Source organism: Paraburkholderia nodosa (assembly GCF_001718195.1).
Classification (GTDB): domain Bacteria; phylum Pseudomonadota; class Gammaproteobacteria; order Burkholderiales; family Burkholderiaceae; genus Paraburkholderia; species Paraburkholderia nodosa_A.
Window position 1 is genome coordinate 1 of record NZ_MCNV01000023.1, and the last position, 57,671, is coordinate 57,671.

The following is a 57,671-nucleotide window of genomic DNA, read 5'->3' on the forward strand; positions in this document are numbered from 1 at the left end:
TCCAGGTATTGCCGCCATCGGCCGTGTGGAGCACTTCCCCATCGTGTCCGACCGCCCAGCCCAGCGTCGAGGACTTGAAGGTCACCGCAACAAGATCGGCGCTCACTGGCACGTTCACCTGGCGCCAGTGCGCCGCGTCGTCGTCCGAGACGAGAATGACGCCGCGTGGCCCCACCGCGACCAGTCGCTGGCCGGCCTGGGCAACGGCCATCACGGGTTCGTGTGCAGCGCGTGGGTTGGTGATTGCCGGCGAGTGCATCGGGTCGGCAAACCCCGCATAAACCGCACTGCTCGCGAGACAGGCCGCCGCTAACAGCGTGAGCCAGTGAAACATGGTATTGCGCATTGCGTCTCCTTCACAATTCTTGAAGCTCGTCGAACTTCGACCAACCCCGATTTCCGCCTAACGCCCGTTTATCCGCGGAACATCGCGCCGCTGCCCATCTCCGTCAAGGTAGTTACATGCAACTCAAAGCGTTCCTTGGCGAGCACCACGCTCACCGGGAAATGGTCGGAACGCTCGCGGGGCGTACATCGAATCCCGCGAGCGCTGCTACGGCGAGCCGAAAGCAGGTTGGTTGAAAAGCCTTCAGCCGCGTTCACGGTATGTCCAACGGCGCCGAGCTGGTCATCAAAACGTTGTCTGGTACGTGATGCCGAGCCACGACTTGTCGCTGTACGGTACACCGAGGGCCGTTGCCGCGCCCGCCGTTGAATACCCCTTCTTGTTCATGTAGTAGGTGTAGGTGATGTCCACCTCGTGCTTGTTGTAGATCGTGAAGTCAAGTCCGACTACGAAGGTGTTTTGGCCCTGCGCTTCTGCGGCTGGCCCAATCACGGACGAATAGCCCTTCAGATTGAGGTTGACGAACAGGGGCATCGTAAGATCAACTCCCGGGAACACTTGGTACCACTGCGGACTTGCGCCAATGCCGAGCCCTGCCCAGAACCGCGTAGCGCAATTGTTAAATGCAGAGTTGCCCGAAGACGAGCATTGACCGGTGGTGTCGTAGCTGGAGTTGGCGAAGTTGCCCGCATTCGACTGCACACTCAACAGTTGATTGAACGCGAATTCCGCTTGCAGGAACATGTTGTCCCACAGCAGAGACTTGCCGAACGACTGCGTGACGTTCAGCAGTCCGTGAAGCGTGCGCCCCGTCGGCGCGTCGTTGACGGTGGTGGTGTTGACTGCGTTGAGCGGCATGTTCCAGCGATACGACAGCTCGCCAGCTACCGCTGCATTGCCGATCGCGCTGTTAAAGCCCAGGCCGACCAGGTTGACATCGTTGCCGTACTTTGCAGTGACAGCGGGGAGATTGGTACCAGGAAAGAGTTCTGGTCCGGCGCCAGGTACAAGCACAGCCGCCCATGGCATCTTCATTGCGAAATGACGGTACGTAAGTTCGTATGTCGTCGCAAGCGAATCGACGCGCCACTTTCCGTCCAGGCCAATGTCGCCGATCTGACCCTTGGTCGGTGCAACCCGCGGAATCGCAAAAGTGCCTAGCCCTGGGATTGTTTCCCAACTGGCGACAGGAGGCCCGTAGAGAATCGGATCCGCTCCGCCGAAATACGTGCCGCCTTCAGGCAGCCGGTCGTGATTCCATTCGAAGGTGTACTGTGCCCCGAGGGTGATCGTATCGGTGATGTTCGCCGTTACGTCCGCTTGAGCCGTCGGCAATACAATTTCCTTCAGCGAGGCGCTCGGGCTCTGTGTCAGCTTCATCAGATCAAGTGGCTGCTGGCCGATCGCCACCGAATTCGCACCACCGAGCGTGGCAAAGGCCGACTGCCCCCAGGTCGCTGCGGTCCGGCCGAGCTTGACGTTTACTGGGTGCCCACCGAGGTCAAATGTGTTGAATACGAACGCATCGCGCAGTTCCGCACTTGGCCCCTGGTAATACTTTTTGATGTAACTCGTATATTCGTTATTGGGATAGTTAGGAAGAAATGCAGGATTGCTCGTATTGTGGTTCTTGAATGTCGGGTCATACCACGCGTCCATACTAATGCGGAACCCGGATGTATCCTTGTACTTGAAATCGAACTCGCTGTAGAGGTTCAGCATTGACTGAATCGTGCTGAATTTCGGAGTCGACAGATCACCTTCGTCGTAAGTCGGGCTGTTCGTGTAGAAATGATCCGGATTCTGTAGCCGGATGTCGTAGTCGGCACGCACCGTGTTATCCCATTCCATGTCAATGTCTGGGTTCGGAACATCGAAATGGAAAGCATTGGCGTTCGCGCTCAACAAGCCGAAAACGGCTGCAACACAAGTTGCGTTCAGCCCAACTCTTGTCACAGCTTGATAAGGAATACTACGTTTCATTCGTCTCCTCTCACCTTTGTTTAACCAACTCATGCCAGTCTTCAGATGTATGCTTCGGGCTCTTTCGATGATGAAAGCGCGTCTCTACTTGTTTTGCGGCGGAGCCAATTCTGGTGCGCCACAAGCCAATGCCAATCGTGGCCGATGGCCTGTCCTTCGTCCGCTGTAGCGTTGACGGTGTCGCGATACGCTCCGAGCTAACCGACGACTCCCCCGCCAATGGGAAAGTGAGGCTGAACACGGCACAACCTCAACCACTGGCTTGTAGCGGTTAAAGAGCTCATCTCTACGCTGAAGATGCTTAACGGATGCCGCTCGTTTGCATGTGCTCCGGCGTAAAGTAGCTTTCGTTGAATTTGACGTTAAAGAACACCCCCGGCGATTCACTCGCATGGTTGCCAAAAATATAGACCCCACTCTGAAAATCGTAGAACCAGTTCGGCAATGAATAGGGGATCTTGTAGTCGTACGCAGGAACCGTGGTTTCAAAGCCTGTCCGATACAACTTCCCGGACTGATCGTAGGCGTCCATCATCCCACCGCCGCCATCCTCGTCCATATAGAGGACCTTCTTGCTGTAAACGTGACGTGCCCCAGGCTTTAGCGTCAGTTCAACGACCCAGACGCGATGAAGCTCCCAGCGTCCGTAGTCGGGATTTACGAAATGTGGCGTAAGAATCTTGCTTGATGGAATTTCATACGTTTGCTTATAGTCGTTGTAAGGGATATACATCTCCTTCTTGCCAACGAGTTTCGCATTCCATCGATCCATCTTCCCAAAGAACAGAAAGATATCGTCCATCGTGATCGCGCCGGAATAGCTGGGCTCTGGCGTATCATAGGCAAGGTCTGGGGCTACCCGAACTCGACGCTGCCCCGGGTTATATTCCCACGTCTCTTCATCATGATCGGCCATGTCCATTGGCATCCAGAACAGCGAAGTGGCACCGATCATGCGAGCTGGCGCTGCATAGTCGTTATAGATCTGATACCAAATCGCTGCCCCTCCTTTTTTCTTGAATTCATCTTCATGACTCGTGTCATAGTACGGGTAATATTGATCTGCCTTGATTTGCGAAACGAGGATCGGCGTTCCGCTCGAATCAACAAGCCAGATTTTTGTTCGATTAGACTGAGCGGTACCGCCATATCGCATTTCCCAATCCCAAAGGGCCTCTAGCCCCGATTTGGGAACAGGGAAAGGTTTCCCTCCGAATGCCCCAACTACTGACAAGCCATTTTTCTCCAGCTTCGCTGTCTCGGAGTTTTGCTCGGAATTCTTAAGATACCAGTCGGGAAATGAAGCACTGCGGTGCGTGGGGTAAACATTCATTCGGTAGTTCGGGTAACGCTTGAACAATTCAATTGCCCCGGCGTTCATCTTGTCAGAGTACTGCTGGTAGTTTTGCGCCGTAATCTCTAGAATTGGCTGTTCGCTCGCGAAGGGATTCACCCACTTGCCTGAATCCGCTTTGAAACCCGACGGGATGTCCTTAATTCCACCAGTGTATGCGGGAATCAGACCATCCTTGCTCGCCGCAATCTCGGCACCGAATTGGGTGAGCTCGGTCGGCGCGGCATGTGCATAAGATATCGCTACCGTCAGAGTCGCGATCGACAGTCCACGAGTCAACCTGGAAAATGTTTGCACTTCTGTCTCCGTCAATTAAAGTTATTACGACGCTTGCCACGTCGACATTCCACATATAAATATGATTAGTTATACATATAGATTGATGCTGACGAACACTACCAAGTCGCCTGCTAATGGAGAAAACGCCAGCTTGAGCGGAACGTGAAGTTTTATTTATTTAATTCAAATGTCAATCTTGTTGCGACGACAGATCAAAGAATCCGAAAAACCATTGTCTTTATTGAGTCCAGGTTGATCGCTTCCGACATCACCATATCTGCCGTGTCAACTCGAGCCTTCATTTCAGAAAAAACCGATTCTATGGAGTCAGACTGCATGGAGAACAAAGTCAGGGGACCAGCCCTGGGCGTAACCGCCTCGGGAGGGGTCTGAGCGCAGACGCGCTGCCTCGTCAAACACACCCCACACCACATTTCCCTGCTTTTTGATTAGACCGGGCATGACAGCATACGGAGCGGTTTCATCGGCAAAACGCCGTCCCTCTCGATTCACGTAGATCAAGGAAGTAGGTTGAAATCCGGGAAAACCTTTTTGTGGCGTACGACGGAAATAAGCCATCGTTCCCAGCAAACCACAATTCACGCCGTCGATCAGTGCCCCCACCTGTTCGCCAAGCCTGATACCATCGCCACGGCTGCCCGCCGCAGAGATCGTATCGGGGCGGAATCTGCATCAAACCCGCTATATGCGTCGGGAAAGTAGCGTCGCAGGAGTTCGGGGTCGTGCGCTATCCCTCCGCAGGTCAGCGCGACAGCGTGGGAGCGCACAGATTCTCCACCGACATCGACACCGACAACTGCACCGTCCTCAGTCAGGAGTCGCTGAACTCTCGTACGCAATACAATCTGAACGCCGAGTGCGCCGCATCGTTGCGACAAAGCATCAATATATGCTTGCCCACCGCCCACCGGAACATGCCCGCGCGGCGGCCATTCCACGCCTGAGGCATAGAGCCCAGGCCGACCCGCAGCACATGGATAGACGGCGCCTGGAACCTTATGAACATGCTCGGCCGGGCACTCAACGCCGAGGGAGTATAGCCACTCGAGTGTCGGCGTTGCGTTCTTGCAGAACGAACGAATAAGCGCGGCTGGCTGTCGCCACGCATTCAGCGTCATGTAGTAGTCGAAGTAAGCCTCGACAGAATCCTCTAAACCCAAAGCGCGTTGGACGCTGGTGGCAGCAGCGTTAAATACGCCGTCAGACAATGCAGTGGAGCCACCAATTCGGTCCTCCGCCTCAAGAACGAGAACCGAGCAGCCTGCCTCCGCTGCCGTCGCGGCAGCAGCAAGTCCGGCTCCCCCTGCCCCGATCACGATCAGATCGTAGTCAGTCGTCACCTCTATCTCCTTTAAGTATTTTTTGTGTTTCGCGCAGCGATTGACTGGCGCTGCCGCGGACAAGATCCAAGCCAGAGCTAACTGGGGTGGCCGAGATACGCGGCGAGGTGCCTGTGGCTGTTCGAGATCTGACGTTCCTGCACTGGGTTCATGCGGGCGCCCGCAAAGGCAGATGAATGCATACCCCGCTGTACTGTCTCCATATTGTTTAGGTCTTGTACAAGCAGATAGGGGATGTCTTCGCGATGCTCCGACCACTTTTCGTAGAATTCCCGCTTCCACGGGAGTTCCATGCCAGGACCTTGCCGGAGCAGTCCCCACATATCCAATAGGCAGCTATTCGGATCAGTCCCATTTGGGCGACTGCGAAACACTAATGTGCAGTCGAGCCCAAATACGAGAACCATGTTAGGAAAAACGCTCCAGTCGACGCCGAGATGCTCAGCCTCCTCGGGCGAAGGACACGCGATGTCCGTGCCTTCGGCGACTGCGGCGTCCCGAAACAAACCAAACGCTGCCGCCTGTATTTCGCCTATTGAGGCGTTGGTTGGAACGAGTTCAAGAAGTCGTCGCAATGTGGACCTCGAACGCTCACTCACAACTGCGCCACCAATTTGATCTGCAAAAGCTTCAAGGATTCGCACATAGCCTTCGCGGAGATCGTCCGGGACTGGCTTGCCGGTAAGAGGAGACGGAGCGCCCAAGGGCCTCGCATCAGGGTATCCGTGGCGGCCATGCTTGCCGTAGGCATAGCTCACTGAAACCGAGTCCATGAAAGGAACCGTTTGTGCGTGTGTGATTGCGACGTGGTAGCTCTCCATGAAAGCCTCGATCGCCGTCTTCCAATTCGCAGAGACGTTCATGGTCTTGTACCAAATGAACGACATCTTTTCGAACTCGAGGCAATCTAGATGCTCAGGTACAGGTGTGATAAATTCCTGGAACGGCTCACATTCAGGGTCCAGATTGACAAAGACGAAGCCCCCCCAAAGACCTACGCGCACCGGCTTGAGACCGAGGTCCGCGTCGGTCATCCCCGGGCAACCGGCCCAATCCTCGCGCTCCTTTACGCGTTGGATGTCGCCATCCAGTCCCCATTGCCAACCGTGAAAGCGGCAGGTTAGGCGGGAGACCTGGCCGTACCCGTTGGCAATGCGGTTTCCTCGATGGGGACAGACGTTGTGAAACGCGTTCACGCGCTCTTCACCGGCTCGGACAATGACAATTGATTCATTGAGGATATCGTATGTGGAAAACGATCCGACGGCCGGTATTTCCTCAAGTCGGCACGCCATCTGCCATACGCGCGGCCATAGCTTCTCATTTTCCTGTTCGGCGCATTCTGGCGAAATGTAGTACGCAGCGGGAATGAGCTCGTCGCGTTCCAAATATTCAACCGCCTTCGGAACATGGTTCATAACGTATTCCTCATTACGATGATCAATGGTTTAAATTGTCGGTGCCCGTGACAGGGTTTGTGGAACGTGTCAGGCCGACCTACAGGTAGTATTGGTAACAGACCTTGCAGCCAACGTTCTTCGCACCGCGGCCTCGATCTCTTCGACGCTCCACATATACAGTTTTTCAAGCGGCCGGGAGAACGGGACCGGCGTGGTTCTTCCACCAATCCGCTCCACAGGAGCCTTCAGACAACCCATTAGCTGTTCATTGATCCGCGCGGACACCTCCGCACCGACACCGAAGTTCCTTACAGCCTCGTGGATAATTACAGCCCGACCAGTTTTCGCCACGGATGTCAACACGGTATCCATGTCAAGCGGAACAACCGTCCGAAGGTCCACGATCTCGACGGTGATGCCTTCGGTCTCCAGCTTCTCTGCTACTTTACGAACGTCAACAAGCGGATGTCCGTAGCCGATAACGCTTACATCCTTCCCTTCCCGCTCCACGTTGGCTTTACCAAGTGGTATGCGAATTCCTGGCTCTGGCGTAGGGCTGGTGTGCGCAAACATCGAGACGAAGTTCTCCACGAAAATGCACGGGTCGTTGTCGAAGATGCATGACATCAACAGTCCATAGGCCTCGGCCGGCGTCGAAGGTATCGCGATCTTGATTCCCGGTACGTGCGCGAACATGGCTTCGTACATATCCGCGTGCTGCCCACCTGTGCCGCCGCCGACGCCCGCGGTCATGCGCAGCGTAATCGGAACATAAGTCTGTCCACCCGACATGTAGCGCAACTTAGCCGCATGATTGACGATTTGGTCCATCGCTACAAGGGCGAAGTCCATCATCATTATTTCGGCAACGGGCCGCATGCCGACCAAGCTTGCGCCGATAGCCGCTCCAACAATTGCCTGCTCGGAAATTGGGGTGGAGCGAACGCGCTCAGTCCCATATCGGCTCGACAGTCCCCGCGTGACTGTCATTACCCCACCGCCTTCCTCGTCAGCGATGTCCTCTCCCAGCAGGAAAACGGAGGGGTCATTTGCAAGGGCCCAGTCCAGTGCAAGGTTAGACGCTTGGCAGAAGTTAATCTTTGTCGGTATCCTTTTCTGCGTCATCTTAGAATTCCTCGGAGAATACGTCGCGATTCAATTCATCCTCAGTCGGATACGGGCTCGTTCGCATGAAAGTGACAGCCTCGTCAATGTCGTGGCGAATGGTCTCGTCAATTTCGTTAAGTGAGGTATCGCCCGAGAGGTGTTCAACCAGCCACTGGCGATATCGTGTTACAGGATCCGATTCAATAGCCGCAGCGTACTGTTCTGCGGGGATATACTCTCCTCGGTCACCATAGTTGTGTCCGCGAAACCTGAACGTCATCGCTTCAATAAGCGTAGGGCCGCCCCCATTGCGGGCGCGATCTATGGCGATTCGCGATGTCTCGTACATCTCCAGCGCGTCATTACCGTTTACACGAACACCGGGCATATCGTATGAAGCCGCACGCTTCGCGATGCTGTCGACTGCCGTTCCCTTTTGGAACGGGGTATGTTCGGCGTAGAGATTGTTATGACAAAGGAAGATAACGGGGAGCTTCCATACCGAGGCTAAGTTCAATGCTTCGTGAAAAGCTCCGATGTTCGAGGCTCCGTCACCGAAGTTGCATACTGTTACGCGCTTTTCGCCTCGGAGTTTCGATGCAAGTGCTAGCCCGTTCGCAATAGGCAACCCTGCTCCAACGATACCGGTCGTCACAAGGACGCCGGACTCCGGGTGCGTTATATGCATCGGCCCGCCTTTCCCTTTGCAAGTTCCCGTAGCCTTGCCGGCAAACTCGGCCCAGAGTTGCTTGAGGGGAACCCCTTTGGCGAGATGGTCGTGAAGTCCGCGGTAGATTGTTACAACGTAGTCCTCAGTATTCAGATTGGCGGACGTCGCGGCTGACACGATTTCCTGTCCACGAGGGGAATAGTAAGCAATCTGAAGTTCACCGCCGCTCAATTGTGAAATGAATCGATCGTCAGCGAGCTTGATCAACATTGCTCGGCGATAAATGTCAAGAAGGACCCCCTCTCGGGGAATACCCGTAGGCATGAAATGTCTCCGACTCTTAACTCGTTTATTGAACTAACATTGCGTTAGTGCCATTAACGTCAATATAGGCGCGTCTATACGAGGAGTCAAGTGAGATTGCTTACGGTCGGAAGCGCGGCTGGGGGCTATGCGGCGCCAGATAGTAGTGGGCGCCGGTTTCATGCTGTCGTCGGGCGAACCGTCGATATGTTCTGACGCGCGGACGCGTGGAGCCGGTCAGTCCAGGCTGGGCGACTCCACGCTGCTCAACGAGAGGGATTCAAGTGAAGAGCACGAGACCTACAAAGTCTGACAGTGATGCAAATGAAATGACGATTGATTCAGACCTGTCGAGCCTAAGCTCGCTGCGTGATGAACACCGCCGGGTAACGCATGCGCGTATTGCGGCGGCTGCGGAGAATTTGTTCAAGATGAACGGATTTCGCGCAACCTCAGTAAATGACATTGTGCAGGCTGCTGGCACTACCGCGACTACGTTTTATCGCTACTTCAAGAGCAAGGGGGAGCTAGCCTGGGTCATACAAGACGAACTCCGCGCTGCGGTCGAATCTGAAACGACAAAGCTCGACAATGTCGAGACGCTCTCGGACATACGAGACTGGCTGGAAGGGTACGTTGTGATGTGGCGACGAGCCCACATGCTCTGTAGTGCGTTTTGGGAAGCGACACTTGCTGATGAACAGCTGCGCCGCACGATCATGCCTGGCACTATGGCACTTATACGTCAGTTGCGAGGGCTGTTGTCCCGTATCCCTGAGAGCAACCACGACGGAATTGCGATCCGATTGTCCACACTCGTACTGGCGCTCGATCGGGTGGCATATGTGGCGGACACGGCAGACTCTGAATCCAGCCGGTCAGCGATTCTGGACGAGTTCGCCACCATTATGTTTCGAAGCTTGATGGAACATTGACGGGGACAGAAGTGTCCTCGCTCGTTCGGACAGGGTTTCTATATTTTTGAGTGGGATGTCCGAGGCAATCATGCTGCCGATTTGATCGCAGGCAGCGTCGGGAAGTATGCCTCATCCGGCGTCTGATCCGCCAGGCTCGAATGAGGCCGCTTCCGGTGGTACAGCTCGATATATTCGCCAATGGAGCGCCGGGCGCAGCTGACCGACGCGTAAGGCCTTCAGATACACCTCCGCTGCGCCACACGCGCTCGACGAACACGTTGTCGCGCCAGGCGCCCTGGCCGTCCATCGACAGACGGATATTGCTGCTGAGCACCGCCTCTGTGAACGCTCCCGCCGTGAACTGGCTACCCTGATCGGTGTTCACGATGTCCGGCAGCCCGTAACGGGCGAACGCTTCTTCCAGCGCTTCGACGGCGGTGCACGGCTCCCAGCGTGATGGCGACGCGGTGCGAGAGCACCTTGCGGCTTGACCAGTCCACCACCGCCGTCAGATACACGAATCCGCGTGCCATCGGAATGTACGTCGTGTCCAGTGCCCACGCCTGGTTGGCCCGTTCGACCTTCAGGCCACGCAGCAGATACGGCCAGGTTTTGTGCTGCGCGTTGCGGCGGCTCGTGTTCGGCCTGCAGTACAGCGCCTCAACGCCCATGCGCTTCATCAGCGTGCGCACGCGACGGCGACCCGCCTCATGGCCTTCCCGGCGCAACAGGCGCGCCAGCATCCGTGCTCCGGCAAACGGAAACTCCATGTGCAGTTCGTCGATTCGTCGCATCAGCAACTGATCGACCTCGCTGACCGGCTGCGCCCGGTAATGCGCGCTCGATCTCGCGATGCCAACCAGCCGCGTCTGTCGCGAAACCGGTAGCGCATGCGTACGGTCGATCATCGCTTTGCGCTCAGCAGTCCGGCCTTGCCGAGTGCTCCTGACAAAAAATCGTTCTCCAGCGTCAACTGTCCGATCTTCGCGTGCAGCGTCTTTACATCCACCGGCGGCTCGCTCGACGGCGCGCCTGTCGCACCAAACACATCTGCGGCGCGCTCCTGCAACTGCCGCTTCCATTCCGTGTCTGGTTCGGATGCACATCGAACTGCTGCGCCAGTTCTGCCAGCGTGCGCTCGCCCTTGACCGCTGCCAGCGCCACCTTCGCCTTGAACGCCGCTGAGTGCGTGCGTCGGGTTCTCTTCGTCATGTCTTCGGTTCCTTTGCCAGCATTATCGCTGGCTCAGGCCCCGGCCAAACCATTTGTCCGATTGTCCGAATTTGCGCGGCCACCTCTATGGCCTGCTTACAGGCAACCCGCCCCAGCTGGTGTACTGACCGCCCAGTTCACGGCCGCATCGAAAATCGCATCGCCGTCGGCGCTGAGCTTTTCGAATGATCGGTTGCCAAGAAACAGTGCAACGCGGCGTGCCGGGGCAATGAAATCGTAGTCCATCGTCGCGCCCTTCTCGTAGGCGAACACCACCGCATGCGACGGTTCGCCAGTGATCGTCGCTATGATCGTCGCGCCCGGCCCCGGCTTGCCCCAACCCATTTCATCGTCGCGTGGATAGACCCAACGCTTTCCAGCAGACACGCCACCCGCGATCGGACTCGGCGCGTTTACGACATTCACGTAATGCTCCTTCGCGACTTCGCCAAAGTCCTCGCCTCTTTTCTGACCGGTGAAGCGCAACGGGTCGAACAGATCCGACTCCCACGTCAAAAGCGGCACAGGGACATCACGAAACGGCGTTCCCACCATATCCCGCGCACTCACCACAGACGAGATGATGACGAGGTCTTCGCCCTTCGCGGCCGAAACCGGCGCGTCTTCGTCGACCAGTTTGACGATCATCCCGCGTTGTTCCAGATGCGCGATCACCTTGTCGTCCTCTTCACGATCGCGATGATTAAGCCGAGTGACGTACAGCACATGCTTGTTGGCCGTGACCGCGTCGCCGCTCGCATCCGTTGCATTTACCTCAGCCGCGCCAGCCGTACCCGCTCCTCCCAAGGCGATCAATGCAGTCAACAACGAAGCCACGCGCAGTAGCACCTGTCGCGACGTGCGCGCAGCCGCGCCGTCCGAACTCAATGGAAGATTCACATTCATAGTCGTTCTCCTATCAGAAATCGAATGTCGAGGTCAGAGAAATTGTCCGCTCGAGCCCAATGCCCAATTGGCTCGATCCCGCTGACGCCCAGTAGTGTTTGTTGAACGCATTCTCGACGTTCAACTGAAATGCAGCGTTTCGTCCAAACAGATTCGTCTCGTAGCGGGCGCCGGCGGAGAACAGCGTATAACCTGGGATATACGCCTGATTCGCGTCGTTGATCGGCCGCTGACCCACGAAATAGGCCCCGCCGTTGATCGAGAATCCATAAAGATGCGGCACGCGATAATTCAGAAATACGCTGCCGGTATAACGCGGCGTATTTTCCGGGCGCTTGCCGAGCGTCGTGGAATCGGTGCTGTCGACGAGCGTCGCATCGAGCCACATGCCGGTCGTGACAATCGAGAGATCGCGCGTGATGTCACCCTGATACGAGAACTCGATGCCGCGATAGCGGCCCACGCCATTCAGTGCGTAGACGCCGTCGGCATCCGTGCTCGCGGACGGCTGACGAATCTGGAACGCGGCGATCGACGCCAGCGCGCCGTTGTTGAATCGATGTCTCAAGCCGACTTCCACTTGCTTACTCACCGCCGCCGGCAGAACCTGATACGCATTCGTCGCAGTCGCCGGTGCGCTGCCAGCGGACTCCAGCCCTTCGATATAGCTCGCATAGACGCTCGTTTTCGCCGTGATCTTGTACACGATGCTCGCTGACGGCGACGTGTGATTCACATCCTGCGTGACGGTTTTTGCTTGCGTAGCGTGATACGACGAATAGCGCACGCCCGCCGTGAAATCGAGGTTCTTCGTCAATCCGATGCGGTCGAAAAGGTAAACACCCTGATTACTAATATGCTGCGCGTAAAAGGCTTTCGACGAGCCGGGCGTCAGACTGGTGATACTAATCGGCTCATACAGGTTCTGCGTGGCCGTGTAATAGTAAGTCGTGAAATCCGGCTGGAATAGCCAGTTCTCGTTAACGCCGAACGTGATGTCGTGCGTGAAAGGCCCGGTGTTGAAGAGGCCGTTTACTTCCGCGCGCACGTTCTTGTTCTCGTAGAACTGACCGTTCTGCTTGCTGCCCTGCAACTGCCCCGTGCCCGTATCGACGTTGTACTTCTGGAAAATCCAGAGCCAGCGATTGCGTTGCGTGATCGACTGACCAATCGAAACGTTCGCGCTCCAGTTGTCGTTGATCAGGTAGTCAGCGCGCAGGATTTGCGCGATCGCGGTCGAGGTGGTCGGCTTATCGTTCGGCACCAGCAATTTAGACGCGTCCGGCAGCGAGGGCAGCGTGATGACGCCGTTGACGGCTGTGAGCGGCGTAATACCGGCCTGCTCGACCACGCGCTGATCGATGTGCTCGAGGTCGTACTTAAGCGTCAACCGATTAGTCGGCTTCCAGTCAAGCGCGACGCTCTCGAACATGCGATAACCGCGGTCGCCGCTGATCGGCGTCTCGACGTGCTCGGCCATTGCGTTGACGCGAATGCCAAACTGCTTGTCCGCGCCAAAGCGCCGCGCGATGTCGACATGCGCGCCCACCGAACCATGCGAATCGACCAGCATCGACGCCGACGTCACCGGCGTATCGCCCGCGCGTTTCATTACCATGTTGACGATTCCGGCTGGCACTGCGAAGCCGTAGTACAACGCCGAAGCCCCCTTCAGCACTTCGACGCGCTCCTTGTCCTCCATCGGCATCCAGATGTTGTTGTCGATGGGCAGCACGCCGTCGAGGTAATAGCTCTGACGATTGTCGAGCGCGATACCACGAATGGAGAGCTGGTCATACGCAATGCCGCTCAACTGCTGGCGTGTGACGCCCGCGACATTACGCAGCGCGTCGTATAGACCCGTCGCGGCTTGTGCTTTCAGCACATCGCTCGTGACGACGCTCACGGTGGCAGGAACGTCGAGCGCATCGAGTCCGCGATATTGGCCCGTCTGAACGGTTTTCGGCGCGAAGGGGCTCGCCGCCGGATCTTTCGCCGTCCTGACCAGAATAGGTGCCAGCGTCGCGCCCTTTTCCGGCTCGCTCGCAGCGGCGGATGCCGACGCGGACACGCTGGACGCCGCGACCGGTTCGTCCGCGAAAGCGCGGGAATCGGCGAACCCGCCATAAGCGACCACGGTCAGCGCAACGGCAATGGACCGGCGTCGTTTCAAGGCGGAGCGTTGCCGAACCGAGGCGGCGCGACGAATTGGGCGGGAAGATCGATTCATGACAGAGAGAAGAGAAAGTAACGCGCAAAGCTGCGCCATCGAATGCCGGGGCATTCGAACTGGGCGACACATCGAAAAAAATTGACTTGGCCAGAACCGGGGAAATGTCCGCCCAGGCACGCGCGAAGGCGACTATCGATCCAGCGTGTAGCTGTTAGCCGGATGCACGCATGACGTAAAGCACCGCACGGGGAGCGGCCTGCTTACCGCCCGACGCTCGAAGATTCCGGTCGATCCTCGCCGCGGAGGCGCAGCCTAATACCATAGGAATACTAATCATTGTGTCTGGAGACATAGGTACACATGCGCGACGACAGAACCGGGCACTGCGCTCGGCGCGTTGGTCGCGAGCCTCTGCACGGAGTGTCATGGAGGCGTGCTCGCTGCTAAAATGCGAATGGTTCGTATTTATACTTTAAAAATTCAGACTTGGCAATTCCTTCCGCGGGCCCTGTCAGGTTGCCGGAGATGTGGCGGTAGAGTGAAGCGATGAAGAAGACGAAATCGCTTTATCACGGCCACCGTTTCCCTGCTATCGTCATCAGCTGCGCCGTTCGCTGGTACTTCCGATTCAACCTGAGCCTGCGCGACATCGAGGAGTTGTTGCTCGAGCGTGGCGTCGTGGTCACGTACGAAACGATCCGTTGCTGGTGTGACAAGTTCGGCGCTGGATTCGCTCAGTGCGCCAAGGCAGTGCGGCGCAAGCCGGGCAGCACCTGGCATTTAGACGAGGTGTTCGTGACGCTGCGCGGTGAGCCGTATCTCCTGTTGGCGTGCGGTCGACGAGCATGGCGCCGAACTCGACGTGCTGGTGCAAAAGCGTCGCGACAAGGCCGCGGCAAAGCGCTTCTTCCGGCGGGTGCTACTTTCAAACCCGGTGCCGCGCGAAATCGTTACCGACCAACTGCGCAGTTATCCGGCGGCGAAGGCTGATGCCCCTGAGCTTGCGCAGGTAAAGTACGTTTTTGTCAAAGCGGCCGCACGCGTGAACAACCGCGCCGAGAACAGCCGCCAGCCGACCCGTCGGCGGGAACGCCAGATGTGCGGGTTTCGCGATGCGCGAAGCACGCAGGCTTTGCTTTCGTGCTTCGGCACGAACCGTCAGCACTTCGCGCTACCAAGACATCAGATGAACGCTGCTCGTCATCGCGCTATCCTGCAAGAGCGTCTCGCAACATGGCATGGCTGGACCGTCTCAGACCCGGTTGAGACAGTTATCTGATGAGGATAACTACGAGTGTGTCGATACATTGACCTACAGCAGCCAACTTGACAACGCCCTCGCGGTGAGTATTTGCGGTGCAAACCGTCCGAAGTACGCGGCAAGGTTGTCGACGTCTCGCTTGAGCATCGAGGCGGCTTCGTTGTTGCCGGCTGCGTCAACGGCCTGTGGCAGATCAATGATCACCGGCCCATCCGCTGCCACGAGGATATTGTATTCCGACAGGTCGCTGTGAATCACCCCTGCGCAGAGCATGCGGACAACCTGGTTCAGCAGCAGCGCGTGCAGGTCGAGGGCGCGGGCTTCGGTCAGATCGACATCGTTGAGCCCGTGGTGCGACGTCACCCACCACGTCGATCACCAGCTCCATCAGCAGTACGCCGTCGGTGGAAATATAGGGTTGCGGCACGCGCACACCCGCGTCGGCGAGCCGGAACAGCGTCGACTTGAGCGTTCTGCCATGACGCTTCCTGTATCTGACGGCCGTAGCGCGTACCTTTTTCCATCGCCCGCGCCTGCCGGCTATTCTTGACCTTGCGACCGTTCCGATACGACGCGGCTTGCCGAAAACTGCGCTGCTTCGCGTCCTTGTAGACCTTGGCGCAACGCATCGATTCGCCGCTGCGCACGACGTAGACTGTCGCCTCCTTGCCGCTCATCAACTGGCCGATGACTTCATCGATAAGTCCTTCTTCGAGAAGCCGTGCAAGTCGTTTGGGTATTTTCATGCGTCGGCCGTGAATGGCCCTCTGAGGTATGCGCGATCAACAAACCGATGTATCGAGCAGCCGGTGCTGGCGGCCGTAAGCTTGCTGCGTGGGAGATGAATGGAGTGATGCCGGACTATAAGGGTGGCCGAGGACGAGCCGACGCAAATCTCCCGGCGACTGCGTAGATGCATCGCGCCGCAGTTCCAGACTGCTCGCTGCTTGGCACGACGGGCGGCACTCGACGGCGGTGGTCGGTGCGACACGACCGCCACAAACAGCCCCTGCTGCATCACCAAATGCTTTGTCATACGCTCGCTCATCGCGTAGCCGACCAGCTCTCCGCTGAACAGATCCTTGAGCCCAGCCAGGCGCGGCCAGCCCTCGTCGATTACGAGTGGAGCATGAGACCGGACGTAGTCGAACTATCTCCCGGCCTCTCCTCCCCGAACCGGACTTGCACCGCTCGGCGCATCCGGCTCTCCGTTCAAGCGTTGCACATAGCAAAAGCGACAGGGTTCGCCGCGTTGCTTCTGGAAGTGTCTACGTCAACCTCTAAATCATGCGGATGGCGTCAAACACTATGGAAGCCCATTCACTGTCGCCAGCATCGCCGAAAGACGAGTGCTGGAGTAGCCCCTTGATTCTCGGGACACATGGCATCCCTTAAAATACGTATTCCTATCAAAACCGTGTGGATACCTATTTAAACTTGCACGAATAGAACATACCCGTCATGCGTCTCGACGCTGATAATCGTGCCTTCCACTCACGCAGTGTCATTCAAAGTCAGGTCACTACTACAATCACCAACGCATCAAGCTCAAGTTAAACGGGCTGAGTCCTGTGATGTACAGAACCCAGCCCGTTCGGCCCTAGCGAAATACTGTCCAACTTTCCGGGGTCGGTTCAAATCTGCGGGCTTTTTTTGTTTTGCGGACAGCATTCCCCTGCCTCGCTCCGTTATGTTTCATGGTATACATTGCCACACGGCACGGCGCGTGCGTGCAAACCCATGACAAGCCGATTGAGGAAGACCGTATGGAACTCGTTGTCGTCGCTGCGATCGTCGCCGTCAGCTTTGGCGCCGCCGCGACCTGGCTGCTCGCAACCCGGCTGCCCGAACACTGGCTCGACAAGAGCGCCAGTGAGGGCCGTTATGCCCATCTCGGGTTGGAAAACGAGCGCGCCGCCGAAGCGGACCCGCGTCGCGAGCAAGCTCGCATCGATACGCGGCGCGTACGGCGCTCACGCGTGCGCGCAAGAATACAGGGCGCCGCGCGGATGATGCGGGCGTTGCGCCCCGCAATCGCTCGCCGCGATCACGACCGCACCGCCCGCCCGTAACGCTTCTGGACGCGCTTCAATCGCGCTCACTCACGCGAACCCAGCGGCGAACGGACGAAAGCCGAATCGGCAATCCTCGACTCCTCACCCGACTGAAAGATCCAGCGCCGGCGCATCGGCTGCAAGATCACCTTTGCGCTCACGCCCGCCATCATCGCCACGCAGGCGACCATGTCGAACACCATGTTCCACCCGCCGTGGATCGCCAGCAGCGTAGCGACCGGCACGAGCATCGCCGCGGTCCCCTTCGCGGTATAGAGCGTGCCCGCGTTGCCGGCCGCGTACTTCGCTCCGAACGTATCGGCGCAGGTCGCCGGAAAGTTCGAAAAGATATCGCCGTAGAACAGGAACACGAGCCCCGAGAACAACATGAAGAGATACGGGTCGTGGCCGAACGCGCGCAAGCCCAGCAGCGCGAGTCCCTCGCCGAGAAACGTGATGAACATCGTATTCTCGCGGCCGATGCGATCCGAAATCAGCCCGCACAGCGGCCGCGTAAAGCCGTTGCAGAGATTGTTGATCGAGAGCGTCATGGTGAGCAGCGGCAGCGTCGCCGCGACAAGCGTGACCGGCATCGAGGCGAAGCCGTAGCTCTTCGCGATGGGGCCGATCTGCGCCGTCGCGATGATGCCGCCCGCCGCCACGCAGACGAACATCGCATACATCACCCAGAAAACGGGCGCGCGAATCATTTGCCTCGTCGTGTAGTCGGTCTTCGTCGCGACGATGCGCTTCATGCCCGCCGCGTGAGCGGGAGGCTTCGGCCGCACCATCACCAGCGCGAGCAGCATGATGCAGGCACCCTGCAGGAGTCCAAAGAACACGAACGCGCGCTCATAGCCCGACTGCTGGATCATGTTCGAGATCGGAATGACCGTGAGCGCCGCGCCCGCGCCAAAACCTGCCGCCGTCATGCCGGCGGCGAGACCGCGCCGGTCGGGAAACCATTTGAGCGCAGTGCCGACGCACGTGCCGTACACGCACCCCGCGCCGATGCCCGAGATCACTGCCGCGACGTAGAGCACCGGCAGCGCGGGCGCCCACGCGTCGAGCACCCAGCCGAGCCCCACGCAGCAGGCGCCGCCCATGACCACGGGGCGCGGGCCGAAGCGGTCTACGAGCCAACCCTCCACCGGCACGAGCCAGGTTTCCGTCACGATGAAAATCGAAAAGGCGAGCTGAATCGCAGCCTGCCCCCAGTGATGCCGTGCATCCATCGGCACGACGAAGAGCGTCCACGCGTACTGCAGGTTCGCCACGAGCCCCATACAGAGAATGCCAGCGACGAGCTGCACCCAGCGGTTGTGCCGCCGGGCCGTGTAGCCGCCATCGATACGATCGGTATATGCCACGTTGTCTGCCTCCATCTGTTGTGATTGCGCGCGGGCTGGTTGCGCATCGCCTCGACGCCGGTGCGTCCGCCACTTCCCGCGTTACAGCGAGCGCGGCAGACGTGTGCCCGCCGCGCCTTGCTTCAAACGTCAAGCGGCTTCGAGTTGCCGCAGCAGCGCGTCGACGCTGCCCTTCGCATCGCCAAACAGCATTCGTGTGTTGTCCTTATAGAAGAGCGGATTGTCCACGCCCGCATAGCCGGTCGCCATGCTGCGCTTGGAGACGACCACGGTACGCGCCTTCCACACCTCCAGCACCGGCATGCCGGCGATCGGACTACCCGCATCTTCCTGCGCGCCCGGGTTGACGATATCGTTCGCGCCGATCACGAGCACGACGTCGGTGCTCGTGAAGTCTTCGTTGATTTCGTCCATTTCGAGCACGATGTCGTAGGGCACCTTCGCTTCCGCGAGCAGCACGTTCATGTGGCCGGGTAAGCGCCCCGCAACGGGGTGAATGCCGAAACGCACGCGAATGCCCAGCGCGCGCAGCCGCCGCGTGATCTCGCTGATGGTGCCTTGCGCCTGCGCGACGGCCATGCCATAGCCCGGCACGATCACGACCTCCTGCGCGTCGCGCAACAGCGACCCCACTTCGTCCACGCTGGTCGGCACGACTTCGCCTTGCGGCGCCTCGCTTGCCGTGGAACTCACCGTACCGAAACCGCCCAGGATTACCGAAACGAAGCTGCGATTCATCGCGCGGCACATGATGTAGCTGAGAATCGCGCCGCTCGATCCAACCAGCGCGCCCGTCGTGACGAGCAGGTCGTTATCGAGCATGAAGCCCGTTGCCGCCGCGGCCCAGCCCGAATAGCTGTTGAGCATCGAGACGACCACGGGCATGTCCGCGCCGCCGATCGCCATCACGAGGTGCACCCCGAGCGCCGCCGCCAGCACGCACATTACGACGAGTGCGTAGAGGGCGTCGCCGCCATCAGGAGCACTGACGAAGCGATAGCCGAGCGCGATGCACGCGCCCAGCACGACCGCGTTGAGCAGATGCCGCGCGCTCAGCACGAACGGCTTGCCGCTCACCGTGCCCTGCAGCTTCAGGAACGCGACGATCGAACCGCTGAACGTGACCGTGCCGATGAAAGCCCCGACATAGATCTCGGTGTCGTGAATCGCGCGCTCGACGCCGCTCATCGGCGCCTTGGGCGAGAGAAAGTTCGCAAAGGCGATGAGCGTGGCCGCAAGACCGACGAAGCTGTGCAACACCGCGACGAGCTGCGGCATCTGCGTCATCTCCACGCGGCGCGCGAGCATCGCGCCCATCCCGCCGCCCACCAGCGCGGCGATGAGCGCGATTTCCAGGCCCGCACCGCCCGTGACGAGCAGTGTGGCAAGCACGGCGATCACCATGCCGGTCACGCCATAAAGGTTGCCGCGCCGCGCACTGGCGGGATGACTCAGCCCGCGCAGACTGAGGATGAAGAGCGTCGCCGCACCGAGCCACGCCATGTTGCCGATTCCGTTGAGCATGACGTCTCCTCAGGTGCGTTGGAACATCTTCAGCATGCGCTGGGTGACGAGAAAGCCGCCCGCGATGTTGATGGTCGCGACGACGAGCGCAATGCCCGCCAGCACGGTCACGATCGTGCTGGCGTTGCCCGGATGCAGCAACGCGCCGATCACGATGATCCCGCTGATCGCATTCGTCACGCTCATGAGCGGCGTATGCAACGAGGGCGTGACGTTCCAGACCACCTGATAGCCGACGAACACGGCCAGCACGAACACGGTGAAGTGCGCAACGAACGCGGGCGGCGCGACCGCGCCGAGCGCGAGCAGCAGCAACGCGGCAACGACGAGCGCCGCGAGCGACCAGACGCCGTTGCGGCGCGCGGCCTGCGCGGCGGCTTCTTTCGCGTTGCCGGTCGCGACGGCGACGGACTTCGCCTGTGCAACCGCTTGCGGCGTGGCCGAGACCTGCACCGGCGGCGGTGGCCAGCACACCTGGCCGCGCTGAATGACAGTGGTGCCGCGCTGCACGACGTCGTCCATATCGACCTTCAACTCGCCGTCTTTGGCAGGCGTGAGATCGGTCAGCAGATGGCGGACGTTGGTCGCGTAAAGCTGGCTCGACTGGTTCGCCATGCGGCTTGGCAGATCCGTGTAACCGATGACGGTCACGCCGTTCGCATTCACGACTTCACCCGGGCGAGTGAGTTCGCAGTTGCCGCCCTGCTCGGCCGCCATGTCGACGATCACGCTGCCCGCGCGCATGCACGCCACCGTCTTCGCATCGATGAGGCGCGGCGCCGGTTTGCCGGGAATGAGCGCCGTCGTGATGATGATGTCGACCTCGCGCGCCTGGGCCTCGAACAGCGCCATCTCCGCTTCGATGAACTTCGCGCTCATCTGTTTGGCGTACCCGCCCGAACCGCCGCCTTCCTCCTCGATGTCGATGCTCAGGAACTCCGCGCCCATGCTTTCGACTTGCTGGCCGACTTCGGGGCGCGTATCGAACGCGCGCACGATGGCGCCAAGACCGCGCGCGGCGCCGATCGCCGCAAGCCCCGCCACGCCTGCGCCGATCACGAGCACCTTGGCGGGCGGCATCTTGCCGGCTGCCGTGATCTGCCCGGTGAAAACGCGCCCAAAATGCTGGGCCGCTTCGACGACCGCGCGATAGCCGGCCATGTTCGCCATCGAACTCAACGCGTCGAGCTTCTGCGCGCGCGAGATGCGCGGCACGCAGTCCATCGCGAGCACCGTTACCTCACGCGCCGCGAGTTGTTCGAGCAGCGCGGCGTTTTGCGCGGGCCAGATGAAACCGATCAGCGTCGCGCCGGGCTTGAGTCGCTGCACTTCTTCGCTCGAAGGCGGACGCACCTTGATGACGATATCCGCGCCGCTCAAGAGCGCCTGCGCGTCGTCCACGACGCGCGCGCCTGCCGCACGGTAAGCGTCGTCCGGGTAGGAGGCACTGGCGCCCGCCGTCGTTTGCACTTCCACGGCGTAGCCCAGTTTGATCAGTTGTGCCACACTTTCTGGCGTCGCCGCTACGCGTCGTTCGCCTTCGTGTATCTCACGGGGGACCGCAATCGTCATCGCCATGATGCGCCTCCCTGCTGCACAAGAGCGCGCGCTGCGGCGAGAACAAACGGAATCGGCGGCGCGCCAATGCATCTGGCGCGCCGAAAGCGTAGCCACGACTTCATGAAACGTCTCCTATGTCGGCCAGAGTTTGCGCTTCAGCGCCTTATTCTGGTCCCACGCAGTTTGGATTTTTGCCTGATGCTGGAATTCTGTATGCCGCGGCTCGATGAGGGCTTTGCCCTATGACGTGCCCAGGCTGGGCGAATTGCCGCTCTTGAGGAAAGCGAGCGCCGCCTGGCGCGCACCGGCAATCGCAGCCGCCTCGCTTTCGAATACGGTTTCGTCGACCACCCATTGACGGGGCAATACAGCCGCCGCCGGTTCGTCGGCAGCGGGCTCGACCGCGTGGATCGCGGCGAACGCGGCCCAGCCCCCGTTGTGAATCATTTGTCGGGCCGAGAGTTCGACCTCAAAATGTCCGAGTCTTTCGGTATGCATCGAAGAGCTCCCGAGGTTTCAGGATTGCTGGGCCTGTGCTTCGAGTTCGGTGATGCGTTTCTTGAGCGCGCGCTCCTCCTGGAAGCGCGCCGTTTCGTCGCGGATCACGGCGACGATGCCGTCGAGTTCGCCCTGCGGCGAGTGCAGCAACGCCACGGTGAAGGCAATGGAAAGCGCCTTGCCCGCCTTGTCCACGGCCGGCACGCGCAGCACGTCGTTGCCATAGCGCGTCTGGCCGGTCGCCATCGTCTTGTGATAGCCCTCCCAGTGGCGGCCGCGCAGCCGCTCGGGAATGATCAGATTGAGCGTCTTGCCGAGCGCTTCTTCCTGCGTATAGCCGAACATACGCGTGGCCGCCGGATTCCAGAATGTGATGTCGCCGCCTGCGTCCGAGATGACGATGGCGTCCCCGATGGCGTTTGCGAGTTGCTCGAAATCGATGGCGGATTGCATGCGATGACTCTGTGGGGGGATGTCGTTTATCGTCGCCGCGCGGCACGCATTGCACATGCCGCGCGGCGTCCTGCCTGCCACTCTGGTATTGCGGTGCTGCGCGGGCGCAGCGTTGGCCGCGCCTGCTTCCTGCATTCAGCTTGCGGAACTCGACGCGGAGCTCAAACCGCGCGCACCTCGTGCAGCGCAGCGATCTGCTGCGCCGTGTAGCCGAGGTCGGCCAGCACCTGGTCGGTGTGCTCGCCGAGCAGCGGCGAACCCGTGATTTCCGGCTTCAGGTCCGAGAACTTGATCGGGCTGCCCACCGTGAGGTACGAGCCGCGCGCCTTGTGCGGCACTTCGACGATAGTACCGCTCGCGCGCAGCGACGGGTCATTAGCAATTTCCTTCATGCTGAGCACCGGCGCGCACGGAATGTCGAACTTGCGCAGGATGTCGACCGCTTCGAACTTGGTCTTGTCGGCGAGCCACGCTTCGATCGTCGCGAAGATGTCGAAGATATGCGGTTGGCGCGCCTGCGCCGTAGCGTAGTTCGGGTCGTCGATCCATTCGGGTTTGCCCAGAGCACGGCAGATCGGCTCCCACGCGTGGCCCTGCACCGTGAAGTAGATATACGCGTTCGGGTCCGTCTCCCAGCCCTTGCACTTCAGAACCCAGCCCGGTTGGCCGCCGCCGCCTGCGTTGCCACCGCGCGGCACGACGTCGCTGAAGGTGCCGTGCGGGTACTGCGGGTATTCCTCGAGGTAGCCCAGGCGGTCCAGGCGCTGCTGGTCGCGCAGCTTCACGCGGCACAGGTTGACCACGCTGTCCTGCATCGACACGGCCACCTTCTGGCCCTTACCCGTTTTGTCCCGGCCGATCAGCGCCGTGAGAATGCCGATGGCGAGGTGCATGCCCGTGTTGCTGTCGCCGAGCGCAGCGGCGCTCACCGTGGGCGGACCGTCCCAGAAGCCCGTGGTCGAGGCTGCGCCTCCCGCGCACTGCGCGACGTTCTCGTAGACCTTGAGGTCGTCGTAGTGGTGGCCTTCGCTGAAGCCCTTCACCGAAGCAACGATCATCTTCGGGTTGAGTTCCTTGATGCGCTCCCACGTGAAGCCCATGCGGTCCAGTGCGCCGGGGCCGAAGTTTTCGACCATCACGTCCGATTCGCGAATCAGCTTTTCCAGCACTTCCTTGCCTTCGGGCTTCTTCGTGTCGAGCGTGAGCGAGCGCTTGTTGCTGTTGAGCATGGTGAAGTACAGGGCATCGACTTCGGGAATGTCGCGCAGTTGCGAGCGCGTCACGTCGCCGGCGCCGGGGCGCTCCACCTTGATCACGTCCGCACCGAACCACGCGAGCATCTGCGTGCAGGCGGGACCGGCCTGTACGTGCGTGAAGTCGATGATCTTGATACCGTCGAGGGGTTTGCTCATTTCTCGTATCTCCTGGTCTACCTGATCGATCTGATCTAGCTGATTTATGGGGGCTTATTTCTTCATGGCCGCGCTTTGCGGATTCAGATTCGTGAGACGACCGCTTTCGGTCCCGGCCGATTCGTCGATGACTGCGTTGATCAACGTGGGCTTGCCCGACGCGATCGCTTCGAGCAGCGCGCTCGTGAGTTCTTCGGGCGTCGTCGCCTGATGGCCGATGCCGCCGAAGGCCTCGATCATCTTGTCGTAGCGCGCGTTCTTCACGAACGCCGTCGGCGCGACGTCGCAGCCGCCGCTCGGGTTGACGTCCGTGCCGCGATACACACCGTTGTTGTTGAACACGATGGTGCAGACCGGCAGGTTGTAGCGGCAGATCGTTTCCAGCTCCATGCCCGAGAAGCCGAACGCGCTGTCGCCCTCGATCGCCACGACCTGCGTGCCGCTCGTCACCGCCGCGCCGATCGCGAAGCCCATGCCGATGCCCATGATCCCCCACGTGCCCGAGTCGAAGCGCTTGCGCGGCTGGTACATGTCGATGATGCTGCGCGCGTAGTCGAGCGTGTTCGCGCCTTCGTTGACCACGTTGATGTCGGGGCGCGTCTTGAGCACGTCGCGGATCGCGCGCAGCGCGCTGTGGAAGTTCATCGGCGACGGGTTCTTCGCGAGCGTCGCGGCCATCTTTTCGAGGTTCTTGTTCTTGCGTTCGGCCACGGCATCGAGCCACTCTGCCGGCGGCTTCGGGAAGTCAGTGCCGAGACCGGCCACGAGCGCTTCCACGCATGAACCGATGTCGCCGATCACCGGCGCTTCGATGGCGACGTTGCTGTCGATTTCCGTCGGGGCGATGTCGATCTGCACGAACTGCTTCGGTCCGGCGGCCGCGCCCCAGGTCTTGCCCTTGCCATGCGAGAGCAGCCAGTTCAGGCGAGCGCCGATCAGCACCACGGCGTCCGACTCGGCCAGCACGAACGAGCGCGCGGCCGACGCCGACTGCTCGTGCGTGTCGGGCAAGAGCCCCTTGGCCATCGACATCGGCAGATACGGAATACCGCTCTTCTCGACCAGTTCGCGGATTTTCGCGTCGGCCTGGGCGTAGGCGGCGCCCTTGCCGAGCAGGATCAGCGGACGCTTTGCATTCCTGAGCACTTCGATAGCGCGTTGCACCGCGTCCGGTGCGGGAATCTGGCGCGGCGCCGCGTCGACGACCTTGATGAGCGATTGCTGGCCCTTCACCGCGTCGATGGTCTGCGCAAGCAGCTTGGCCGGCAGGTCGAGATACACGCCGCCGGGGCGGCCCGAGACGGCCGCGCGAATCGCGCGCGCGACGCCGACGCCGATGTCCTCGGCGTGCAGTACGCGATATGCCGCCTTGGCATAAGGCTTCGCCGCGTTGAGCTGGTCCATCTCTTCGTAGTCGCCCTGCTGCAAGTCGACGATCTCGCGCTCGCTCGAACCGCTGATGAGAATCATCGGGAAGCAGTTCGTGGTCGCGTTGGCCAGTGCCGTGAGGCCGTTCAGGAAACCCGGCGCGGAGACGGTCAGGCAGATGCCCGGCTTCTTCGTCATGTAGCCCGCCACGGCCGCGGCGTTGCCGGCGTTCTGCTCATGCCGGAAGCCGATGAAGCGCATGCCCTCGGCCTGCGCGAGACGGGCGAGATCGGTAATCGGAATACCGACGAGACCGAAGATCGTGTCGATATCGTTGAGTTTCAGCGCGTCGATGACGAGATGAAAACCATCGGTCGTTTGCTGCGCTTCCGGCACCGGGTTCTGCTGTGCCTCGTTGATGCCTGCTTCTGCCATGACGTCTCCTCTTTGGCGGGGCGTTGTGCGATCCGTGATATACAATATTCCACACACAGTATTAGTCAAGACGTTTTTTTATCCATGCCGCGTTTGCTGCACTGCATCGCGCCGCGCTGCACCGTTGCGGTCTCGTTCGATCGCTCGCCAAGCGGCAAACGTTGATGCGGCACACCATGGGCAAGCACCTACAATCGGCCCAAACGTCCCAACGAACTTGTTACGGACTCCATACTTTTATTTCAGCATCGCGACGCTCATTCAGACGACCTGCGTATCGATGCCCCTGACTCATGCGCCGAGCCGATATGAATCGGCGGATCGACGCGGCGCCCCTACGTGTCAGTCCAGAAAATCGCAGTTGGCTTCCACGAACAGCGCGAGTTCGATCGAGTGCTGCCGCACGAGCTGCTCGACGCGCTCGGTGTCGCGCGCCTCGAGCGCTTCGATAATGCGCATGTGCTCCACGATCGAGCGCGACGCGCGATCGCTCTGCGCGATCGTCATGCGCCGGATCGCGCGCACATGCATGAAGATGTTCTTGATGGTGTCGACGATGATGGGCGACTTCGATAGCTCCACCAGTGACTGGTGAAACATGATGTTCGCTTCCGAGTACTCCTCTATGTGGTCCGATGGCGTCGAATCGCCGAAGGTCGCGAACATGCGCCGCAGACCCGCGATGTCGTCGTCCGAGGCGCGTTGCGTGGCGAGGCGCGCGGCGATGCTTTCGAGCGCGGCCCACATATAGATCATCTCCACGATCTCCTTGCGCGTCTTGCGCAGGATGTAAACACCGCGGCGCGGCACCGTGCGCAGAAAGCCCTCCTGTTCCAGCAGCGTCATCGCCTCGCGAACCGGCGTTCGGCTCACGCCGAGCTTCTCAGTCAATTCCTTCTCGTCTAGCCGGATCTCGTCTCGCGAGCGGTAGATGTCGGTTTCGGCAATGGCCTGCTTGAGCTTCGCGTAAGCCTGATCGCGCAGCGAAGCGGTTGCGTTGATCGGCTCCAGCGTCAAGGTGACCGGGGGCATCCCGGTGACGAATTCTCTTTCGGCGGACATCGGTCGTTTGTCTCCAACGTTCTGTTTAGCCGGCGCTGCTGGGTAATTTCATATTTCCAATACAATATATCAGTACAGCGCTCATGGCTAAGCGGGGTTTACGCGGACCGGATGCAGGTCTCGCTAGATTGGCCAGCCAATCCTCAATCCATACAGCCTTACTTATATTTTTCTAAAAAAACTTTAACTATCGGTTATTCATTGGCGCTTCTACTCTTGCTTCACGCCACTCGACATGAGGAGACAGCCATGAGCCACCTGGACACCCGCCAAGATCGTCAACTGGAAGCGCAGCTGTGCGCGTTCAATACGGCATTCGCCGAACTCGGCCTGCGTTTTCGCTGGGATGCACGTACGCTCTACTCGCTCGCATCGATCGCCGGCGAATATGCGCGCGTCGCCGCCTATATCGAGACGAATCACCCGCATCTGCTGAAGGCGTACAGCATGGAGTTCCTGTGCGAGGCGATCCTTGCTCGCAAGAACGCACAGGCGCCCGGTGAATGGCCGCTGGCCGCGCCCGCTCAACGCGGTTCACAGGAATGGGGAATGGCAGCCGCGATGGAGCAGGATTGGCGCGAAGGCGGATTGCCTGCACTTGCCGGCGCCTGATGCGCAAGGGCGAAGTGCGAGCCCGATAAAGACGAAACCCGGCTGGATTCGCGCGCGTTAGCGCGCTATCCAGGCGGGCTCGATATTGAAGGACAACGAAGGAGAACTGCGCGTTCAGGCGTTGCGGCGCACCTCGGCCTCTTGTTCCTGCAGCTTGCGCCACAGAATCTTGCCGCTGCCCGACTTCGGCAGGGCGTCCACGAACTGCACGATGCGCGGCGCTTTGTACGCGGCCATGTTGTCGTGCGCCCAGGCGATGATGTCGTCTTCGTTCACGCTGCCGGCCTGTTTCGGATCGAGCACAACCACGGCCTTCACGGTCTCGCCGCGGCGCGCGTCCTGGGTACCGATGATGCACACCTCGTTGATCGCCGGATGCCGGTACATCAGCGCCTCGACCTCGGCCGGCCAGACCTTGTACCCCGACGCGTTGATCATGCGCTTGAGGCGGTCGGTCATGAAGTAATAGCCTTCTTCGTCGCGCCGCACGAGGTCGCCCGTGCGCAGGAAGCGCTTGCCGTCGCGTTCGATGAACGCTTCGCTCGTCGCCTTGGGGTTGCGCCAGTAGCCCTGCATCACTTGCGGCGCATGCATGATCAGCTCGCCCGATTCGCCTGGCGGGACCTCCTCCAGCGTGATCGGATCGATCACGCGCGAGTCGACATCGAATACCGGAATGCCGAGACATTGCGGCTTGGGACGCTGCGGCGGATTGATATGGGTGCCTGCCATCGTTTCCGACATGCCGTAGCCCTCGACGAAGTCGAGCCCGGTGAGATCCTTGAGCTTCTTGACGACTGCGTCGGGCATCGTCGCGCCGCCGCCGCGCATCCAGGCGAGGCTCGACAGGTCGTACTCGTGAATGCGCGGGTTCGAGATGAAGTCCACCACCATCGTCGAGATCGCCTGCCAGCCGTTGATGCGGTAATGCTCGATCGCACGCGCTGCAGCGTCGCGATCCCAGCGCGGCAGCAACACCACCGTCGAGCCGTTGTAGATCGGACTGTTCATGCCGCCCTGCATACCGGTTACGTGAAAGAGCGGCAGCACCGAAAGCTGTACGGCATCCTGATTGCTTCCGAACCAGTTGCAACCGCCCACGGCCGTCGCCATCACGCTGCGATGCGTGTGCATGCAGCCTTTGGGCTTGCCCGTCGTGCCCGAGGTGTACGGCATCACGCAGAGGTCGTCGGGACCGGCGGTCAGCGCGCCGGGTACGCAGCGCGCCTCGAGCACGTCGACCCAGTGCGCAACGCCCGGACCGCTCACAGTGCGCGGTGCGCTCACGAACTCGGGCGGCGGCGAAAACGGCTCGCACTTCAGATAGTCGCTATACGTCGCAACGAGCAGATGCTGCAGGCCCTCACCTTCCTGCACGAGCGGCGCAATACGCGGGTAGAGGTCCTGCGCGACGAAAGCCGTGGTCGCGCCGCTGTCTTCCACGTAGTGCGCGAGTTCCTCGGTGAGGTTCATCGGGTTGACCGGCACGACCACGGCGTTGGCGCGCAGGATGCCGTAGTAAGCGATGACCCACTGTGGGCTGTTCTGCATGTAGAGCAGCACGCGGTCGCCGGCCTTCACGCCGCATTCCTGCTGCAGATAACCGGCTACGCGCTCGGCCTCGTCCTTGAACTGCGCGAATGTGACGGGGGTGTCGTAGAAGACGATGAACGGCTTGTCGGGATAGCGTGCCGCCGACACCTCTGCGTTATAGAAGAGGTTCGTTTGCGGAATGCTCAGATGCGGGGAAAGATGCGAGGGCCAATGCGGCGAGGCCGGCAGCGGCGATGACGGTGAATGTGCAGAAGGCGTCGGGGCGGACGTGGACATGGCGGGCTCCGTCGGGCAAGACTTGTGAAGAACGCGGCCGCCAACTGCTCGCTGAGCGCTGGCGCCGCGTACCGTGCGCAATCAGACGATGCTCGCGCCGCCATCCACGGCGAGATATTGACCCGTCATATGCCGAGACGCCCGGCTCGCGAGAAACACCACGGCGCCCTTGAGATCGTCGTCGTCGCCGAGACGGTGCAGCGGCGTATGGTCGATCACCACCTGTCCCAGCTTATCGAGCAGGCCCGCCGACATCTTCGAGGGAAAGAAGCCCGGGCAGATCGCGTTCACGTTGATGTTGTACTTGCCCCATTCGGCAGCCAGCGCACGCGTAAAGTTGATGGCCGCCGCCTTCGAGGTGTTGTACGCGATGGTCTGCATGGGTCCGAGCGCCCCCTTCAGGCCGGCAATCGAAGCCACGTTGATGATCTTGCCACGCTGGCGCGGGATCATGCTGCGCTTGCCCACTTCGCGCGCGAGGAAGAACGGCGCGTTCACGTTCAGGTTCATGACCTTGTGCCACGCCTCGTCGGGATAATCCTCCGCAGGGGCGCCCCACGTGGCGCCCGCATTGTTCACGAGAATGTCGATCTGCCCGCCGGCCGCCAGCGTCTCGTCCACGAGCGGCTTGGCGGCCTCGGCGCGCTGCAGGTCGCTCACGATCGTGGTCGCCTTGATGCCGAGCGCCTGCAGATGGGCCGCCGCCTCGGCCAGCTCGTCGGCCTTGCGCGCCGTGATCACCACGTGGCAGCCCATCTCGCCGAGCGCCTGCGCCATCTGTAGACCCAGCCCGCGCGAGCCGCCGGTAATGAGTGCGACCTGACCGCCCAGCTCGAACATTTCCCTGACCCGCATGCTTTCGTCTCCTTGATGTCTGTCGACCGGCCGACGTTCCGGATTGCGGAACGCGATGAGATGCCAAGGATTCTAGCGAGGCCCGCTAGTCAAGAAAATAGGGAAAAGCACGACCGTTCATTAAACGGCATTTGTGCCTTTGCCGCCGGCGATATGCGGGTTGGGTCGGCTGAAAAAGCAAACATGCGGCGAGTTAATTGCGCGCGCAACCGTTGCAATCGCGCGACAGCCAGCGTTTTCACCCCTTCACCAAGCGTCTATCATCGGCCCCCCCGGCCGGCATCCACTGGCCCGGCATACGAAAAATTCGGGCCCCGGCACCCCGGCGGCCCGACGCACTGACAACACGCAGCAGAAGAAAGGATTCCACCGTGAGACATACCCAGATCGCATCCGCCGTCGGCGGCCTCGCCCTCGCATTGGCTTGCCAGCACAGCTTCGCGCAAAGCTCGGTCACGCTGTACGGCATCGTCGACACCAGCATCCGCTACCTCACGAACGCCAACGCACACAACGACAACGAGCTGCAGATGACGCAAGGTCCGGTCACCGGCAGCCGCTGGGGCCTGAAGGGCTCCGAGGATCTGGGCGGCGGCCTCTCGGCCGTATTCCGCCTCGAGAACGGGTTCAATCTCTGGAACGGCCAACTGGCCAGCTCGAATACGCTGTTCAGCCGGATGGCGTACGTGGGGCTGTCGAGCAACAAGTACGGCACGGTCACGATGGGCCGTCAGAACACGCCCCTGTTCGATCAACTGGGTAACACCTTCGACCCGCTGACCGTAGGCAACTTCGACCAGGACGGCTGGCTGCCGGGCGCACTCGGCTACGGTCTGCGTGAGAACAACTCGGTCAAGTACGACGGCAAGTTCGGCGGCCTCGAAGTCGAAGGCATGTACAGCTTCGGCGGCGTGGCGGGCAGCGTCGGCGCGAGCAACATGTACGGCTTCACGGCCACCTACGCAGCCGGTCCGGTCTCGCTGCTCGCGGGCTACCAGCAGAATAGCGACGCACACAACAACAAGTACCGCGTGGCCAACCTCGGCGCGGTCTATGCGCTCGGTCCTGTGCACCTGTACGGCGGCTGGCTGTGGGGGCAGGACAATACGGGCGTGGTCGACCAGTACATGGCAGCCGCAAACTCGCCCTCGGCGATCAACTTCGTGACGCCCGTGACGAAAACCAACCGTATCGACAACGGTCTCTATGCGGGTGCCACGTGGCAGGTCAGCTCGCCGCTGTTGCTGACCGCAGCGTACTACTACGACCACGCAAAGAACGGCCTGAATGAAGACGGCGTGACGCTCAGCACCGGCGTGCGCTACTCGGCAGTCCTGCTGGCCGAGTACTCGCTGTCCAGGCGCACCGAAGTCTATGGCACGGTCGACTTCATGCGCGGCACCGGTTCGGCAACGGCCGACTTTCCGGGTCGCAACAACCAGACCGGCGTCGCCGTCGGCTTTCGCAACATCTTTTAATAGCGGATTGCCTCGCCGGGTCTGATGACCGGCACGGCGGCGGCGGGGCATCTGGATAGCGCACACGAGTGTCAATGCGCGCCTTCTCAACGCAAACGAGCGGACAAATGCACGCTCGTTTGCATTCATTCATGCGCATCGATTAACTCATTCGCACATTGAGTGACCTTCATTTAAATTACATTTAAATTACGAATAAAACAAAAAGCTTTCGCATTTAGCTGAATCCCCCAGGGATTACTACGGGTTCCAGTCAACATGCATGCAAATGTTTAATGCCGGGCGTACACTGCTGGCGCGTAGCCCATTGCGGGGGGGCCGCTCCAAGCCACACAATCAAGCCACACAAGGCAATGCCGACACATGCATGAGATCGCGCGAGGTGCGCAAGCGCCAATTGCGATCGACAGGAGACATGGCATTGCCCCCAGTATCACAGGAGAACAATCAACATGAGCTGGACGCGTGAACAGAAGAACGTCACGATCGCGGCGTACCTGGGATGGACGCTCGATGCATTCGATTTCTTTCTGATGGTTTTCGTTCTGAAAGACATCGCCACCGAATTCAACACCAAAATCCCCGCAGTGGCTTTTGCCATTACGCTGACACTGGCCATGCGTCCGCTGGGCGCGCTGATATTCGGCCGCCTCGCCGACAAATACGGCCGTCGTCCCACGCTGATGGTCAACATCGCGTGCTACTCGATACTCGAACTGCTCACGGGCTTCTCGCCCAACCTCGCGACCTTCATCGTCCTGCGTGCGCTCTTCGGCGTCGCGATGGGCGGCGAGTGGGGCGTGGGCTCGGCGCTCACCATGGAAACCATTCCGCCCAAGTCGCGCGGCATCATTTCCGGGCTGCTGCAGGCGGGCTATCCGAGCGGCTATCTGCTCGCCTCGATCGTGTTCGGTGTGCTGTACCAGTACATCGGCTGGCGTGGCATGTTCTTCGTCGGCGTGCTGCCCGCGCTGCTCGTGGTCTATGTGCGTATGCACGTGCCCGAGTCGCCGGCCTTCAAGGAGATGGAAAAGCGCCCGCGTCCGAGCCTGCTCACCACGCTCAAGCACAACTGGAAGCTCTCCCTGTACGCCATCGTGCTGATGACGGCGTTCAACTTCTTCTCGCACGGCACGCAGGATCTGTATCCGACCTTCCTGCGCGAACAGCATCACTTCGATCCTCACACGGTTTCAATCATCACCATCGTGCTCAATATCGGCGCGATCGTGGGTGGCCTCTTCTTCGGTCGGATTTCCGAAAGTATCGGCCGCCGCAAGGCAATCTTCATCGCCGCGCTGATCGCGCTGCCGGTGCTGCCGCTGTGGGCGTTCTCGCAAGGGCCGGTGCTGCTCGCGCTCGGCGCGTTCCTCATGCAGATTTCGGTGCAGGGCGCCTGGGGCGTGATCCCGGTTCACCTCAATGAAATTTCGCCTGACGAAGTGCGTGCGACCTTCCCCGGCCTCGTCTATCAGCTCGGTAACCTGTTCGCTTCGGTGAACGCCACGCTGCAGGCGTCGCTCGCCGAAACGCACAACCAGGACTACTCGATGGCCATGGCGATCGTCGCCGGCACGGTCGCCATCGTGATCGCTGTGCTGATCCCCTTCAGCCGCGAACGTCGAGGCATCGACATGACGCAGACCGCGAAAGAGGTGTCGGGCGTCTGACGTGCCCGCGGCCCCGTAACGCCGCACCGCAGCACCACCATGAAAGGCCGTGCCGGGTTCGCCCGCACGGCCTTTTTTGCTGGTTTTGACGATGGTCGAACACCCGCGTGCGCACACAGGGTAAGACCTCCTGGCCGCACGGCGCGCGGCGTTGCATGATGAAAGGCACTCGGTTGCGCTACCGTCCGGAGATCCACTATGAGCGACACGCCCCAGCCCGATCCGGCGAGCCCGGTGGCAGCTTGCGCACCTCAGGCGGCCCCACCTCAGGCGGCCCCTCCCAACACCGACGGCATCTGGTACGCCTCGTACCCTCCCGGCGTGCCGCGCGAAATCCCCGCAAGCCAGTACGCCTCGCTCACCCATTACTTCGACGACTGCACGGCGCGCTTCAGCGAGCGCGTCGCCTACGTGAGCGCCGGCTCGCCGATGACCTACGCCGCACTCGCCCGCAAGGCCACGGCGTTCGCATCCTGGCTGCAAGGCGCGGGCGTGCAGCCAGGCGAGCGAGTCGCGATCATGCTGCCCAACACCTTGCAATATCCGGTTGCCCTCTTCGGCGCGCTCAAGGCCGGCGCCGTGATCGTCAACGTCAACCCGCTCTACACCGTGCGCGAGCTCGAGCATCAGTTGCAGGACAGCGGCGCGCAGACCATCGTCGTGTTCGAGAACTTCGCCGCCACGCTCGAAGCGGCGCTGCCCGGCACACAGGTGCAACGCATCGTCGTGACGGCGCTCGGCGACTTGCTGGGCGAAGGGCTAAACCTCAAGGGCCGCTTCGTCAACGTCATGCTGCGCCACGTGAAGAAGATGGTGCCGCCCTACCACCTGCCGCGTGCCGTGCGCCTGCTCGACGCACTCGCGCAAGGCGCGCGCGCCCCGCACGCGCCGGTGGCGACCCACGCCGACGATCTCGCGTTCCTCCAGTACACGGGCGGCACCACGGGTGTCGCGAAGGGCGCGATGCTCACGCACGGCAACGTGCTCGCGAACGTGCAGCAGGCAAAGGCGTGGATTGGCAACCAGTTCGACGCCAACGCCGAGACGGTGCTTACGCCCTTGCCGCTCTATCACATCTATTCGCTCACCATCAATGCGCTGATCTTCCTCGCACTCGGCGGACGCAACATCCTGATCGCCAATCCGCGCGACATGAAGCGCGTGATGAAGGTACTGGAGCACGAGACGTTCAGTTGCATCAGCGCGGTCAACACGCTCTATAGCGCGCTGCTCGACAACGCGGCGTTCCGCCAGCGCGACTTCTCGGGCCTCAAACTCGCGATGGCGGGCGGCATGGCCATGCAGAAGGCCGTTGCCGACCGGTTCCGGGCCGTCACGGGCAAGCCCGTCGTGGAAGGCTACGGTCTCACCGAGTGCTCGCCGATCGTTTCGATGAATCCCGTCGATATCGCGCATGCAGAGGGAGACGAGGCGCATCCGGAAGGCTCGATCGGGCTGCCCGCGCCGTCCACGCAGGTGCGCTTTCGCAGGGACAACGGCACGTGGGCCGGCATCGGCGAAGCCGGCGAGCTCTGTGTCAAGGGTCCGCAAGTGATGAAGGGCTACTGGAATCGCCCGGACGAAACGGCAGAGGTGTTTGCCGACGGGTGGCTCACGACCGGCGACATCGGCATGATGGATGCGCGCGGTTATATCCGTCTCGTCGACCGCAAGAAGGACATGATTCTCGTGTCGGGATTCAATGTGTATCCGAACGAGATCGAGGACGTGGTCGCGATGCACCCCGGCGTGCGCGAGGTGGCGGCGATCGGCGTGCCCGATCCGGTGCAGGGCGAGCGCGTGAAGGTGTTCATCGTGAAGCGCGATCCCGCGCTCACGGAAGCCGCGCTGATCCAGTTCTGCCGCCAGCAGCTCACGGGCTACAAGGTGCCGCGCATCGTGGAGTTCCGTGAGTCGCTGCCGCAATCGACCATCGGCAAGATCCTGCGCCGCCAGCTGCGCGACGAAGAAATCGCAAAAGCGGCGAAGAAGTCGCAGACATGAGATGTCGATGCGCTATTGCTAAGGTTGCCTAAGCGAAGTCGCGCAGCGTCACCCCGCGCGCGCTGGCTAGCCGCGCGAGTACGAATCGGTCCGAGGGACGCAACGCGCCAGTCAAGGCCGCGCCAGGCTCGAGGCGCCGGGCGATCCGCGCGTGCCACAGTGTGCCGATGTCGCTATCGGCCGTATCGGCGCAGCCGTCGCCGATGGCCCACGCAACACATCCCGCGCGCGCCGCTGCGCGCGCGAGCACGCGGCCCTGCTCGAGTGCCGGGTCGAACACTGCGGCGCCTGGCGCATCCAACGCTGCACCCGCACGAGGCGCGCGTACGCCCAACGCAACGCTGAGCGCATGCGCCTGCCAAGCCGCGCCTAGCGCCACGGCCCCGGCATCGCAGAGAAAAGCCCGCCTGTCCATCGTGTCCTCCGTGCGCCTTGCAACGAATCCTTCCCGCCAATCGCTACGCAGTCTTGATTAAATCGATCACGTATAGCCGCGCTCCGCACGCCACGCCTCGGGCCAGATGCCCTGCTTGCCCGGCGAGAGGACGCCCTGCGGATCGAGTGCGTCTTTCACGGTTTGCGCGAGACGCAACAGCGCGCCGTCGTTGAAGGCGTACTGTGCCGCTGCGTAGTCCATGTAGAGCAGATGCGAGCGGTAGACGCCGTAGCCGGCCGCGCCCGCGTCGCTCATCAGCGCGCGCAGCAGGTCCCCCGCGCGGGCTGCATCGTCGCGGCGCTCGCGCGCGAAGATCGCCGCGAATACGTGATGCAGATAGCGCCCCGCCGCGGTGAAACCGCCGTAGTAATCGAAACCGTACTCGGCCGCGCGCGCCTTGACGAGCGCGTACTGGCGCAGCGCGTCGCGGCCATCGGCGGGACACAGCGGCGAGAAGTCCACGTGCGCGCCGTCGCCGCCGCGCCAGTCGAGCATGCGAAACGCGCTCATCGCGGGAATGCCGGCGAGATTGCGGTCAGCGCCGCCCCGCGGTTCGTCGCCTTCGGCATAGCGACGCGCCGAGAAACGCACACCCGGTACGCCGGCAAACGCACGCTCGACAATGCGCCGTTCCACGTCGATCACCTCGGGCTCGCCATAGAGCGCATAGTGCAGATTCCAGCGGCCCACGCCCAGATCGCGCTGCATCGCGGCGACGGCGGCCTCGGGCATCGCGCCCTCGCCTTCGTACCAGCGAGCGCGAGGCGCGAGGCTCGCGGCGCGGCGGATCGCGCCTTCGATCGCTGCGTGCTGACGTATCGTGCCGCCGAGCTGCAACGCGCGCAGCGTATCGACGAGCACGCCGAGATCGTCCTCACGCGCGAACTGGATCTCGCCGATCACGAAGGCCCGCGGGGCGGGCATGAGCCAGAGCCCCATCTTCGTGACGACACCGTAGTTCGACTGCGTAAAGAGCGCATCGAACGAAGGCCCGTAGCCCGGCCGGTAGAGTTGCCACGCCGTGCCGTTTTCGATCGCACCCATGCCGGTGCGCACTACATCACCGTTGGCGAGCACGACCTCCATGCCGCACTGCGAGGCGGCGTGGTCGCCATAGGCGGTCGTCCCGAAGCCGCGCTCGAGCGTGTTGCCGACCACGCTGCCCCAGCCCGCCGCGGGCGGATCGACCCACAGGCGCAGATGCTGTTCGCGCAGATGTGCGTGCAAATCGAAGTAGCTCACGCCCGGCTCGACGCGCGCCCATGCGAGGCGCTCGTCCACTTCGAGGATCCGGTTCAGGCGCTGCAGGTCGAGGACGACCGAACCCGCCAGACGCGGCGCGGCACCGCCATAGGCGAAGTTGCGCCCCGCGGAAACGGTCCACAGCGGCACGCGCGTGTCGTTCGCGACACGCAGGATCGCGCGGATCTCTTCGACACTTGCGGGGAGGATCGCAGCGGAAGGGGCGAACGCGTGCGCATCGGCGAGCGGTACGAACGGATCGAAATACGGATCGAGCGCTGCGCCGCCACGGCAGACGTTCGGCGCGCCCACGATGCCTTCGAACGCGGCGAGCGCACGCGCGAAACGGGCCTCGTCGATGCCAGGAGGCAAGGTGGGTGCGGCACGGCGCGCGGGGTCGCTCATGGGCCTGCTCCGCTGGCGTCGCGCATCACCACTGCCCGGGCTTGCCGCCCAGCGCGCCGCATACGTCCAGCGCGATCTCGCGCAGCTTCGGTTCTGTCTGCGGCCCCGAGAGCGCATAGCCCGTGCGTTCGGTGCTCCAGTAGAACGTCCGGCGGTTGCCGTCGCGCAAGAGGCGCACGGGATCCCGGTCCCTGGCCGAACTGGCCACGTAGAGCGTGAGGCGCTCGCCCGCATCGTTCTCGTACATGAATTGCGCGGCCGGCCCCGTGTTGCCGGGCAACAGACGCCCGCCCACCAGCGTATAGCCGTATTCGGCCAGCGACGGCACCGAGAGCGGCTTGCCTAGCCGCCTGGAGAGCCACGCGACGAGATGCGCCTCGTCGGCCGCGCCCACTTCCACGGGATGCCGCTGCTCCGGCGAATACACCGCGTACGCGATATCGGCGCGGCGCGCAAACGCTTCGGGCGTTTCGCTGCGCGCGGCCGCCGGCGCCGAAACGAACGCCAGTGGAGCCAGGCCTGGCGCGAGCCGCGGCACGAGCGCCGTGGCCGCCACCGCGAGCCCCGCGCCCACCGCCACCCACGACGCCGCGATGCCGGCGCGCCACCACCACGGCTCGCCCGCACGCAGGACGAACACGGCGGGCGCGCTGCCTGCCGGTTCGGCTGCGCCGGACGCCGCATCCTCGCCCGCGACGCGCGCGCCTTCACACAACGCCTGCAGCGCGGCCTTCTGCGCGCGATAGGCCGCGACGCGCGCCGCCGCACGCGGATCGTCGGCGAGGCGCGCCTGCAGCGCCTCGCACTCGCCCGCGGGCAGTTCGCCGTCGACGAAAGCGCCCAGCATCGTAAGGTCCTCTTCTGGCGAAGCAGGCGGCACGCCTTCGCCGTCGCGTTCGTGGCCGAGATCGTTGTCGTTCATCGTAGCGTCCCCACCACCCTGAGCGGCGCCGCGCGTTGCGCCGGATCGCGCCCCGGATCCTGCACCGGCCCCGTATCGAGCAACGCTCGCAGATGCTCGCGCGCTCGCGACAGGCGCGACATCACCGTGCCGGCCGGCACCCCGAGCACCGCCGACGCCTCGCTGTAGCTCAACTCCTCCACGCACACGAGCAGCAGCACCTCGCGCTGCGCCGCAGGCAACGCATAGAGCGCGCGCTGCAGATCGCGCAGCACGAGACCGTCGACCTCGCCATGCGGCGCCTCGAGCGTGCGCCACGGCGCAGCTTCGTCGTCGACGGCAATCTCACGCCGGCCGCGCAACTGATCGATGTACAGATGGCGCAGGATCGTGAGCAGCCACGCGCGCAGATTGCTCTGCGGGCGAAACGAAGTCCAGCGCGAAAGCGCACGCTCCGCGGCGTCCTGCACGAGGTCGTCAGCCCAGGCGGCGTCGCCCGTCAAGGCGCGCGCATAGCGGCGCATGGGTCCGAGCTGCGCCACGACCTGCGCTTCGAACTCCGGCGACGGATGACGCAACACGCCGCACGCCGCTCAGTAGCCGCCGCCCGACGAGCCGCCCGAACTGCTCGACGACGCCCCGCCTGAATTCATGTCGCTGCAAGCCGTGAGGCCGGCTCCCGCGACGCCTGCCAGCGCCACACAAACGAGACACGCGAGACCTTTGCGAAACCGCTCCATGATCACCTCCACTGAGTTCATCGCCGATATCGCGTTAAACGTTGCAGCGGGTGCGCTTATTCCGCGCAGGCGGCGATTTCGCTTTTCGTGTGCCGCCGCACGGAACGAAGCCCTCGGGCACCGCGAGAATCATCGCAAGCGGATCGAAAACCATCGTGTAATCGCGTATAAGCGTGTGATCCGCCTCGAATCGGTCGAGCATGGCTGGCCGTCTTGGACTACGCTGTGTGAGTGAGTGCATGCGCGTCGAAAGGTCGCGCGGGTCTGTCAATCCGCGGGCCTATCGTCGGCAGGCCTCTTTCCGAAAACCGCTGTCGCTGCCCATCGCTACCTGTCATCCGGACACGCCCCTTCCCGGCAGCCGACGACAAGGGACGCAGCGATGCATTTTTCGTCAATCTGCGGTCGCGGCCGCGAGCCGGTATAGTTCTGCAGTAAGCTTACTTTCCCGCACGCGCGCTTCGCCGACACAAGGTAGAATCGCGGCGAGCAAACGTTTCCAACTGATTGCGGCATTGCGCCGCCTGGCCAAATCTAGTCCATGCCTTCCGCAGAATCGCACCCGCAAAACGACTTCATGAACGCCGCGCGTAAGGAAAGAAAGCGCGTCGAAATCTATCTGGTCAACGGCATTCGCCTGACCGGATGCATCGAGTCGTTCGATCAGTATCTGGTGATGCTGCGCACGCCCGTTGGCCTGCAAGGCATCTACAAGCGCGCCATTTCGACCATCCAGCTCGACACCGGCACCCGTCCGGGTCCGCGCCCGGGCGGCGCTCGCAGCTCGCACGGCGAGCATACGAGCCGCGGCCCGCACGGCAGCCACGGTGGCCATGGCCCGCGTGAACAACGAGAACCGCGTGAACCGCGCGAGCCGCGTGAAAACTGGTCGGCGCCGTCCGGCGCGCCGTCGGGCGCATCGAGCACCCCCGGCAATGACCGTGGCTCTCAGGACGGCCCGGTCGTCGTCACGCGCCGCCGCCGCCTCTACGGCGCGGTGAACAACGGCGGCAACGGCGGCGAAGGCTCGGGCAACAGCTAAGCCGCTGCTGGCTGGCGTACTCGCTGCACGGTACGCCGATCACGCCGACATTCAGTACAGTACGGGCGCGCCTTGGCGCGCCTGCTTGTTTGTGCGCGCGTTTTGTACAGCTACGGTGCGGTTGCGTTCAGTTTCGTTCCACCGTCTTCCGACACGCTCTGACAGCCGTGACTCGCGGTCACGATTCCGGCTTTGCGTTATTCTGGGCGTGACGCATATCGCAACGGAGACCGCCATGAGCGCATCCAAGCCGAAAGCCCCGCAACCCTCGCAACAAGACCCGCTCGACGAAGCGCTCGAAGAAACGTTCCCCGCGAGCGATCCGATCGCCGTCGACCCCTCGCCTGCCGGCTCTCAACCGAAGCCCCATTCCGCAGACGAAACCCACAAGGGTCGCGACACGCATCGCCACGGCAAGCACTGAGCGCGACCCGAACGATCGCACCATGAAGAAAGGCGGAGCGCCTATGACGCTCCGCCTTTTGCGTGCCGCATACGCGTGTTCCGCGCAACCCGTTGCACAGCCGGGCGCCGGGTGAGCACGCCGGCCACACCGCGCACCGGCGATTAGCGGATCGGCAGACCGCCTTCCACTTGTTGCTGCAGTTCGCGCACTTGACGCTGGACCGTGCGCAGTTGCGCCTGGGCGGCCGTCTTCTGCGCCTGCAACGCGTTCGCCTGATCGCGGCCCTGCTTCTGCCGGTCGGCGACAAGCGCCTGCTGCTCGCGCGCGATAGCCAGATCCGCCTGGAGCCGGTTCGCGTGGTCCTGCGTGAGCGCGATCATGCGGTCCGTGAACGCCTTCTGCGCTTCGAGGCGCGTGCGGCGAATTTCCACTTCGGCGAGCTGGCCCGACTTCACCGCGAAGTCGCGATAGATGGCTTCAGCACGCGTCTCGTCGCTCGTCTTGATCACGCGCCAGAACGTCTTGTTCTGGAACAGCGTGACGTAGTACGTCATTTCCTTGCCGTAAAACAGCAAGCTTGCGCCATACGAGCCGTTGTAGGTCGTGCGCAGTTCGGCGAGATCCGAGCCTCGCAGCATCTCCTGCAGCTCGGCGACGTTGCCCGCGGCGTTCTGCTTCGCTTCATCCGGCGTGAGTACGCCCGGCTGGCTCGCTGCCAAAGGCAACGCAGGGGTTGCGGCCTGATCGTCCTGCACTGCGGGTGCGGCGGTGGTCTGTGCTACGGGCGCCGCTGCTGCTGCATTCGCTGCTGCTGAATTGTCAGGCGGCGTCTGTGCGCAGCCCGTACCGATTCCCCCGATTAATACCAGCGCCGCCAGAGCGGTGCGACGAACTCTCCACTTGTAGTCCATGTAGTACCTGCTTTGAACAGTTCTAATTTTTACAAATCGGCACAATTATTACTCACTTTCACGTGTTTCGGGCCACTCGTAGAAAATTTGCCGATTACGTATCTTTTCCCACAACACATAGCAAGAATTTCCTGGGAATTGCGTGCTGTCCTTGCATCGCCAGCCGTTTTGGTCCAGCGCGGCCAGGGCCGACCAAACTAGAGTTCCTTCTCTCAAACGCGCGCGATGCTTTCCAGTATCCTGCCCTGACCTTGCGGCTTGCCAGGCGTGCCTGGCGCGACGCACGGTCAGCGTCGACACGACAAACAACATCAGTGGAGGAAGACATGAATCGAGTCATCGGACGCGCGGCGCGCCACGTTGCGCTTGCGAGTGCACTGCTATGCGGCGCCCTCGCCGCGCACGCTCAAACCGACACGCCCGTCGGCGTCTGGCAGACCATCGACGATCACACCGGCCAGCCGAAAGCGCTCGTGCAGATCAGCGCCGACGCCAACGGCGACCTGAGCGGCAAGGTCATCAAGGGCCTCGGCGCGACTGATCAGCCCGATCGGCGCTGCACGGCCTGCACCGACTCGCGCAAGGATCAGTTGATCCTCGGCATGACGATCATCGACAGCATGAAAAAGACCGCTGAGGGGTATGACGGCGGGCACATTCTCGACCCTGAGAACGGCAAGGTGTACCGCTGCAAGATGCATACGGAAGACGGCGGCCAGAAACTCGTCGTGCGCGGCTATATGGGTATTTCGCTGCTTGGCCGCTCGCAAACCTGGGTGCGTCAGCAGTGACTCCATGCGTGAGCGGATCGACCTGAGGACCGGCGCACAAACCGGCCAGGGGACCTGGGAGACGAAACCGGCCGAAGCGCGCACATGAGCCGCTTCGGCCGAACTTCATCAGCGCCGGTATTACGCTGTGTGGCGATACACGGAGCGACCGGTGAAAGGCTGCGACTGCGCGGACGCGCTCGCCAACAGGACGAACGGCGAATTGCGCGGCACGTTGCGCGCCGCTTCCTGCCTGCGCGCCGCTTTTTCTGCACGGCTCGCGTGCTTGCGCATGCGCGTTTCGATGGTGTCGCACAACCTCACGCCGTCTTCGCCGAACAACTCGCCCATCACGCGCTTGAGCGCCCCGTTGTAGTGCCAGGTCTTGAAGCGGCGATGGCAGGTTTGATACGAGGGGTAGCGGCGCGGCATGGCCGACCAGTTCGCGCCGCTATACATGACCCACAGCACGCCGTTGAGCACCGAGCGCGTATTGGCGAGCGGCCGTCCACGCAACTCGGTGCGCGGACGCAGTTCGGGCAGGAGCAGCATCACGCGCTGCCACTCTTCGTCGGTAATATCGCGATGCGGGGTCATGGAAGGTCCTTTGTCAGACGGTGTGCTGACAAACGATATCCACTCACCCCCGCCATCCATATCAGACGAGTCCGAATCTTGAAAAGGGTGCCGCCGCGCTCTTTTGAGACTGGCTCGACGCCTGCGTGACACTCCCTGGACCGGCGCGGACGCCGTGCGCTCAGGTCAGGGCCGTATCGACGATGCGGCGCGGCGTTTCGAGATATTCCTTCGACTGCATTTCGACGATGCGCGACACCGTGCGCGTGAACTCGTTGGCCATCGGGCCTTCCACATAGAGTTCCTCGGGCGGCACCGCGGCCGACATCAGCAGCTTGACCTTGTGGTCGTAGAACACGTCGATGAGCCAGGTGAAGCGGCGTGCTTCGGACTGCATACGAGGCGTCATCTGCGGCACGTCGGAGAGGATCACCGCGTGAAAGCGGCTTGCCAGCTCCAGATAATCGTTCTGCGAACGTGGACCGCCGCACAGCGTCGCGAAATCGAACCACACCACGCCGTCGGCCTTGCGCAGCGCCTTCAGTTCGCGCTTTTCGATGCGCAGCAGCGGGCTTTCGTCGGGGACGGCGGCCAGCTCCGCGAACGAGTGGCGCAGCGCCTTGTCGGCGGCGGCGCCGAGCGGCGTGTGATAGACCTCGACCTGCGCGAGCGTGCGCTGGCGGTAGTCGACGCCCGCATCGACGTTGAGCACGTCGAGCTTGCTCTTGATCAACTCGATCGCAGGCAGCATGCGGTCGCGATGCAGCCCGTCGGGATAGAGCAGATCGGGATCGTAGTTGGACGTCATCACGAACTGCACGCCGTTCTCGAAGAGACGGTCGAGCAGACGGTAAAGGATCATCGCGTCGGCGATGTCCGAGACGTGGAATTCGTCGAAGCAGATCAGGCGATAACGCTTCGCAATGCGGCGCGCGAGTTCGTCGAGCGGATCGGCCTGGCCCTTGAGCTCTTCGAGCTCACGGTGCACTTCGCGCATGAATTCGTGAAAGTGCAGACGCGTCTTGCGCTGCAGCGGCACGACAGCATAGAAGCTGTCCATCAGGAAGCTCTTGCCGCGCCCAACACCGCCCCACATGTACACGCCGCGCGGCAGGTCCGGGTGAATAAGAAACTTCTTGAAGGCGTTCGAACGCCGCGACTTGTATGCGACCCACTCGTCGTAGCACCGCTGCAGCCGGTCGATCGCGGCGCGTTGCGCCGTATCGGGCTTGTATCCCCGCTTCTGCAGTTCGTTTTCGTAGTATTCGGTGACGTTCATTTTCCGGGCCGCAAATGAGGAAAGGCGGGAGAGCAAAAGCCCACCCGCCTCCGTACGTGATGCTGGGTACTGCGGGGCAGCGCGGCCAAAAAAGTCGGCCGCCCTGCCCTTGGCGCTTACATGTTGAGCGCGCGCTTGTCAGTGGCGAGTGCAGCTTCGCGCATGACTTCGGACAGCGACGGGTGCGGATGGCAGATGCGGCCGATGTCTTCGGCGGCAGCCTTGAATTCCATCGCCACCACGGCTTCCGCGATCAGGTCCGATGCGTTGGCCGAGATGATGTGCACGCCGAGCAGTTCGTCGGTCTTCGCGTCGGCGATCATCTTCACAAAGCCGTCGGCCTTGTTGATGCCGAGCGCGCGGCCGTTCGCCATGAACGGGAACTGGCCCGTCTTGATGTCGCGGCCTTCCGCCTTGAGCTGCTGCTCCGTCTTGCCGACCCATGCGATTTCCGGCTCGGTGTAGATCACCCACGGAATGCAGTTGTAGTCGATGTGCGGCTTCTGGCCGTCGATGATCTCGGCCACCAGCACGCCTTCGTCTTCTGCCTTGTGCGCGAGCATCGGGCCACGCACCACGTCGCCGATCGCGTACACGTTCGGCACCGACGTTGCGCAGTGGTCGTCCACGTCGATGAAGCCGCGCTCATTGGCCTTCAGCCCGATCGCTTCGAGACCGAGGTTGTCGGTGTTCGGCACGCGGCCAACCGACACGATCAGGCGGTCGGCTTCGAGCTTCTGCGCGTTGCCGTCCTTGTCCGTGTAGTTGATCGTGACGCTCTTGTCGGTCGTCGTCACTTCGCCGACCTTCACGCCAACGTGAATGTCGAGACCCTGCTTCTTGAAGAGCTTCGCGGCTTCCTTCGCGAGCGCCTGGTCAGTCGCGCCGAGGAATTCCGGCAGCGCTTCGAGGATCGTGACCTCGGCACCGAGACGGCGCCACACCGAGCCGAGCTCCAGACCGATCACGCCTGCGCCGATCACAGCGAGCTTCTTCGGCACGCTGTCGAACGTGAGCGCGCCTTCGTTGTCGGAGATGATCTTGTTGTCGACCGGAATGCCCGGCAGATGGCGTGCCTTCGAGCCCGTCGCGATGATCACGTTCTTCGCCGTGACGACTTCGGTTTCGCCTTCGCCGCTCACTTCGATCTGCACGCCGGCTTCGTTCTTGCCGGTGAACTTGCCGTGGCCCTTGAGCCACGTGATCTTGTTCTTGCGGAACAGGAACTCGATACCCTTCGTCATCTTCTCGACGATGCCTTCCTTGCGGGCGATCATCTTCGCGACGTCGATCTTCACGTCGCCCACGCTGATGCCGTGGTCAACGAGATGATGCGCGGCATTTTCGAACTCTTCCGACGAGGCGAGCAGCGCCTTCGACGGAATGCAGCCGACGTTCAGGCAAGTGCCGCCGAGCTTCAGCGCGCCGGCCGGGTTCTTCCACTTTTCGATACACGCAACCGACTTGCCGAGCTGTGCGGCGCGGATCGCCGCGATATAGCCGCCGGGGCCGGCGCCGATCACGACGACGTCAAATTCTTTGGACATGGTCATCCTTTCGAGACGTGAGCGCGGCACGCGGAGCCCGGTTTCCGGAATCCGCGCGCACGGCGCTCAGTGTGAGACTTGATGCTTGATGAGGCCGATCTTTACAGGTCGAGCAGCAGACGAGCCGGATCTTCCAGCGCATCCTTCATCGCGACGAGCGACAGGACGGCTTCGCGGCCGTCGATGATGCGGTGGTCGTAAGACATCGCGAGGTAGTTCATCGGGCGGATCACGATCTGGCCGTTCTCCACCACAGCGCGTTCCTTCGTCGCGTGCACGCCGAGGATCGCCGACTGCGGCGGGTTGATGATCGGGGTCGAGAGCATCGAGCCGAACACGCCGCCGTTCGAGATCGAGAACGTACCACCCGTCATTTCTTCGATCGAAAGCTTGCCGTCCTTGGCCTTCTGGCCAAATTCGGCGATCTTCTTCTCGATGTCGGCGAGGCTCATCTGGTCTGCGTTACGCAGGATGGGCACCACCAGACCGCGCGGCGAGCCGACCGCGATACCGATGTCGAAGTAGCCGTGGTAGACGATGTCGTTGCCGTCGATCGACGCGTTGACGAGCGGGAACTTCTTGAGGGCGTGCACTGCGGCCTTCACGAAGAACGACATGAAGCCGAGCTTCACGCCGTGTTCCTTTTCGAACTTGTCCTTGTACTTGTTGCGCAGGTCCATGACCGGCGCCATGTTCACTTCGTTGAACGTCGTGAGGATGGCGTTGGTTTGCTGCGACTCGAGCAGACGCTCGGCGATACGCGCACGCAGACGCGACATCGGCACACGCTGTTCCGGACGGTCGTTGAGCCAGTTCGCAGCCGATGCCGGTGCGTTGACTTGCGGCAGCGACGGCTTGGCGGTAGCCGGCTTCGCAGCCGGGGCGGCTGCGGGAGCGGCCTTCGGCGCGCCTGCGCCGAGCACGTCCTGCTTCGTGATGCGGCCGTCACGGCCCGTGCCGGCGACGTCGCCGCCTGCGAGACCCTTCTCTGCCATCAGCTTCGTCGCTGCAGGCGAGGCGACCGTGCTGCTTGCCGTCGTTGCGGCGGCAGCAGCCGGTGCAGCTGCGGGAGCCGCGGCGGCAGCCGGCGCGGCTGCGGCTGCGGGCGCTGCAACGGCGCCAGCCTTGGCTTCCGTGTCGATCTTCGCGATCACCTGTTCGCTGGTGACGGTAGCGCCGTCGCCCACGATGATCTCGGCCAGCACGCCGGCAGCCGGCGCGGGCACTTCGAGCACGACCTTATCGGTTTCGATCTCGATGACAACTTCGTCCTGGGCGATAGCTTCGCCCGGCTTCTTCTTCCACTGCAGCATCGTGCCTTCCGACACCGACTCCGAAAACTGCGGAACTTTGACTTCTACGATAGCCATGTGATTTTCCTGAATACGTATCTGGGTACGAACCGGGTCGCGCACGTGAGCGCGGGAAAGCGCGCGTCGTTCAGCACGCCTTCCCGGTTCGATTTGCTCTAGTGCTTACTTCGCGACCTGCGCGCCCTTCAGGCGGCCGAATGCACCTTCGATCAGCGCCTTCTGCTGCTCGTAATGCTTCGCGTAGTAGCCGACAGCCGGCGATGCGGAAGCAGGACGGCCGCTGTACGCGAGCTTCATGCCTTCCTTCATGCCTTCCTTCAGGTGGTGCTCGATGTAGAACCACGGGCCCTGATTCTGCGGCTCGTCCTGCACCCAGACCACTTCGGTCGCGTTGTCGTACTTCTTCAGCTCGGCTTCGAACTGCTTGTGAGCAAACGGATAGAGCTGTTCGATACGGATGATCGCGACGTCGTTCGCCTTCGCTTCGCGGCGGTGCGCGACGAGGTCGAAGTACACGCGGCCCGAGCAGGCGACCACGCGCTTGACCTTCTTCGCGTCGATGGCTTCGTCCACTTCGCCGATGACCGGCTGGAACGTGCCCTTCGCGAGTTCGGACAGGTCCGACACGGCTTCCTTGTGACGCAGCAGCGACTTCGGCGTGAAGATGATGAGCGGCTTGCGGAACAGGCGGATCATCTGGCGGCGCAGCACGTGGAAGATCTGGGCCGGCGTGGTCGGCTGAACGACCTGCATGTTGTGCTCGGCGCACAGCTGCAGGAAACGCTCGATACGCGCCGACGAGTGCTCCGGACCCTGGCCTTCATAACCGTGCGGCAGCAGCATCGTGAGACCCGAAACGCGGCCCCACTTCACTTCGCCCGACGAGATGAACTGGTCGATCACGACCTGCGCACCGTTGACGAAGTCGCCGAACTGGCCTTCCCACGCGACGAGCGTGTTCGGCTCCGCAGTCGAGTAGCCGTATTCGAAGCCCAGCACTGCCTCTTCCGAGAGCACCGAGTCGATCACCGTGAACTGCGCCTGGTTCTCGCCGATGTTCTGCAGCGGCACGTACGTGCCGTCGTCCCAACGCTCGCGGTTCTGGTCATGCAGAACGGCGTGGCGGTGCGTGAACGTGCCGCGGCCCGAGTCCTGGCCCGTCAGGCGAACTGCGTAGCCCGAAGCGACCAGCGACGCGAACGCGAGGTGCTCGCCCATGCCCCAGTCGAGCTTCGCTTCGCCCTTGCCCATCGCGCGGCGGTCGTTGATGACGCGCTCGACCAGCGGGTGAACCTTGAAGTTCTGGGGGATCGTGGTGATGCGCTCAGCCAGACGCTTGAGTTCGGCGAGCGGCACAGCCGTATCGGCTGCGTCGGTCCACTTGCGGTTCAGGAACGGAACCCAGTCCACCGCGTACTTGCTCTTGTAGTTCGAGAGCACGGGGTCGACCGTGTGGTGGCCTTCGTCCATCGCGGCGCGATAGGCCTTGACGTAGTTGTCCGCGTCCTCAGCCGTGATCACGCCTTGCTGCACGAGCTTTTCGGCGTACAGCGCACGGGTGCCCGGGTGCTTCGCGATCGTCTTGTACATCAGCGGCTGCGTGACCGCGGGCGTGTCCTGCTCGTTGTGGCCCAGCTTGCGGAAGCAGATGATGTCGACGACGACATCCTTGTGGAACTGCATGCGGAATTCGACCGCGAGCTGGATCGCCAGCACGACCGCTTCCGGATCGTCGCCGTTCACGTGCAGCACCGGCGCTTCGATCATCTTGACCACGTCGGTACAGTAGAGCGTCGAACGCGCGTCGCGCGGGTCCGAGGTCGTGAAGCCGATCTGGTTGTTGATGACGATGTGCAGCGTGCCGTGCGTGCCGTAGCCGCGCGTTTGCGCGAGGTTCAGCGTTTCCATCACGACGCCCTGGCCTGCGAAGGCCGCGTCGCCGTGGATCTGCACCGGCAGCACCTGCAGGCCGTCTGCATCGCCGCGGCGATCCATACGGGCCTTCGCCGAGCCTTCGACCACCGGGTTGACGATTTCGAGGTGCGACGGGTTGAACGCGAGCGACAGGTGGACCGGACCGCCTTCGGTCGCGACGTCCGACGAGAAGCCCTTGTGGTACTTCACGTCGCCTGCCGGCAGGTCGTCGACGTGCTTGCCTTCGAATTCGGCGAAGAGGTCAGCCGGCATCTTGCCGAGCGTATTGACCAGCACGTTCAGACGGCCGCGGTGAGCCATGCCGATGACGATTTCCTGCACGCCCTTCGCGCCCGCGTGACGAACGACTTCGTCCATCGCGGCGATGAAGGACTCGCCGCCTTCGAGCGAGAAGCGCTTCTGGCCGACGTACTTGGTGTGCAGGAAGCGCTCGAGGCCTTCGGAGGCCGTCAGGCGCTGCAGGATGTGCTTCTTCTTGTCGTTCGAGAAGTTCGGCGTCGAGCGGATCGACTCGAGACGCTCCTTCCACCAGCGCTTCTGTTCAGGATCGCTGATGTACATGTACTCGGCGCCGATCGTACCGCAGTACGTATCGCGCAGCGCCTTGACGATCTCGCGCAGCGTCGCGCGCTCGAAACCGAAGTACAGGTTCGTGGCGCTGAACGTCTGGTCCATGTCGGCTTCGGTGAAGTCGTAGAACGCAGGCTCGAGTTCGGGGATGTTCGGACGTTCGCGACGCTTGAGCGGATCGAGATTGGCCCATTGCGAGCCGAGGAATCGATAAGCGCCAATCAGGGACTGAACGTAGACTTGCTTGCGTGCCGTGGCGAGATCTTCGCCGCCGCCGCGCGGAACAAATGCATTGGCCTTCGCGCGTTGAGCGAAGGATTCGACGATCGGCCCGTGGGCGATGTCGTTGTCTGCCGTGCCACTCGACGACGGCACGTTTTGCAGTGCGTCGAAGTACTCACGCCAGTTGTCCGGAACGGACGCAGGGTTATCAAGATATGCTTCGTATAGCTCTTCGACATACGGAGCATTGCCGCCGAACAAATAGGAGTTCAGCTGGAATTGCTTCATCGTTTCCGACATTTACGCTCACCTTTCTTCGAGTTTCTCGAGAAATAGCGGGTTACTCAACCTTCCGCGCCACGGCCTGACCGTTTAGCGGATTGCGAATCAAGTCTGCTTGGAAGGACCTAAATCATGCATCCGCGGAGTATAGCGCATATGCGCATCTCGCCACAGGATGCAATGCGACCGAACACCACGCGGGAACCCTTTTTCCACGGGCCCTTGCGGCATTCGCAACGCACTCTTCCCGCACCGCAATACAATCCCCGCCAGACGCAAAAAAGCCGCCCATAAAGCGGCGGCTTTTCTGTGAGTCTTTGTGCATTGCAGTGCAGAAAAAAGCGCTAAAAATGCCAATTACTCGGCAGCGCCTTCGCGGCTCGCGCGGCGACGCTCGTGCTCTTTGAGGTGACGCTTGCGCAGACGGATCGACTGCGGCGTGACTTCCACGAGTTCGTCGTCGTCGATGAATTCCACGGCGTATTCGAGCGACATCTGGATCGGCGGCACGAGGCGCACGGCTTCGTCGGTGCCCGAGGCGCGCACGTTGGTGAGCTGCTTGCCCTTGATCGGGTTCACGACGAGGTCGTTGTCGCGGCTGTGAATGCCGATGATCATGCCTTCGTACAGCGCGTCGCCCGGCTTCACGAACATGCGGCCGCGGTCCTGCAGCTTCCACAGTGCGTAGGCGACAGCGGCGCCGTCGTCCTGCGAGATCAGCACGCCGTTGCGGCGCTCGCCGAGCGAGCCTTCCTTGATCGGACCGTAGGCGTCGAACACGTGGCTCATCAGGCCCGTGCCGCGCGTGAGCGTCATGAATTCGCCCTGGAAGCCGATCAGGCCACGCGCCGGAATACGATACTCGAGACGCGTGCGGCCGCGGCCGTCCGAAGCCATGTCGAGCATTTCGCCCTTGCGGCGGCCCAGTTCTTCCATCACGCCGCCCTGGTGGCCGTCTTCGACGTCCACGGTCAGCATTTCGTACGGCTCCTGCTTCACGCCGTCGACTTCGTGCAGCACCACGCGCGGACGCGACACGGCCAGCTCGTAGCCTTCGCGGCGCATGTTTTCGATCAGGATCGTGAGGTGCAGTTCGCCACGGCCCGACACTTCGAACGTGGTTTCGTCGCCGGTGTCCTTCACGCGCAGCGCGACGTTGTGGTTCAGTTCCTTCGTGAGACGGTCGCGGATCTGGCGGCTCGTCACGAACTTGCCTTCGCGGCCGGCGAGCGGCGACGAGTTCACGAGGAAGTTCATCGTCAGCGTGGGCTCGTCCACCGTGATCATCGGCAGCGCTTCGGGGGTGTCGACCGCGCAGATCGTCGCGCCGATGCCGATGTCTTCAATGCCGTTGATCAGCACGATGTCGCCGGCTTCGGCCGATTCGACCTGCACGCGCTCGAGGCCGCTGAACGACAGCACCTGGTTGATCTTGCGGTTCATCACCTCGCCTTCCGGGCCGAAGCGCAGCGCCACCGGCTGACCCGGCTTGATGCGGCCACGCTTGATACGGCCCACGCCGATACGGCCGACGTAGGTCGAGTAGTCGAGCGAGGTGATCTGCAGCTGCAGCGGGCCTTCCGGATCGGCGTCGCGAACCGGCACGTGCTCGAGCACGGCTTCGAACAGCGGGCGCATGTCGCCTTCGCGCGCATCCGGCGACAGCGAAGCGTAGCCGTTCAGGCCCGAAGCGTAGACCACCGGGAAGTCGAGCTGCTCTTCGGTCGCGCCGAGCTTGTCGAACAGGTCGAAGGTCTGATTGATCACCCAGTCGATACGGGCGCCCGGACGGTCGATCTTGTTCACGACGACGATCGGCTTGAGGCCGAGCGCGAGCGCCTTCTTCGTGACGAAGCGCGTTTGCGGCATCGGGCCTTCGACGGCGTCGACGAGCAGCAGCACCGAGTCGACCATCGACAGCACGCGTTCCACTTCACCGCCGAAGTCGGCGTGGCCCGGGGTGTCGACGATGTTGATGTGGGTGCCTTCGTACTCGACGGCGCAATTCTTCGACAGAATCGTGATCCCGCGCTCTTTTTCGATGTCGTTCGAGTCCATGACGCGTTCGGCGATCTGCTGGTTGTCGCGGAAGGTGCCGGACTGGCGCAGCAGTTGGTCGACGAGCGTGGTCTTGCCGTGGTCGACGTGGGCAATGATGGCGATGTTGCGAAGAGCGCGGGACATAGGAACCTGGGTACAGTTGAGTGCGTCGCGCATGCCCTGCTGGCAGGCCCGGCGAGGGCGCGCGGCCGCCGCTTCGACCCGCCCCGGACTTGCTGCCGGCGGGTCAATTCAGCATCGCTGCGATGACGCACTTTTGGGAACCCGAAATTATAGCACGCGCAGATGAATTGATCTCGCGCATATCAGGAAGCACCCTGGATCGGGGCGGCCGGCGTCGCAACCGCGCAACGCGGGTAACGATTCGACGGACGCCGCCGCGCGCCGTTCACGCCGGATTTTCCCATGCCCACGGGGCCGGATTAAGCCCCTACTCTGCAAAGGTTTCTCGGCAAAGGCAGAATAAACCTTGCCGCGTCAACTAACCGCCCCTATAATCCCTGCCTGGTCAACCATTGCACTCGCAGCAGAATCATGACGGATCCGACTCCCACGCCCCCGCCCGAAGTCCGCGACTACGACCTCGGCGAAAGCGTCGGCTACCTGATCTCGCGGGTGAAATCGACGATGTCGAACATGGTCACCCAGCGCGCCGTCGCCGAACTCGGCGTCACGAGCCAGCAGGCCAGCATCCTCTTCATGGTGGCGACCGGCAAATGCACGCTCGCAGCCGAACTCGCCCGCGAGTACGGCATCGACGCAAGCGCCGTCACACGTCTCGTCGACCGGCTGGAGAAGCGCGGGCTCCTCAAGCGCGTGCGCAGCTCCGAAGATCGCCGCGCGGTGCGCCTCGCGCTCACGCCCGAGGGCCTTGCCATCGCCGCGCGCATGCCGGCGATTTTCCGCAGTGTCACCGAGCATCTGTCGGCCGGATTCACGCCTGAGGAAGTGGGCTTCCTGAAGAGCATGTTGCGGCGGATTCTTTCGAATAGCTGCGAAGCTAGCCAGAGTTCGAACCCGAATCCGCCCGAGAATCGATGACGGGGCAAGCAAATTTGAAATTGCCGAACAAGAAAATAGCTGCAGCGTCCAGTATCACCACACACTCTCACGCATCGAGACGAGCAATGAAATCCCAAACCGAGTTTGCGCCAGTTCCGGCCGTGCGGGCACTGTCCTGCCGGGCGGCGGTCGCCGCCGCGGTCGCGGCGCTCGCCCTTGCGGGTTGCGCGAACTACATCGGCATCAAGAGCGACAAGACCATCGATCAGCCGCAGCAGTTCGAAAGCTCGCAGAGCATTCCGGCGCAAGGCGGCCAGTGGCCGACGCTCGACTGGGCAAACCAGTTCGGCGATCCGCAGTTGCCCAAGCTGATCGACGAGGCGCTCGAAGGCAGCCCGAGCATCGCTCAGGCGCAGGCGCGCCTCGCCAAGGCCTCGTCGTATATCGAAACCTCGCGCTCGGCGCTCTTCCCGAAGGCCAACCTGAGCTACTCGTGGACCCGCGAGCTGTACTCGGCCAACGCCCTGTTCCCGCCCCCGTATGGCGGCACCTGGTATAGCGAGAACAACGTGCTCGCCAGCGCCTCGTGGGATCTGGACCTCTGGGGCAAGAACCGTCAGCGCCTCGCGCAAGCCGTGTCCTCGCAGCGTGCCGCCGAGGCCGACATGCAGCAGGCGCGCATCACGCTCGCCTCGTCGGTCGCCCGCACGTACAACCAGCTCGCCCAGCTCTACGAGCTGCGCGACATCGCCGTGCACGAGATCGACAACCGCAAGACCATCGGCACGATCACGAACGGCCGCGTGGTGGCGGGCCTCGATACCAACGTCGAGAAGCAGACCGCGAACGGCAACATCGCGACGAGCCAGGCGAACCTCTCGCAGATCGACGGCCAGATCGAATCCGTGCGCTATCAGCTCGGCGCGCTGCTCGGCAAGGGCCCCGACCGCGGCCTGCAGATCGCGCAACCGGTGCTCAACCCGGTTGCCAACGTCGCCCTGCCCGACAATCTGCCCGCCGACCTGCTCGCGCGCCGCCCCGACATCGTCGCCGCGCGCTGGCAGGTGGAAGCCGCGATGCACGACGTGAAGGAAGCCAAGGCCGAGTTCTATCCCGACGTGAACCTTGCGGCCGGCTTCGGCTTCGACGCGTTCGGCTGGGGCAAATTCCTGAACTTCACGAGCCGCCAGGCGAACATCGGCCCGGCCGTGCATTTGCCGCTCTTCGACGCGGGCGCGCTGCGCGCGCAACTGAAGGGCCGCTACGCCGACTTCGAGCTCGATGTCGCGAACTACAACCAGACGCTGATCGGCGCGTTCCAGGACGTGGCGACCAACGTGTCGACGATCCGTTCGGCAGACCGGCAACTGGTGGACGCCGATCGCGCGCTCGACGCGTCGACCAAGGCCTGGCAGCTCGCGGTGATCCGCTACAAGGCGGGGCTCTCCGAGCAGCTTCAGGTGCTCACCGCCGACCAGAACCGCCTCGCCGCGGAGCAGACGGTGTCGAACCTGAAGGCGCAGCGCCGCGACCAGCAGATGGCGCTCATCAAGTCGCTTGGCGGCGGCTTCGAAGCGCAAGGCGCGGGGCTCACGCCGCCGGCCGAAGTCGGCAGCGAAGCGCGGGGCCAGAGCGACGTGAACGGCGCACCGTGGCGCGGTACGCGCTCGCCGCAGAACGCGGCAGCGGCGGCGAACGCTGCAAACGCCGCGCCCGTGTCGAACTGAGCGCCGAGCAGCACACGAACATCAAAAACTGAACGAACAGCACGCAAGCATCCGGAGATCCTTCCATGAGCACCCCCCAGCAGCCGGCGGCCAACCCGCAGCCGAACGCGAACAGCGGCAAGCGCAAGCGCATGATGACGCTGCTTGTCCTCGTGATCGTGATTGCAGCCGTTGCCTACGGCCTCTACTACTTCCTCGTCGCACGCTTCACCGAAAGCACGGACGACGCCTACGTGAATGGCAACGTCGTGCAGATTACGCCGCAGGTCACCGGCACGGTGATCGCACTGAAAGCGGACGACACGCAAACCGTGAACGTCGGCGACCCGCTCGTGCTGCTTGATCCGGCCGACGCACGCGTAACGCTCGAGCAAACCGAAGCGCAACTCGCGCAGACGGTGCGCCAGGTGCGCGGCCTCTTCGCCGACGACAGCCAGTACGAAGCGCAAGTCGCCCAGCGTCAGTCCGACCTCTCGCGTGCGCAGGACGACCTGCGCCGCCGCATGCAGGTCGCGCAGACGGGCGCCGTCTCGCAGGAAGAGATCTCGCACGCACGCGACGCCGTGCGCAGTGCCGAAGCCGCGCTCGAAGCCGCACAGCAGCAGCTCGCCGCAAACCGCGCGCTGACCGCGAACACGACCATCGCCAATCACCCGAACGTGGAGGCCGCCGCCGCCAAGGTGCGCGACGCCTATCTGGCGAATGCGCGCAACACGCTGCCCGCACCGGTTACCGGCTACGTGGCCAAGCGCTCGGTGCAGGTGGGCCAGCGCGTCTCGCCGGGCAATCCGCTCATGTCGGTGGTGCCGCTGAACTCGCTGTGGGTCGACGCCAACTTCAAGGAAGTGCAGCTCAAGCACATGCGCATCGGCCAGCCGGTCGAGATGACGGCCGACGTCTATGGCTCGTCGGTCGTCTACCACGGCAAGGTGGTGGGCTTCTCGGCGGGCACGGGTTCGGCCTTCTCGCTGCTGCCAGCGCAGAACGCGACGGGTAACTGGATCAAGGTGGTGCAGCGCCTGCCGGTGCGTATCTCGCTCGATCCGGAAGACCTGCAGAAGCACCCGCTGCGTATCGGCCTCTCGATGCAGGTGGACGTGAGCATCCGCAACGATTCGGGCACGCAGCTCGGCAATGCGCAGAACACCGTCTACGAGACCGATGTGTTCGCCAAGTACGGCGCGGAAGCCGACGCGGAAATCGCGCGCATCATCGCCGAAAACGCCGGTCCGAACGCGCACAAGACGGCTAGCGTCAGCAACAACGCCAGCGGCGCGACCGGCAACGCATCCGCAAAGGCGCAGGTGTCGTCCGCTCACGCGGCGAAGCCGGGCGCAAAAGGCTGATTGAAGCCCTGATAAAAGCACTCGCAGACGCCGGCGCGGGCTGATCGTCAGCCCGCGCCGCTTTGTTTCGCGCGGCCTCCAACAGGTCAACAAGAAAGGACGCCATGGCAGCAGCACAACAACCCGTCGCGCATCCGCCGCTACAGGGCGCGCAACTCGTGATCGGCACCGTCGCGGTGTCGCTCGCGGTGTTCATGAACGTGCTCGACACCTCGATCGCGAACGTGTCGATCCCGTCGATCTCGGGCGACCTCGGCGTGTCGTCGGACCAGGGCACGTGGGTCATCACCTCGTTCGCGGTGGCCAACGCGATCTCCGTGCCGCTCACCGGCTGGCTCACACAGCGTTTCGGCCAGGTGCGCCTGTTCATGGCGTCGATCATCCTGTTCGTGATCTCGTCATGGATGTGCGGCCTCGCGCCCACGCTGCCCTTCCTGCTCGCCTCGCGCGTGCTGCAAGGCGCCGTGGCCGGCCCGATGATCCCGCTCTCGCAAACGCTGCTGCTCGCGAGCTACCCGCGCGCGAAGGCGCCCATGGCGCTCTCGATGTGGTCGATGACCACGCTGATCGCGCCGGTGGCCGGCCCGATTCTCGGCGGCTGGATCTCCGACAACATTTCGTGGCCCTGGATCTTCTACGTGAACATTCCGGTGGGCATCGTCGCGGCGCTCGCCACGTGGGCGATCTTCCGCAATCGCGATTCGGAGGTGAGGAAGGCGCCGATCGACGGCGTGGGCCTCGCGCTCCTCATCATCTGGGTGGGCTCGCTGCAGGTGATGCTCGACAAGGGCAAGGACCTCGACTGGTTCTCGTCCACCACGGTCGTCGTGCTCGCGCTCACCGCCGTGATCGCATTCGCGTTCTTCGTGGTGTGGGAGCTGACCGCGGATCACCCCGTGGTCGACCTGTCGCTATTTGCGCGACGCAATTTCACGGGCGGCACGATTGCGCTTTCGGTGGGCTACGGGCTGTATTTCGGCAATCTCGTGCTACTGCCGCTGTGGCTGCAAACCACCCTCGGCTACACCGCAACGGACGCGGGCCTCGTGATGGCGCCCGTGGGCTTCTTCGCCATCCTGCTCTCGCCGATCACGGGCAAGATCTTGCCGCGCACCGACCCGCGTTATATCGCGACGACAGCCTTCATCGTGTTCGCGCTGTGCTTCTGGATGCGCTCGCAATACACGACGGGCGTGGACACGTGGGCGCTTACGCTGCCTACGCTCATCCAGGGCATCGGCATGGCGGGTCTGTTCATTCCACTCGTGTCGATCACGCTGTCGGGTCTGCCGGGCCATCGCATTCCCGCGGCCTCGGGCCTGTCGAACTTCGTGCGGATCATGTGCGGCGGTATCGGCACCTCGATCTTCGAAACAGCGTGGGATCACCGGACGACGTTTCACCACGCGCGCCTGAACGAAGTGGCTACGCCGACCAACCCGGTCTTCAACCAGTCGATGCAGCAGTTCCAGGGCGCGGGTCTCGATCCTTCCCAGGCGCA

Annotated in this window: 46 protein-coding genes and 5 pseudogenes (1 of these 51 running past the window's edge); 16 read left to right on the forward strand and 35 right to left on the reverse strand. The window is 62.3% G+C overall.

What is annotated here, in order from left to right; translation table 11 throughout:
- The 8 genes from BFD71_RS29430 to BFD71_RS29460 form a co-directional block, all read right to left on the reverse strand.
- Window positions 1–346: WD40/YVTN/BNR-like repeat-containing protein (locus BFD71_RS29430; protein ID WP_256094971.1), on the reverse strand; the 346-nt coding region annotated here is incomplete at its 3' end.
- Window positions 347–631: 285 nt separating this feature from the next.
- The gene (locus BFD71_RS29435; protein ID WP_256094972.1) at window positions 632–2,329 is read right to left on the reverse strand and encodes a DUF1302 domain-containing protein; all 1,698 of its coding nucleotides are present in this window, start codon (window positions 2,327–2,329) and stop codon (window positions 632–634) included.
- A 301-nt stretch (window positions 2,330–2,630) separates the two neighbouring features.
- Window positions 2,631–3,950 (reverse strand): DUF1329 domain-containing protein, encoded by a 1,320-nt coding sequence (locus tag BFD71_RS29440; RefSeq protein WP_370684326.1) that lies wholly within the window; start codon window positions 3,948–3,950, stop codon window positions 2,631–2,633.
- 339 nt (window positions 3,951–4,289) lie between these two features.
- On the reverse strand, window positions 4,290–4,586 hold the full coding sequence (locus tag BFD71_RS40850; protein ID WP_141710840.1) for a hypothetical protein: 297 nt from the start codon (window positions 4,584–4,586) through the stop codon (window positions 4,290–4,292).
- Window positions 4,574–5,386: an FAD-dependent oxidoreductase gene (locus BFD71_RS42895; protein WP_256094973.1), complete on the reverse strand. Its 813-nt coding sequence runs from the start codon at window positions 5,384–5,386 to the stop codon at window positions 4,574–4,576. Before BFD71_RS42895 ends, BFD71_RS40850 begins: the two co-directional genes overlap by 13 nt.
- Window positions 5,387–5,400: 14 nt before the next feature.
- The gene (locus tag BFD71_RS29450) at window positions 5,401–6,741 is read right to left on the reverse strand and encodes an aromatic ring-hydroxylating oxygenase subunit alpha (protein WP_069267840.1); all 1,341 of its coding nucleotides are present in this window, start codon (window positions 6,739–6,741) and stop codon (window positions 5,401–5,403) included.
- Between the two features lie 69 nt (window positions 6,742–6,810).
- A complete protein-coding gene (locus tag BFD71_RS29455) occupies window positions 6,811–7,848 on the reverse strand; it encodes an alpha-ketoacid dehydrogenase subunit beta (RefSeq protein ID WP_069267841.1) in 1,038 nt (345 codons plus the stop codon).
- A gap of 1 nt (window position 7,849) precedes the next feature.
- Window positions 7,850–8,824 (reverse strand): thiamine pyrophosphate-dependent dehydrogenase E1 component subunit alpha, encoded by a 975-nt coding sequence (locus BFD71_RS29460; protein ID WP_069267842.1) that lies wholly within the window; start codon window positions 8,822–8,824, stop codon window positions 7,850–7,852.
- Window positions 8,825–9,132: 308 nt separating this feature from the next.
- Between BFD71_RS29460 and BFD71_RS29465 the strand changes: the two genes are divergently transcribed.
- Window positions 9,133–9,738 (forward strand): TetR/AcrR family transcriptional regulator, encoded by a 606-nt coding sequence (locus BFD71_RS29465; protein WP_069267843.1) that lies wholly within the window; start codon window positions 9,133–9,135, stop codon window positions 9,736–9,738.
- A 68-nt stretch (window positions 9,739–9,806) separates the two neighbouring features.
- On the opposite strand, the pseudogene BFD71_RS39490 reads toward BFD71_RS29465, so the two are convergent.
- The 3 genes and pseudogenes from BFD71_RS39490 to BFD71_RS29485 all read right to left on the reverse strand — a co-directional run bounded on the left by BFD71_RS39490 (window position 9,807) and on the right by BFD71_RS29485 (window position 14,011).
- Window positions 9,807–10,932, reverse strand: a pseudogene (locus tag BFD71_RS39490) (IS3 family transposase).
- A 96-nt stretch (window positions 10,933–11,028) separates the two neighbouring features.
- Window positions 11,029–11,838: a hypothetical protein gene (locus tag BFD71_RS29480; RefSeq protein WP_069267844.1), complete on the reverse strand. Its 810-nt coding sequence runs from the start codon at window positions 11,836–11,838 to the stop codon at window positions 11,029–11,031.
- 13 nt (window positions 11,839–11,851) lie between these two features.
- A complete protein-coding gene (locus tag BFD71_RS29485) occupies window positions 11,852–14,011 on the reverse strand; it encodes a TonB-dependent siderophore receptor (RefSeq protein WP_256094974.1) in 2,160 nt (719 codons plus the stop codon).
- 546 nt (window positions 14,012–14,557) lie between these two features.
- Here BFD71_RS29485 and BFD71_RS29490 point away from each other — a divergent pair.
- A pseudogene (locus BFD71_RS29490) lies at window positions 14,558–15,290 on the forward strand (IS6 family transposase).
- A gap of 60 nt (window positions 15,291–15,350) precedes the next feature.
- On the opposite strand, the pseudogene BFD71_RS29495 reads toward BFD71_RS29490, so the two are convergent.
- Window positions 15,351–16,018: pseudogene (locus tag BFD71_RS29495) on the reverse strand (PA4780 family RIO1-like protein kinase); the annotation flags it as partial.
- A gap of 230 nt (window positions 16,019–16,248) precedes the next feature.
- Window positions 16,249–16,386: pseudogene (locus BFD71_RS40855) on the reverse strand (IS3-like element ISBvi4 family transposase); the annotation flags it as partial.
- A 406-nt stretch (window positions 16,387–16,792) separates the two neighbouring features.
- Here BFD71_RS40855 and BFD71_RS40860 point away from each other — a divergent pair.
- Together BFD71_RS40860 and BFD71_RS29500 are read left to right on the forward strand one after the other, a co-directional pair.
- Window positions 16,793–16,876 (forward strand): annotated as a pseudogene (locus BFD71_RS40860) (IS3 family transposase); the annotation flags it as partial.
- A 162-nt stretch (window positions 16,877–17,038) separates the two neighbouring features.
- Window positions 17,039–17,344 (forward strand): hypothetical protein, encoded by a 306-nt coding sequence (locus BFD71_RS29500; protein WP_069267846.1) that lies wholly within the window; start codon window positions 17,039–17,041, stop codon window positions 17,342–17,344.
- 26 nt (window positions 17,345–17,370) lie between these two features.
- On the opposite strand, the gene oxlT is transcribed toward BFD71_RS29500, so the two are convergent.
- The 8 genes from oxlT to BFD71_RS29540 all read right to left on the reverse strand — a co-directional run bounded on the left by oxlT (window position 17,371) and on the right by BFD71_RS29540 (window position 27,008).
- The gene (gene oxlT / locus BFD71_RS29505) at window positions 17,371–18,711 is read right to left on the reverse strand and encodes an oxalate/formate MFS antiporter (RefSeq protein WP_141710842.1); all 1,341 of its coding nucleotides are present in this window, start codon (window positions 18,709–18,711) and stop codon (window positions 17,371–17,373) included.
- A gap of 114 nt (window positions 18,712–18,825) precedes the next feature.
- Entirely contained in the window at window positions 18,826–20,220 is a 1,395-nt protein-coding gene (locus tag BFD71_RS29510; protein ID WP_069267847.1) for an NAD(P)(+) transhydrogenase (Re/Si-specific) subunit beta, read from the reverse strand.
- Window positions 20,221–20,229: 9 nt separating this feature from the next.
- Window positions 20,230–21,798 carry a Re/Si-specific NAD(P)(+) transhydrogenase subunit alpha gene (locus BFD71_RS29515; protein ID WP_069267848.1) on the reverse strand — a complete coding sequence of 523 codons (1,569 nt, stop codon included), beginning with the start codon at window positions 21,796–21,798 and terminating at the stop codon, window positions 20,230–20,232.
- Between the two features lie 222 nt (window positions 21,799–22,020).
- The gene (locus BFD71_RS29520) at window positions 22,021–22,278 is read right to left on the reverse strand and encodes a hypothetical protein (protein ID WP_069267849.1); all 258 of its coding nucleotides are present in this window, start codon (window positions 22,276–22,278) and stop codon (window positions 22,021–22,023) included.
- Between the two features lie 18 nt (window positions 22,279–22,296).
- Window positions 22,297–22,731: a PAS domain-containing protein gene (locus BFD71_RS29525; protein ID WP_069267924.1), complete on the reverse strand. Its 435-nt coding sequence runs from the start codon at window positions 22,729–22,731 to the stop codon at window positions 22,297–22,299.
- Window positions 22,732–22,892: 161 nt separating this feature from the next.
- Window positions 22,893–24,143 carry a formyl-CoA transferase gene (gene frc, locus BFD71_RS29530; RefSeq protein WP_069267850.1) on the reverse strand — a complete coding sequence of 417 codons (1,251 nt, stop codon included), beginning with the start codon at window positions 24,141–24,143 and terminating at the stop codon, window positions 22,893–22,895.
- Between the two features lie 54 nt (window positions 24,144–24,197).
- Window positions 24,198–25,946, reverse strand: coding sequence for an oxalyl-CoA decarboxylase (gene oxc / locus BFD71_RS29535; protein WP_069267851.1), 1,749 nt, complete (start codon window positions 25,944–25,946; stop codon window positions 24,198–24,200).
- 342 nt (window positions 25,947–26,288) lie between these two features.
- Entirely contained in the window at window positions 26,289–27,008 is a 720-nt protein-coding gene (locus tag BFD71_RS29540; protein WP_069267852.1) for a GntR family transcriptional regulator, read from the reverse strand.
- 249 nt (window positions 27,009–27,257) lie between these two features.
- On the opposite strand from BFD71_RS29540, the gene BFD71_RS29545 reads away from it, so the two are divergent.
- Complete coding sequence (locus BFD71_RS29545) at window positions 27,258–27,620, forward strand: hypothetical protein (protein WP_069267853.1); 363 nt, start codon at window positions 27,258–27,260, stop codon at window positions 27,618–27,620.
- A 114-nt stretch (window positions 27,621–27,734) separates the two neighbouring features.
- On the opposite strand, the gene BFD71_RS29550 is transcribed toward BFD71_RS29545, so the two are convergent.
- Together BFD71_RS29550 and BFD71_RS29555 are read right to left on the reverse strand one after the other, a co-directional pair.
- A complete protein-coding gene (locus BFD71_RS29550) occupies window positions 27,735–29,450 on the reverse strand; it encodes a long-chain fatty acid--CoA ligase (RefSeq protein WP_069267854.1) in 1,716 nt (571 codons plus the stop codon).
- Window positions 29,451–29,531: 81 nt separating this feature from the next.
- Window positions 29,532–30,305: an SDR family oxidoreductase gene (locus BFD71_RS29555; RefSeq protein WP_069267855.1), complete on the reverse strand. Its 774-nt coding sequence runs from the start codon at window positions 30,303–30,305 to the stop codon at window positions 29,532–29,534.
- A 371-nt stretch (window positions 30,306–30,676) separates the two neighbouring features.
- Here BFD71_RS29555 and BFD71_RS29560 point away from each other — a divergent pair, with 371 nt between their 5' ends.
- From BFD71_RS29560 to BFD71_RS29570, 3 genes are all read left to right on the forward strand, one after another.
- Complete coding sequence (locus BFD71_RS29560; protein ID WP_069267856.1) at window positions 30,677–31,783, forward strand: porin; 1,107 nt, start codon at window positions 30,677–30,679, stop codon at window positions 31,781–31,783.
- Window positions 31,784–32,235: 452 nt separating this feature from the next.
- Window positions 32,236–33,453 carry an MFS transporter gene (locus tag BFD71_RS29565; RefSeq protein WP_069267857.1) on the forward strand — a complete coding sequence of 406 codons (1,218 nt, stop codon included), beginning with the start codon at window positions 32,236–32,238 and terminating at the stop codon, window positions 33,451–33,453.
- A gap of 198 nt (window positions 33,454–33,651) precedes the next feature.
- Window positions 33,652–35,457 carry an AMP-binding protein gene (locus tag BFD71_RS29570; protein ID WP_083245539.1) on the forward strand — a complete coding sequence of 602 codons (1,806 nt, stop codon included), beginning with the start codon at window positions 33,652–33,654 and terminating at the stop codon, window positions 35,455–35,457.
- A gap of 28 nt (window positions 35,458–35,485) precedes the next feature.
- Here the strand turns inward: BFD71_RS29570 and BFD71_RS29575 are convergent, their stop codons facing one another.
- From BFD71_RS29575 to BFD71_RS41625, 5 genes are all read right to left on the reverse strand, one after another.
- Window positions 35,486–35,872: a hypothetical protein gene (locus tag BFD71_RS29575; RefSeq protein WP_069267858.1), complete on the reverse strand. Its 387-nt coding sequence runs from the start codon at window positions 35,870–35,872 to the stop codon at window positions 35,486–35,488.
- Between the two features lie 66 nt (window positions 35,873–35,938).
- On the reverse strand, window positions 35,939–37,540 hold the full coding sequence (locus BFD71_RS29580) for an FAD-binding oxidoreductase (RefSeq protein ID WP_069267859.1): 1,602 nt from the start codon (window positions 37,538–37,540) through the stop codon (window positions 35,939–35,941).
- A gap of 25 nt (window positions 37,541–37,565) precedes the next feature.
- Window positions 37,566–38,462 (reverse strand): anti-sigma factor family protein, encoded by an 897-nt coding sequence (locus BFD71_RS29585; RefSeq protein ID WP_069267860.1) that lies wholly within the window; start codon window positions 38,460–38,462, stop codon window positions 37,566–37,568.
- Complete coding sequence (locus BFD71_RS29590; RefSeq protein WP_406952646.1) at window positions 38,459–39,022, reverse strand: sigma-70 family RNA polymerase sigma factor; 564 nt, start codon at window positions 39,020–39,022, stop codon at window positions 38,459–38,461. The genes BFD71_RS29585 and BFD71_RS29590 overlap by 4 nt, the downstream gene beginning before the upstream one ends.
- A 12-nt stretch (window positions 39,023–39,034) precedes the next feature.
- Window positions 39,035–39,181 (reverse strand): hypothetical protein, encoded by a 147-nt coding sequence (locus tag BFD71_RS41625; protein ID WP_176732975.1) that lies wholly within the window; start codon window positions 39,179–39,181, stop codon window positions 39,035–39,037.
- Between BFD71_RS41625 and BFD71_RS40865 the strand changes: the two genes are divergently transcribed.
- The 3 genes from BFD71_RS40865 (at window position 39,180) to BFD71_RS29600 (ending at window position 40,647) form a co-directional block, all read left to right on the forward strand.
- Window positions 39,180–39,416, forward strand: a complete 237-nt coding sequence (locus tag BFD71_RS40865; protein ID WP_141710843.1) for a hypothetical protein — start codon at window positions 39,180–39,182, stop codon at window positions 39,414–39,416. The genes BFD71_RS41625 and BFD71_RS40865 overlap by 2 nt on opposite strands.
- Window positions 39,417–39,722: 306 nt before the next feature.
- Window positions 39,723–40,223: an RNA chaperone Hfq gene (gene hfq, locus BFD71_RS29595; protein ID WP_069267861.1), complete on the forward strand. Its 501-nt coding sequence runs from the start codon at window positions 39,723–39,725 to the stop codon at window positions 40,221–40,223.
- A 235-nt stretch (window positions 40,224–40,458) separates the two neighbouring features.
- Window positions 40,459–40,647 (forward strand): hypothetical protein, encoded by a 189-nt coding sequence (locus BFD71_RS29600; RefSeq protein WP_069267862.1) that lies wholly within the window; start codon window positions 40,459–40,461, stop codon window positions 40,645–40,647.
- 143 nt (window positions 40,648–40,790) lie between these two features.
- Here the strand turns inward: BFD71_RS29600 and BFD71_RS29605 are convergent, their stop codons facing one another.
- Window positions 40,791–41,540, reverse strand: a complete 750-nt coding sequence (locus tag BFD71_RS29605) for a DUF2968 domain-containing protein (protein ID WP_069267863.1) — start codon at window positions 41,538–41,540, stop codon at window positions 40,791–40,793.
- A 326-nt stretch (window positions 41,541–41,866) separates the two neighbouring features.
- Here BFD71_RS29605 and BFD71_RS29610 point away from each other — a divergent pair, with 326 nt between their 5' ends.
- On the forward strand, window positions 41,867–42,331 hold the full coding sequence (locus BFD71_RS29610) for a DUF2147 domain-containing protein (RefSeq protein WP_069267864.1): 465 nt from the start codon (window positions 41,867–41,869) through the stop codon (window positions 42,329–42,331).
- Window positions 42,332–42,451: 120 nt separating this feature from the next.
- Here BFD71_RS29610 and BFD71_RS29615 read toward each other — a convergent pair whose 3' ends face one another.
- The 6 genes from BFD71_RS29615 to typA all read right to left on the reverse strand — a co-directional run bounded on the left by BFD71_RS29615 (window position 42,452) and on the right by typA (window position 52,218).
- A complete protein-coding gene (locus BFD71_RS29615; RefSeq protein ID WP_083245540.1) occupies window positions 42,452–42,907 on the reverse strand; it encodes a transposase in 456 nt (151 codons plus the stop codon).
- A 160-nt stretch (window positions 42,908–43,067) separates the two neighbouring features.
- Window positions 43,068–44,165 (reverse strand): cell division protein ZapE, encoded by a 1,098-nt coding sequence (zapE, locus tag BFD71_RS29620; RefSeq protein ID WP_069267865.1) that lies wholly within the window; start codon window positions 44,163–44,165, stop codon window positions 43,068–43,070.
- A gap of 116 nt (window positions 44,166–44,281) precedes the next feature.
- A complete protein-coding gene (gene lpdA / locus BFD71_RS29625; protein ID WP_069267866.1) occupies window positions 44,282–45,712 on the reverse strand; it encodes a dihydrolipoyl dehydrogenase in 1,431 nt (476 codons plus the stop codon).
- A 101-nt stretch (window positions 45,713–45,813) separates the two neighbouring features.
- Entirely contained in the window at window positions 45,814–47,082 is a 1,269-nt protein-coding gene (gene odhB / locus BFD71_RS29630) for a 2-oxoglutarate dehydrogenase complex dihydrolipoyllysine-residue succinyltransferase (protein WP_069267867.1), read from the reverse strand.
- Window positions 47,083–47,187: 105 nt separating this feature from the next.
- Entirely contained in the window at window positions 47,188–50,052 is a 2,865-nt protein-coding gene (locus tag BFD71_RS29635) for a 2-oxoglutarate dehydrogenase E1 component (protein WP_069267868.1), read from the reverse strand.
- Window positions 50,053–50,391: 339 nt separating this feature from the next.
- The gene (gene typA / locus BFD71_RS29640; protein ID WP_069267869.1) at window positions 50,392–52,218 is read right to left on the reverse strand and encodes a translational GTPase TypA; all 1,827 of its coding nucleotides are present in this window, start codon (window positions 52,216–52,218) and stop codon (window positions 50,392–50,394) included.
- 411 nt (window positions 52,219–52,629) lie between these two features.
- Here typA and BFD71_RS29645 point away from each other — a divergent pair, with 411 nt between their 5' ends.
- From BFD71_RS29645 to BFD71_RS29660, 4 genes are all read left to right on the forward strand, one after another.
- Window positions 52,630–53,136, forward strand: coding sequence for a MarR family winged helix-turn-helix transcriptional regulator (locus BFD71_RS29645; RefSeq protein ID WP_069267870.1), 507 nt, complete (start codon window positions 52,630–52,632; stop codon window positions 53,134–53,136).
- Between the two features lie 86 nt (window positions 53,137–53,222).
- Window positions 53,223–54,824, forward strand: coding sequence for an efflux transporter outer membrane subunit (locus BFD71_RS29650; protein WP_083245541.1), 1,602 nt, complete (start codon window positions 53,223–53,225; stop codon window positions 54,822–54,824).
- A gap of 65 nt (window positions 54,825–54,889) precedes the next feature.
- A complete protein-coding gene (locus tag BFD71_RS29655) occupies window positions 54,890–56,170 on the forward strand; it encodes an EmrA/EmrK family multidrug efflux transporter periplasmic adaptor subunit (protein WP_069267871.1) in 1,281 nt (426 codons plus the stop codon).
- A gap of 104 nt (window positions 56,171–56,274) precedes the next feature.
- Window positions 56,275–57,671: the 5' portion of a DHA2 family efflux MFS transporter permease subunit gene (locus tag BFD71_RS29660; RefSeq protein WP_069267872.1), read on the forward strand. Its footprint extends 169 nt past the window's final position; 1,397 of the gene's 1,566 nt are visible here — the first part of the coding sequence; it begins with the start codon at window positions 56,275–56,277; its stop codon lies beyond the right edge, outside the window.

Excerpts from the sequence above, each read along its gene's own strand:
- oxc (WP_069267851.1), bottom strand. The coding sequence starts at position 25,946 with ATGGCAGAAGCAGGCATCAACGAGGCACAGCAGAACCCGGTGCCGGAA.
- BFD71_RS29520 (WP_069267849.1), bottom strand. The coding sequence starts at position 22,278 with ATGCATACCGAAAGACTCGGACATTTTGAGGTCGAACTCTCGGCCCGA.
- BFD71_RS41625 (WP_176732975.1), bottom strand. The coding sequence starts at position 39,181 with ATGGAGCGGTTTCGCAAAGGTCTCGCGTGTCTCGTTTGTGTGGCGCTG.
- frc (WP_069267850.1), bottom strand. The coding sequence starts at position 24,143 with ATGAGCAAACCCCTCGACGGTATCAAGATCATCGACTTCACGCACGTA.
- BFD71_RS29500 (WP_069267846.1), top strand. The coding sequence starts at position 17,039 with ATGGAACTCGTTGTCGTCGCTGCGATCGTCGCCGTCAGCTTTGGCGCC.
- BFD71_RS29540 (WP_069267852.1), bottom strand. The coding sequence starts at position 27,008 with ATGTCCGCCGAAAGAGAATTCGTCACCGGGATGCCCCCGGTCACCTTG.
- BFD71_RS29565 (WP_069267857.1), top strand. The coding sequence starts at position 32,236 with ATGAGCTGGACGCGTGAACAGAAGAACGTCACGATCGCGGCGTACCTG.
- lpdA (WP_069267866.1), bottom strand. The coding sequence starts at position 45,712 with ATGTCCAAAGAATTTGACGTCGTCGTGATCGGCGCCGGCCCCGGCGGC.
- BFD71_RS29645 (WP_069267870.1), top strand. The coding sequence starts at position 52,630 with ATGACGGATCCGACTCCCACGCCCCCGCCCGAAGTCCGCGACTACGAC.
- BFD71_RS29515 (WP_069267848.1), bottom strand. The coding sequence starts at position 21,798 with ATGGCGATGACGATTGCGGTCCCCCGTGAGATACACGAAGGCGAACGA.
- BFD71_RS29585 (WP_069267860.1), bottom strand. The coding sequence starts at position 38,462 with ATGAACGACAACGATCTCGGCCACGAACGCGACGGCGAAGGCGTGCCG.
- BFD71_RS29480 (WP_069267844.1), bottom strand. The coding sequence starts at position 11,838 with ATGAATGTGAATCTTCCATTGAGTTCGGACGGCGCGGCTGCGCGCACG.
- BFD71_RS29600 (WP_069267862.1), top strand. The coding sequence starts at position 40,459 with ATGAGCGCATCCAAGCCGAAAGCCCCGCAACCCTCGCAACAAGACCCG.
- BFD71_RS29460 (WP_069267842.1), bottom strand. The coding sequence starts at position 8,824 with ATGCCTACGGGTATTCCCCGAGAGGGGGTCCTTCTTGACATTTATCGC.
- oxlT (WP_141710842.1), bottom strand. The coding sequence starts at position 18,711 with ATGGAGGCAGACAACGTGGCATATACCGATCGTATCGATGGCGGCTAC.
- BFD71_RS29525 (WP_069267924.1), bottom strand. The coding sequence starts at position 22,731 with ATGCAATCCGCCATCGATTTCGAGCAACTCGCAAACGCCATCGGGGAC.
- odhB (WP_069267867.1), bottom strand. The coding sequence starts at position 47,082 with ATGGCTATCGTAGAAGTCAAAGTTCCGCAGTTTTCGGAGTCGGTGTCG.
- BFD71_RS29555 (WP_069267855.1), bottom strand. The coding sequence starts at position 30,305 with ATGCGGGTCAGGGAAATGTTCGAGCTGGGCGGTCAGGTCGCACTCATT.
- BFD71_RS29650 (WP_083245541.1), top strand. The coding sequence starts at position 53,223 with ATGAAATCCCAAACCGAGTTTGCGCCAGTTCCGGCCGTGCGGGCACTG.
- BFD71_RS29545 (WP_069267853.1), top strand. The coding sequence starts at position 27,258 with ATGAGCCACCTGGACACCCGCCAAGATCGTCAACTGGAAGCGCAGCTG.
- BFD71_RS29635 (WP_069267868.1), bottom strand. The coding sequence starts at position 50,052 with ATGTCGGAAACGATGAAGCAATTCCAGCTGAACTCCTATTTGTTCGGC.
- BFD71_RS29655 (WP_069267871.1), top strand. The coding sequence starts at position 54,890 with ATGAGCACCCCCCAGCAGCCGGCGGCCAACCCGCAGCCGAACGCGAAC.
- typA (WP_069267869.1), bottom strand. The coding sequence starts at position 52,218 with ATGTCCCGCGCTCTTCGCAACATCGCCATCATTGCCCACGTCGACCAC.
- BFD71_RS29435 (WP_256094972.1), bottom strand. The coding sequence starts at position 2,329 with ATGAAACGTAGTATTCCTTATCAAGCTGTGACAAGAGTTGGGCTGAAC.
- BFD71_RS29605 (WP_069267863.1), bottom strand. The coding sequence starts at position 41,540 with ATGGACTACAAGTGGAGAGTTCGTCGCACCGCTCTGGCGGCGCTGGTA.
- BFD71_RS29580 (WP_069267859.1), bottom strand. The coding sequence starts at position 37,540 with ATGAGCGACCCCGCGCGCCGTGCCGCACCCACCTTGCCTCCTGGCATC.
- BFD71_RS29465 (WP_069267843.1), top strand. The coding sequence starts at position 9,133 with ATGACGATTGATTCAGACCTGTCGAGCCTAAGCTCGCTGCGTGATGAA.
- BFD71_RS29610 (WP_069267864.1), top strand. The coding sequence starts at position 41,867 with ATGAATCGAGTCATCGGACGCGCGGCGCGCCACGTTGCGCTTGCGAGT.
- zapE (WP_069267865.1), bottom strand. The coding sequence starts at position 44,165 with ATGAACGTCACCGAATACTACGAAAACGAACTGCAGAAGCGGGGATAC.
- BFD71_RS29550 (WP_069267854.1), bottom strand. The coding sequence starts at position 29,450 with ATGTCCACGTCCGCCCCGACGCCTTCTGCACATTCACCGTCATCGCCG.
- BFD71_RS29455 (WP_069267841.1), bottom strand. The coding sequence starts at position 7,848 with ATGACGCAGAAAAGGATACCGACAAAGATTAACTTCTGCCAAGCGTCT.
- BFD71_RS29615 (WP_083245540.1), bottom strand. The coding sequence starts at position 42,907 with ATGACCCCGCATCGCGATATTACCGACGAAGAGTGGCAGCGCGTGATG.
- BFD71_RS29575 (WP_069267858.1), bottom strand. The coding sequence starts at position 35,872 with ATGGACAGGCGGGCTTTTCTCTGCGATGCCGGGGCCGTGGCGCTAGGC.
- BFD71_RS29510 (WP_069267847.1), bottom strand. The coding sequence starts at position 20,220 with ATGCTCAACGGAATCGGCAACATGGCGTGGCTCGGTGCGGCGACGCTC.
- BFD71_RS29570 (WP_083245539.1), top strand. The coding sequence starts at position 33,652 with ATGAGCGACACGCCCCAGCCCGATCCGGCGAGCCCGGTGGCAGCTTGC.
- BFD71_RS40865 (WP_141710843.1), top strand. The coding sequence starts at position 39,180 with ATGATCACCTCCACTGAGTTCATCGCCGATATCGCGTTAAACGTTGCA.
- hfq (WP_069267861.1), top strand. The coding sequence starts at position 39,723 with ATGCCTTCCGCAGAATCGCACCCGCAAAACGACTTCATGAACGCCGCG.
- BFD71_RS29450 (WP_069267840.1), bottom strand. The coding sequence starts at position 6,741 with ATGAACCATGTTCCGAAGGCGGTTGAATATTTGGAACGCGACGAGCTC.